The sequence below is a fragment of the Photobacterium satsumensis genome (assembly GCF_050336935.1).
Taxonomy (GTDB): Bacteria; Pseudomonadota; Gammaproteobacteria; order Enterobacterales; family Vibrionaceae; genus Photobacterium; species Photobacterium satsumensis.
The window spans coordinates 403,700-461,370 of record NZ_JAKJSK010000008.1 but is presented as its reverse complement, the minus strand read 5'-3'; the positions used below and the strand labels follow the sequence as shown (position 1 = coordinate 461,370).

Genomic DNA, 57,671 nt, shown 5'->3' with positions numbered 1-57,671 from the left:
ATATCTGTAGTCAGTTCCCAACTGGCGGTGGCCGTGCAGCAGCAGCTGGTGTGAATGCACTACCTGCTGACATGCGTGAAGCACTTATCACAGCGGTTAATGAGTATTACAGCTGAGATTTCAGCTATCAGTAATTAGCTGTCAGCTTGAAGCTATCAGACAGATCAAAGCATTGCTTCTTAAGTGTTAATAGTTGTACCTCTAGCTACTAACTCTTGTAATTCTGATATTAATTCTTTCAAGCTGTTGCAGCTTGCAGCTTGCAGCTTGCAGCTTGCAGCTTACAGCTTGCAGCTTGCAGCTTACAGCTTACAGCTTGCAGCTTGCAGCTTGCAGCTTGCAGCTTACAGCTTACAGCTTACAGCTTACAGGATCTAAGCATCCCCAAATGCCCTAATCAAGGAACAACAATGAGTACAGTAAAAAAAGCTGTCATCCCAGTAGCAGGGTTAGGCACGCGTATGCTTCCGGCAACAAAAGCCATTCCTAAAGAAATGTTGCCAATCGTCGATAAACCGCTTATTCAATATATCGTTAATGAGTGTGTATCAGCTGGTATTAAAGAGATTGTTCTTGTGACCCACTCTTCAAAAAATGCCATCGAAAACCATTTTGATACCTCTTACGAACTTGAAGCTACCTTGGAAAAGCGTGTAAAGCGTCAGTTGTTGGATGAAGTGCAATCTATCTGCCCACCAGATGTGACTATTATGCACGTGCGTCAAGGCCATGCGAAAGGGCTTGGACATGCTGTACTTTGCGCAAAACCGTTAGTTGGCGATGCGCCATTTGCTGTGGTTCTGCCTGATGTTATTTTGGATGAGTACACTGCGGATCAGTCAACAGAGAACTTGTCTGCAATGTTGAAGCGTTTTGATGCAACAAAAGCCAGCCAGATCATGGTAGAGCCGGTACCGATGTCTGAAGTATCTAAATACGGTGTGGTTGACTGTGGTGGTGCTGAACTGCATGCCGGTGACTCTCATGCCATGACGGCGATGGTTGAAAAGCCTATTGTTGAAGAAGCGCCTTCGAACCTGGCTGTGGTTGGCCGTTACGTGCTGTCTTCAAATATTTGGCAGAAGTTGGCGATTACTCCTCCAGGTGCTGGTGATGAAATTCAGCTTACCGATGCCATTGATATGCTAATGGCAGAAGAATCTGTTGAAGCTTTCCATATGACGGGTAAGTCTCATGATTGTGGCGATAAACAGGGTTACCTTCGTGCGTTTGTTGAATACGGTCTGCGTCATGAAAGTTTAGGTGAAGAGTTTAAAGATTACCTAAACTCACGAATTAATTCTGCTTCACCATTAAAAGCGGTGAGTTAATATGTATGGCGTCTTTGGGCGCCTATTTTGAGTTATTATGACCCCTTCATTTATAGTTGCACTGACGATTGTCCTGCTATTCTCTACTCTTGTCTTTACTCGGGTACGGCCTTCTATCCTTTTCAGTGCTGTAGTTTTATTTTTCTATTTTCTTGGTTACATTGAGCAAGCAAGAATGCTCAGTTTTGGTGTTAATCAAGCCGTAATCACATTGCTTCTATTATTAGTTGCTTCGCTTGCCCTTGAACGTACCCGTATTTTGGTGTGGGTGACAAAGCTTGTCTTTAGGCCAACATTTAAAATGACTTTGGCCCGATTAGGGTTGTTATCCTCAATCAGTTCTGCTTTTCTGAACAATACGGCGGTTGTTGCTTCCTTGATGGCTGGTTTAACCCGAAGCCAGGACTATGCACCATCACGTTTACTTTTGCCGCTTTCCTACTTCGCTATTATCGGTGGCACACTCACTTTGATTGGTACGTCGACTAACCTGGTTGTTAACGGCTTACTGATAGAACAGGGATATAACTCGCTACATTTCTTCGATTTTCTGCCTGTTGGCCTAATGATTCTACTGGTAGCGGGTCTCGCTGTGTATTTTTGTGCTTACCGTTTACCTGAAAAGGTTGTGAGTGAGGGTCATCGCGGCGATTACTTTATCGATGCAGAGGTGCAAACTGGCAGTTTATTGATTGGCAAAACCATTCAGCAAAATGGCCTGCGAGCTCTGGATGGTTTGTTTCTTGTTGATATTGTTCGCGATGGTCAATTGATTTCTCCTGTTAACCCACAAATGGTGATTAAAGACAACGATAAGTTGGTTTTTTGTGGGGATGTAAAACATATATCGCAACTAGAGCAGTTTGATGGCTTGAGCCTGTTCGCTAATAGCAACGGTTTGTTAGTTAGCAATTTGATTGAAGTAATTGTCAGTACCGAATCCAGCATTCTCGGCAGAACGCTGAAAGATACCCAGTTCCGCTCACGCTTTGATGCGGCGGTCGTGGCGATTAACCGCAATGGCCAGAAGGTCAGTGGCAAGCTCGGTGAGCAAGTGATTTATGCTGGCGATAAATTGGTTTTGGCTGTTGGGCCAGACTTTGAAAAACATCGAAATGTTGACCGCAACTTTTTTATTATCTCAGGCTTGAAAGTTAAATCACGCCTACAGCCTTGGCAAGAAGTGGTTGCAATTGGTGGCTTTGTGTCAATGATTGCTATGGCTACCACAGGTATCATGAGCCTCTTTTCAGGGTTGCTGATTTATGTCGCAGCCATGGTGTTATCTAAGGTGCTGACTGGAGCTAATATTCGCCGGCGTTTTCCGTTTGAAATCTGGCTAATGATTGCTAGCGCGCTTTGTATTGCTGATGTATTCACCACTAGCGGTTTAGCACAGCAAATTGCGAATATGGTGACTAACGTGGCGGGTAATAGCGGCCCTTGGGTTGCTCTAACCGTAATATTTTTTATGACGATGATCACCACTGAGATTGTCACTAATAATGCGGCTGCAGCTTTGGCATTGCCTATTGCTCTGGGCGTGGCCCAATCGTATGGTGTGAACTATATGCCATTCGTGATGGCAGTTGCTTATGGTGCAAGTGCAAGTTTTATCAGTCCATTTGGTTATCAAACAAACCTGATGGTAATGAATGCCGGTGATTACAGAGTATTGGATTTCATCAAAACAGGGTGGAAGGTATCATTGACTTATTCCCTAGTGGTGATTTTATCGACACCACTAGTTTTCCCGTTTTAGATACGATAAAAATTAATTAGGAAACACATGAAAATTGCAGCTGCAGGTACAGGCTATGTAGGCCTTTCCAATGCTGTGCTATTGGCACAGAATCATGAAGTTATTGCTGCTGATATCGTTGAAGATAAAATCAACGATCCCTGTTGGTTATACAAAACAAATTAAAGAACAATTTGGTTGTGAAAATATTATTTTTTCACCAGAGTTTTTGCGTGAAGGGCGTGCATTGTACGAAAATTTGCATCCCTCACGTACTATTGTTGGTGAACGTGCCGAAATCTTCGCTAACTTATTGGAGGAAGGGACAATTAAAAAAGATATTGACGTTCTGTTCACTGATTCCACAGAAGCAGAAGCTGTCAAACTGCTTTCAAATACCTACTTAGCAATGCGAGTAGCGTACCTTAATGAGTTAGATTCTTACGCTGAGTCTCATGGTTGGAATGCGCGCCAGATCATTTAAGGTGTAGGCTTAGACCCGTACATTGGAAATCACTATAATAATCAATTATTTGGTTATGGTGGTTGCAGCTTACCTAAAAATACTAAACAGCTACGTGAAAATTATCAGGATGTTCCCAATTGTTTGATTGGCGCCATTTTTGATGCCAACACGATGCGTAAAGATTTTATTGTGGACTCAATTATCAAGCGTAACCCGAAAGCAGTTGGTATTTACCGACTTATCATGAAGTCTGGCTCTGATAAGTTCCGTGCTTCTAGCATTAAAGGGATTATGAAGCGTATTAAGGCAAAAGGATTTGAAGTAATTGTTTATGAGCCTGTACTTGATGAAGAAGAGTTTTTCTGCTCTACAGTGATTAAAGATCTTGAGCAATTCAAAGTGATGTTTGATGTGATCGTGTCAAACCGAATGGCAGAAGAGCTTGCTGATGTCGCTGATAATGTTTATACAAGGGATCTTTTCTGATCCGATATAATTAATTTATCAGTAGTTGGATAGCCCTCTTTGTAAGGATAGTTGTCGCCGAATCTAAATCCGTAAATTAGACTGGGGGGGAGCAGAAAAGATGCCCTACTATCCAGAAGAACGAAAGAACGCCATTCTTAAGAAGTTGATGCCGCCGATGAGTATGTCAGTGCCAAAGCTGGCTAAACAAGAAGGCATTAGCGAAGCAACCCTGTACAATTGGCGTAATAAAATCAGAGAGACTGGAAGTCCAGTGCCTAACAGTGGTCAATCTCAGAAGCAATGGTCGCCGGAAGCAAAATTTGCCGTAGTTGTTGAAACCGCCAGCCAATCCGAAATCGAACTCGGAGAGTATTGCCATTCTAAAGGTCTATATCCGGAAAACGTTGCTCAATGGCGGGAAGCCTGTATCAACGGCACGGCCACTGCTAAAACCAGCGATAAGGAAGCGCAAGCCAAGTTAAAATCTGCGTGGCTCAAGACCAAGCTGCTTGAAAAAATTCCGGCGGAAAGAGAAAGCGTTAGCAGAAACCGCAGCATTACTGGTGCTGTGAAAAAAGTTCAAGGCCCTATGGGAGGACAACGAGGACGATTAACTCCGCTTGTTGAACGGAAGAAAATATACCCTGGATCGACGAGGCTGTCACGTCAGGAGCTCGTAAAATAAAGGCCTGTAAGACCATTGAACTGTCAATACGTACTTTACAACGCTGGCTAAACAATGGGGTTATCGAAGGTGACAGGCGACCAACTACGAAACGTCCAGTGCCGGCAAATAAACTATCTGACGGTGATGTGGTTCAGCACCTTAAAATCTGTAATCGTGAAGAATATGCCAGTCTTCCGCTATCTCAGATCGTTCCTAGATTGACGGATGACAACGTGTACCTGGCGTCAGAATCAATCTTTTATCGAATTCTGAAAGCACATAATCAACTCCACCCTCGTGGTTGTTCACAAACGCCGCGGAAGTTGAAAGCACCAATGAGTTATACAGCGGAGAAACCCAATCAGGTTTGGTCTTGGGACATAACCTATCTAGGTAGTATCGTTCGAGGAGAGTACTTTTATCTCTATATAGTCGAAGATATTTACAGCCGTAAAATTGTTGGATTGGAAGTCTATGATAGAGAATTAGGAGAGCAAGCTGCGATCTTGATGCAGCGAACCTTAATGGCAGAGCAATGCTTCCGCACGCCACTTGTCCTGCATTCGGATAATGGCAGTCCCATGCGTTCAGCGACTTTACAGGCGAAGTTGTGTGAGTTGGGTGTGACACCCTCCCACAGTCGAACACGAGTTAGTAATGATAACTCGTTCTCGGAGTCCTTGTTCAGGACATTAAAATACAGGCCACAATTTCTGGCATCCGGCTTCACTAATCTGGATGCCAGAAATTGGGTTAAGAACTTTGTCGAGTGGTACAACGAAGAACACCGTCACAGTCGTATAGGCTTCGTGACTCCAGGGCAACGTCATCGTCGTGAGGATGCAGACATACTGACAAAGAGAAAGGCAATGTACGAGAAAGCAAAGGCACAAAACCCAGAGCGTTGGTCAGGAGAAATAAGGAAATGCGAACCCGCTGGGCCGGTCATGTTTAACCCAGAAAAATCAGATATAAATGAGACTCTGGGACAAGCGGCTTAAATATGGTTAGGCGGCAAATACCTTGAAAAACGCCGGTACCCAGAACCTCGATTTTTTAAACTCCACATTTATAAAAAAGACAAAACCATGACTAGAAAATATTTCGGCACCGATGGTGTACGTGGCAAGGTGGGTGAGTACCCAATTACCCCGGATTTTGCATTGAAGCTTGGCTGGGCGGCGGGACGCGTATTGTCACGTCTTGGTACTAAGAAAGTAATTATCGGTAAAGATACCCGTATCTCAGGCTATATGTTGGAATCAGCGCTAGAAGCAGGCCTTTCTGCGGCGGGTATCAACGCGATTTTGACCGGCCCAATTCCAACACCAGCGGTAGCTTACCTGACCAAAACCTTCCGTGCGGAAGCGGGGATTGTGATCAGTGCGTCACACAATCCGTATTATGATAACGGTATTAAGTTCTTCTCTGAAAGTGGTGAGAAACTACCAGATGAAGTAGAGCTAGCTATAGAAGCTGAGCTGGACAAAGACATCCGGTGCGTATCATCGGATCTATTGGGTAAAGCCAAACGTATGGATGATGCAGCAGGTCGCTACATTGAGTTCTGTAAAGGTACATTCCCGTCATCTTTGTCTCTGGCTGGCATGAAGCTGGTGGTTGATTGTGCCAATGGCGCGGCTTATCACATTGCCCCTGCGGTATTCAGCGAGCTTGGCGCTGAAGTGATTGCAATTGGTGATAAACCCAATGGCCTTAATATCAACGATAAGTGCGGTGCGACCTCGATGGGTATGCTGCAAGAGGCGGTTGTTGAGTACAAGGCTGATATGGGTATTGCCCTAGACGGCGATAGCGACCGCATTATGATGGTCGATAGCCAAGGTAATGTGATAGACGGTGATCAGATTTTGTTCGTGCTCGCCAAGCAAGCTCTGATTGATGGCCAGCTTAAAGGCGGTGTGGTCGGTACTTTGATGTCTAACATGGGCCTAGAGGTTGCCTTGAGTAAACTAGGTATTCCGTTTGTTCGTGCCAATGTCGGTGACCGCTACGTGATGGAGCAACTGCTTGAGCGCGATTGGTGGCTTGGCGGTGAAAACTCGGGCCATGTGATTTGTCGTAACCTAGTAACCACTGGTGACGCCATTGTTGCCGCTCTTCAGGTACTGGCAGTGATTGCTCGCAGCGGTAAGAATTTGGATCAGCTTGTAGCCGACATGCCAATGATGCCTCAGATCTTGATTAACGTTCGGTTCGGTGGAGAGAATCAACCGCTGGAGTCAGATCTCGTTAAAGCTGCAGTGGTTGATGCAGAAAAAGCGATGGAAGTGGGTACTGATACAGCGAAAGGACGTATTTTGCTGCGTGAATCTGGCACAGAGCCATTGATCCGCGTAATGGTAGAAGCAGAGACGGCAGAGATGGCTCTGCAATGGGCAGAGCATATTGCTGAAGCAGTCAAGGCTGCTTAAATAGCAGTGAAAAGCTCAGTTACATGGTAAGTCATACTCTGGGCGCTTAACTTTGCAAATTAAATTGTATGAGAGCTTGCTGATATAGCTTGCTCTTGTATATTTCCGCTTTCCCGCTTTCCCGCTTTCCCGCTTTCCCGCTTTCCCGCTTTCCCGCTTTCCCGCTTTACTATTTCCTCATCCCCCGTCAAAATTCCCAGAACCCAGAACCCAGAACCCAGAACCCAGAACCCAGAACCTATGCTAAAAAGACTCCCTCTATTGCTTTACGTTGCTCTGATCCTGTTTATCTCACTTAAATCTACCGGCCCGGAGTTAGTCTCGATACCCCATATCGACAAAGTACAGCACTTCATGGCTTACGCGGTGTTTGCCATTGTTGCGGCATATGCTGTTTCTACCAAGCGTGCTTTTTACAAGCATTGTACTGCTATTGTGCTGTTCAGTGGTGTCATTGAACTTATCCAGCCTTGGTTCGGGCGTGAGTGCTCGGTTTTTGATTTGTTGGCAAATTCACTGGGTGTCGTTTTAGGCATGCTCATTGCGGCTGTGATGAGCAATAAACAAGTTTGGCTGTGTGATATCATAAACTTAAAATTGGATTAGTGTGATATTCCTAGAATGTGGACAAACAAAGGGCGGAATTTACGAACTCGTTTTTTGCTTTGGTTATAGTGATCATCTGGTTCGTGCTTGGCACCGTACCTATGGATTTCCTATTGTCATATCCAATTGTTCTAATAACTATGGACAATTTCAGCATCCAGAAAAGTTAATTCCGCTGATGATTTCTAATGCGCTTAAAGGTAATCCATTACCCATTTATGGTAATGGCAGCAAATACGTGACTGGTTGCACGGTGAAGAACATGTAAGGGCCCTCTATGCCATGTTGATGATAGGAAAGGTTGGAGAGACTTATAACGTTGGTGCGAATAATGAAGTAAGAAATATAGACCTTGTAAAAGCAGTCTGTAACATTCTGGAAGAACTGGCACCCAATAAGCCGGTAGGTGTTGAAAAGTACAGAGATTTAATCACTTATGTTTCTGATAGACCGGGGCATGATACACGGTATGCCATTGATGCAAGCAAAATTAGAAAAGAGCTAGGCTGGAAGCCTGTTGTTGGCTTTTCTGAAGGACTTAGAAGAACTGTCAATTGGTATTTGAGTTGTTGTTAACCTACGTTTAAGTGTTTGATTTGTGATGGTTATCTCCTTTGGTGATTTTGTCTTTTACGTCATTAAATCGCTAATGTTTTTGTGAATTGTGCATAATTTCGTAAATCAGCTAGATGCGCAGTTCATCATGCATTTATTGGTGTAAGGACAGATTTCTTAGGGCTGCAAAGCTATTCCATATCCTGTAAACTGCCCACAGTTAATTTTTGGTTATAGTACGGAATGGTGTCTAGAGGCAGTAGCCTTAGATAGGTTTTCCTTAAATGAGTGAAGGACAATATGTTTAACAAGATCTTGGTTGTTTGTGTGGGGAATATCTGCCGCTCTCCATCTGGTGAATACTTGCTCAAGCACCATCTTCCAAACAAACATATCGCATCTGCAGGTGTAGGTGCTTTGGTAGGAAAACCTGCAGACAAAACCGCCGTTGAAGTGGCGCTTGAGCATGGTGTCAACCTTGAAGGGCATGTTGCTCAGCAGCTAACGAGCGACTTGTGCAGAGAATATGAGTTGATCCTTGTAATGGAAAAAGGCCACATTGAAGCCGTAACAAACATTGCCCCAGAAGCACGTGGTAAAACAATGCTGTTTGGTCAGTGGATAGGTCAGAAAGATATTCCTGACCCTTACCGTCAGAGCCGAGAGGCATTCGACTTTGCTTATGAGCTGATTAATGAGTCTGCAACAGCTTGGGCGAAGAAGCTGTAGGTATTTTGATTCACAGAGATACAATTGGAAATAGTTCGTGGCATGCCTTTATGTTTAGCAACATCATTATTTGTAGTTATAAATATTAATTTGAATAATGTATATTTTAAAAAGGAATGCTTTATTATGAATCTGTATTATTTACTCCTTCGTTGTTTCAATTTCATATTGGCTGATTTTTATACATTGAATTATAAAGCGATAATTCAATCGCCAATATTAAGGCTGTAGAGATATTCTGTGTATAAAGCAAAATCAATTAGTTGAAGTTTAAAGGCCATAGGTAGGAATACGCTACTAAGATGATTTCTATTAAGTTCCAATCAAGTATTGTATTATGGGCGTTAGATTTAGATGCGCACCTGCTTATCGGGAGCTTTACCCGAGGGCGGTAGCGTGCCTAATTTAAATATAATTTCCTTATAAATCAAATGGATGAGCTTCAGTGTTGAGTAAAAATGATAATGATGATGTTGACGTTCTAGAGGTTGTTAGAACATTATGGGCGGGTAAGCTAGTCATCGTTAGCACGGTTGTTATTGGTGTTATGCTATCTATTGCCTATATGTTCACTGCACAAGAGTGGTGGACTTCGAGTGCATTGATCACTAAAGCAGATAGTGGTGAAAATAGGCAATATCAGGAATCAGTAAAAGCGTATCAGCCTGTTTTTGACGTCTACCAGGATGATGGCAGTATCATTATAAGTCGTCAGTTAGATAAATACGTCAACTCGAAAAACTTTTTTGCAGACTATGTTGACACTTTTAATGCTGCAATCACTAAACGGGAGTTTTTGGAGTCAAACGAAAAATTTTCCAATGTACTCGATGACTTATCGATTGAAAGGGATGGTGCGTATATTTTAAGTTGGCTAGGAAATATCGAAAGCAGGCCAACAGGCATGAATACGAAATCTGAATATGTGATAAGTTTTCGATCTAACACCTCCCAAAGTGCCGCAGAAATATTGTCTGACTACGTTGATTTTGTTAATAAAAAAGTTAAAGTTCAGATTTTTAACGATATAAAGACGCTCCTGTCTGTAAAGACAAAAGAACTAAATAATCAACATCAAATTCTATTGCATCAAGCTCAAAAGAAAGTAGCGCTTATGCTTGAAAGAGCACGCTATTCAGAAGCTGTTGCAAAAGCGGCAGAACAAGAAAGACCATTAGCAAACTTGCAAGATACGGGTTTGTTTAATATAAACCTCGGTACAAAAGCAATAGCGGAAAAAATTAAAATACTTGAAAGTCTAAAAGACTTCTCGATTGTTGAGCCACGATTAATCAATGTCACTTCAAAATTATCTATTCTTGAATCGCAAAGCTTTAATGATAGCGTATCATTTAGTGCATATAAACTTGTAGAGCCTATTCTTCCACCGGCATTCCGTACCACACCTAAGAAACTGTCTTTATTGTTGATGGGTGCTATTTTAGGATTTATTTTTGGCGTTTTCCTAGTATTGATGAACCGTGTCTATAATTTGGCGAAAAAATAATTCCTTCATGAAGCTTTGAACTGTGCCCATATGAAAATATGGGCAAAATTTTTGGTTTATAGAAATGAATAAAAGAAACTCTATACTAACAGTAATAACACCAACATATAACCGTTCTGATTTACTCGCTAAGTTGAAAACAAGCCTTGATGCTCAGGCATGCTATTCATTTAAATGGTTAATCATTGATGATGGATCTAGCGATGAAACGGAGCAAACGTGTAAAAAATGGATCACTGAAGCTAGTCAATATGAGATAGAGTATGTTAAGCAAGTTAATGGTGGAAAGCATCGTGCAGTGAATCACGGAATTACTTTAGTTTCTACAGCTCTTGCTGTCATTGTTGATAGTGATGATATATGTTTACCCAATTTTATTGAAGAGATTTATAATGGGTGGGATAAATATAGTAGTAATCAAGATGTAGGCTGTGTTTCCTTTCTTTGCCAAAATGAGAACGGTGAAATATTACCTGAAAAGTTTCCATATAATGAAGTTGTTGAAAGGCACTTTATCTTAACTTACAAATATGGCATTCATGGCGATAAAGTCGATGTGTTTAGAGCAGAGGCCCTAAAAGAAAATTTATTTCCAGAAATTGATGGTGAAAAATTTATAACTGAAGAAGTTGTGTGGAATCGAATAGCAAAGAAATGGAAAAAAGTTGGCATAAACCAAAGTATACTTGAGCATGTATATTTTGATGATGGGCTGACAAAAAAATATTCTGAGCTGTTAATAAATAATCATCAAGGTACCGCTCTCTATTTCAAGGAAAGAGCGGGTTTAAATATTGGTTTATACTTAAAGATACGAAGTTTGCTCAGTTATGTTAAGTTCAAGCTGGTCAAATATCCAAAAGTTAAGTCTTACTTCTTAAATAGAATCTAATGAAACTATCTATTCTTTCTGGGCTATCACTTGTCATTACGACTTTGATTGTCGTGCTTGTGACATCTAAGTATGGCCTTACTCATAATAGTGATATAGTTTTTCTTTCATTAACGGTATGTAATTTTCTCTCTTATATTCCTCAGTGTTACTGGGAAGCAATTATGCCTAAGATAGTTGCCTCCAAGGAAAAAAATAAGATAATCACTAATAGTTTAATTCTAAATACTGTAGCATCAATAGCTGTAGCGTTGGCTATTTTTGTATTGCCGAGTATTGGCCTGGATATCCTATATGACAATCATATTTGGCTTGAAATAAGGCAATTTTCCCTGTTTTTTGTTTTTATTTCAGTACAGGTTTATTTAAAGAGAGTACTGCACTCTTTGGCTAAGCTACCTGAAATGTATTTTACAGATATAGTATATGGAGCATCTGGAACTTTGTTGCTGTTAGCATTTTATGATGTACCTGATGTTGAGTACATATTGCTAACCGTATCAATGTTTGTTTCTGTTTTATTTGCTTTATTCTTACTGAGAAAGCAATTTATAATGGAAGGTGTGTTTTATATTGATCGGCCCTTAGTCATTGAGTCCTCTAAACTTAAACTTGGCGCTATTTGTTATTCAGTTAAAGACCTTATTTTCCCTGCTTTATTAATGGCTCTATCGCCTGGATATCTAACAACATATAACTTTGCAAGTAAAATATTGAACGCAATCTTGCTAATCGCCGTTACTCCGCAAAATAATTTATTTGTTATTAACTGCATAGAACAGGTCAAATCTAAATCGGCTTGCTTGCTCAGTATTCGTCAATACTTATTCAGAACGATACTTAAGACGAGTTTAACTTATGCATTCTTGATCTTATCTTTTCTTTTTTTATATGAGCTGATTCAATATTTTGAACTAAAAGACTTTTCAAATATGAACAACTTTATGTATATAGCTATTTTGCTATCTATATATTATATGGTTGTAGTCATAGAGCAACCTATAAGCAGGCTTGTTTTTGCATTAGGGAAGATGACAGAAACTATGGCTATAAATATAGTTAACTTTGCTGTATTTCTCGTTCTATACTTTTTTAAGCCTGAAATAATAGATATGACCTATATTTTTGTCTTATTGGTTGTTCCTCAAGTTTTCAATATTATTTTATATACATATTTTTCAAAAGAGGTGGTTTTTGAAAAAAATCGTGTTTGTGATTGATAGTTTGGATATAGGTGGAGCAGAAACCTATTTGGTCGAAATGCTAAAATGTGCCCCTGAAAACTTGAAATTAAAAGTTGTAACTATTCATGGTGGAGGAAAACTTGAAGCTGACCTTCCTGAATGGGTTGAATTGCAGTCAGTTTTTCCTAACTCTTTCCAAAAAAAGGGTTTGTTTTTTAGGGGAACGAGGTTCTTTTTCAAAAAACTAATATTTAACTCTAAGTTTATCGCAAAGAAGTTAGATATATCAGTAGAAAGTGATTTAGTAATCTCTTTCTTAGAAAATCAATCTTGTCGACTAGTTTCGCTTCTTGATTCAAAGAAAGTATGCTGGATACATACAGATTTAACGAGACAAGATCCCAGATTTAAGCATTCAATAGGGACATATAATCAGTTCTCTAAACTTATTTTCGTTAGTAAGACGGCTCTTGAAAGCTATATAAAAAAGTATGGTGAGCATGGCGACTTTGAAGTTCTGTATAATTGTATAAACATAGACAGCATTCAAGAAAAGTCGAACCGAAAAGAACGTTATAGTTTGCCTAAAGGTGATTATACGGTATCTGTAGGAAGACTCTGTAATGCCAAAGGCTATGATTTTATGATAGAGGCTTTGGCTAAGCTTAAGAAAATCAAGCCAGATTTCCGACACTACATTATTGGTGATGGACCAGATAAAGAAAAAATTTCACAAGATATCGAAATGTTTGGTTTAACGGATAACGTTATTCTTACTGGCGCTCTGAAAAACCCATTCCCAATTGTTAAAGGTGCAAAGTTGCTTCTTATGACTTCTGCTTGGGAAGGATTTGGGTTGGTGGTTGTTGAAGCCTTGTCATTAAACGTACCAGTAGTGGCGACAGAAATTCCTGCACAAGTTGAGATTTTCTCAAGGTTTAATAATTATTACCCAGTAAAGAGAGACTTATCTGAAGTAATTAAACAATACCTCACTGTTTGTAACAGTGAAACTGACTTTGTTTACGAAGATTCTAATGTTTTCTCTGAATTTGTGCCTGCGAACTTTTGGAGTAATGTTTTAAGGTTAAAAAATGAAGTATAGTTTTATTTCTACATCTCAGGGTGGAAGGATCCCTGAATTTTCAAGTTTTTTATCATCGTTAGAGAATAATTCATTAGATAACGAATTATTCGAGATTATTTTTGTAGATCAAACTAATGATGAATATGACGAATTGCTGAGAAACTATTCGATAAATATTGTACATATAAAATCGGATAAACTGCCATTATCTAAAGCTAGAAATATAGCCTTGAGTAAGGCCTCAGGAGAGTTTGTTTTCTTTTCAGATGATGATGCTGATTATTCTAGATTTGATTTTGTGACATTGGAAAAGAAACTTAATTCCAATAATATTGTTTCTTTCCCTATTACTATTGCTCCAGAAGGTAACCGTCCATACGGTGGTAGGAAATTCCCTACTGTTGAGAAGTATGTTAGTGCCTTTGAGTTATTTTCTATTTGTTTAAGTCTATCTGTTGTCATCAGACGTGAGCTTGTAGAAACAGTCGGTTGTTTTGATGAAATGTTTGGTGCTGGTGCTAAGTATGGAGGTTCAGAGGAAACCGATTTACTCTTAAAGTTGTTCATTAATGGCGATAAGCCACTATACTCACCAGAACTTAATGTTATGCATCCCCTAGAGTATGCTGATATAGATTACGATAAGCAATGTCACAAATTTTATAATTATGCAATTGGCTATTCTAAAATTTGTAAAAGGCACTCATCAAAATTAAATTATATTCCATATATTGAATTATCACGAGTGATGTCTAGAACTTTATTGGCAATGATTGTCAAAAAGGAAAAGAGATTTTATTGGTATAAGTTAAAAGGCTTTATGAATGGGATCTTTAAGTAAGGCATATAATGAGGAACGCATAAGGTTAAGCTCAGGCGTTTTTAGTCTGTTTTTTGGTCTTTTCTTATTATCACTTTGGTTGTTAAATCTCGGATTTGATTTTCGAGTGTTGGTTATAACATACTCAATGTTAGTATTATTTGCGCTTATTAAAAAATTTGGCATTTTAAGTTTTTACGCATTGTTATATTCGACATTTATACTGTTTTATGTATCTAGATATTTAATAGACTTATTTTCTGACTTTAATGTTAGAGAGTTTACCTTCTTTTTTCCAATGCGGGTGGAAGATGAGGTTCTTTATCAGCAGAACGTTCTTTTACTATGTTTTTCTTTCGCTTGTATATTGACCGGGTTTCTGGTTTCAGAAAAAAGATATACGCGTATAAAAAAGATTGAAAATAATAGTAACTATGGTTTTTTGAAGATTTGTGCATTAACAGCTAGTTTATTTTATATTGCGAAGTATATTATAATTTTGAGAGTTACTGGATTTGATTATATATACTTTCAGTCAAATTATGTCGAAGTGCTCAATCAGGTTCCTTTTGTAGTTAGAGTTGTAGCTACTCTGTCAACTATTATTTATTTCTGTTTCTTATCATCGATTAATTCTCATAAAAACTTTATTATATATTCAGCCTTATTTTTATTTATTAGTGTATTTGCTCTCTTACAGGGGGGGCGAGCTGAATTTATAACTAATTTTATTGTTGTTATTTGGCTGTATGGTAAGAAGTTTGAGCAGCATAAGCTTAACGTTGTAAAGCTACTACCTCTATTTTTATTAGGTATAACTTTACTTTATATTGTTCAGTTTATGGCATCTTTTCGCTTAGGACAAGAAGCTGCTAGTGGAGTACTATTTTCTTTGTTGAGAGATCAGGGGACCAGTCTTATTATCGTCCCTTTGTCTACAATGTTTTCAAGTGTGCTTAGTTACTCTGACTTTCTTGAACATATCTTGAGGTTTTTTATATCACCATTTTATGGATTGTTTTATAAATTAAATATCACCGTCAACTATAACTCTGTAATTGAAGTGATTTCTCAATATATTAATCCTACAGCAGGGCTGCATGGGTTTGGTTTAGGTGGTAGTTTACTTGCTGAATTATACTTATATTTTGGTTTTTTAGGTGTTATTTTAGTTACTCCGATTGTTTTTTGGTGTTACTCTTTATTTTTTAATATAAGACCTGATGTGCCAAATTGGAGGAGTATATTTATATTTTCTCTATGCCTCATAGCCATGAAATCCATTTTCTTTGTTATGAGAGGCTACTCTTTTGAGTTTGTATCTGAGCTTATTAGGCATTCTTTCTATATTTTACCATTCATTTTGTTTTGTTGGTTTATGAGGTTGATATCCATCAACCCAGACCATTTAGGTGATAAAAGTAATGATAATTTATGATCCTATCATTCATAATCTACAGTCGCACGGTGGGATAACGGTTTATTTCAATAACTTGTTATCTGGATGTAAGGTAAACAATGTTGAACATCTTATTTTAACAGAGAGACTTAAGAAGTATCAGCGTTATTTTGATCTACCATTGAGTTCTCAACTGAATTCGCATAAAAATGTTTTTCACTCGAGCTATTACCGTCTTCCTTCACAACAAGATATCAATGTTGTTACGACGGTTCATGACTTTACTTACGAGAAATTCGTTACAGGAATCCCCTTAGCTGTTCACTCTTGGCAAAAAAATCGTGCAGTAAGAAATTCTGATATCAATATATGTGTTTCTCATAACACAGCGAAGGATCTTCAGGAGTTTGTCGGTATTTCTGAGGATCGCATTAGAGTTGTACACAATGGTGTGTCAGAAAATTACTTTTTGCTTGAATCTGAGTCCAGAATGGCAACGAGTAAAGTTGTCTTCATCGGAGCAAGGAAAGGCTATAAGAATTTTGAAATGGCCGTCAAAGCTCTTTCTTCTTTTTCAGATTTAGAGTTAGCAATTGTTGGGGGAGGTGAGCTTGATGAAGGTGAGCTTAAATTGCTTCATTCTTACCTCCCTAATCGCTTCGAGTGGTTAGGTAAACTAGATGACTCTGAATTGAATATTCTTTACAATAACGCGTTTTGTTTGTTCTATCCTTCCAGCTATGAAGGCTTCGGGATTCCCGTGATTGAAGCTATGAGAGCTGGGTGCCCCGTTGTTGCCGTGGATAGCTCCTCTATCCCTGAAGTTGGAGGTAACGCAGCTTTGTTAGCTCGCTCAGCGGATGTTGATGAATTTAGAACATTGATAGACCGTTTGTTTGTTGCCCAGGAACGAACTAGGCTTCAAGCCCTTGGCTTGGAGCAATCAGCTAAATTTTCTTGGGATAGGTGCTTCCAAGAAACCCTTGCTGTTTACGCTGAACTGATTTAATTGAGAATACATATGCATAATAAAATTGCTTTAATTACAGGTATTACCGGCCAAGATGGCTCTTATCTAGCTGAGTTTCTTCTGGAAAAAGGTTATGAAGTACATGGTTTGATACGTCGAGCATCTTCTTTCAATACAGAGCGTGTTGATGCTGTATGTAATAGCAATGATAATATTCATTTGCACTACGGGGATTTAACAGATTCGTCTAACCTGATCCGTTTGGTTAAGGAAATTCAGCCAGATGAAATCTATAACTTAGGTGCGATGTCTCATGTTGCTGTTTCATTCGAATCGCCGGAGTATGCGGCCGATGTTGATGCGATGGGAACTATCCGCTTACTTGAAGCAATCCGCATTAATGGCTTAGAAAAGAAAACGCGTTTCTATCAAGCTTCCACTTCTGAGCTTTATGGTGAAGTGAAGGAGATCCCTCAGCGGGAAACTACACCATTCCATCCTCGCTCTCCTTATGCTGTGGCAAAAATGTATGCATATTGGATTACTGTCAACTACCGTGAATCGTATGGTATGTATGCATGTAATGGTATTCTTTTTAACCATGAGTCACCACGTCGTGGTGAAACGTTTGTTACGCGTAAAATTACCAGGGCGATTGCCAATATTTCCCATGGGCTAGAGACTTGTCTAGAACTCGGCAACATGGATGCTTTGCGTGATTGGGGTCATGCTAAGGACTATGTTCGAATGCAATGGATGATGCTTCAACAGAATGTTGCTGACGATTTTGTTATTGCAACCGGTAAACAGATTTCAGTGCGCGAGTATGTGCGTATGTCGGCAAAGGTTGCAGGTATCGAGCTTGAGTTCAGCGGTAACGGTATCGACGAAATCGCGACCGTAACAGCCGTTGATAAGACCATTGCTCCTTATGTTTCGGTTGGCGATGTAATTGTTCGTGTTAACCCTCAGTTCTTCCGCCCTGCAGAGGTGGAAACCTTGCTGGGTGATCCGACCAAAGCCAAAGAGAAGCTTGGTTGGGTACCAGAAATCACTGTTGAAGAGATGTGCGCTGAAATGGTTGAGGCCGATCTTAGCAAAGCTAAGCAGCATGCGTTGCTTAAGTCACATGGCTTTGATGTATCAATTTCCCTAGAAAACAAATCAAGTTTTGCTGAAGCTAAACAACGTGTTCTTCTTCATGCTCACGGCCTAGGTGGTAACGAGGACGACAATGAGTAAGAAGCGTGTTTTTATTGCTGGCCATAAGGGAATGGTTGGCTCAGCGATTGTCCGCCAACTATCGACGCGTGATGACATTGAGCTGGTTGTCCGTGAACGCTCAGACCTTGATCTGACTAGTCAGCAGGCGGTGTCTGAGTTTTTCGCTTTAGAAAATATTGACCAGGTTTACCTAGCGGCAGCTAAAGTAGGGGGTATTCATGCCAACAATACTTATCCGGCTGAGTTCATTTATGAAAACTTGGTAATGGAGTGCAATATTATTCATGCTGCTCACCAGTCTGGTGTGCAGAACTTACTATTCCTTGGTTCATCTTGCATTTATCCTAAGCTAGCCGAGCAGCCAATGAGAGAGGCTGCCCTGTTGACTGGAACACTGGAAGCCACCAATGAACCATATGCGATTGCTAAAATTGCAGGTATCAAGTTATGTGAATCATATAATCGTCAGTACGGCCGTGATTACCGCAGTGTCATGCCGACAAACCTTTATGGTGAGAATGATAATTTCCACCCTGATAATTCGCACGTTATCCCTGCATTGATGCGTCGCTTCCATGAAGCCAAGCTTCGTGGCGACAAGGAAGTGGTTGTGTGGGGAACCGGCAAGCCGATGCGAGAATTCCTGTTTGTTGATGATATGGCAGCGGCTTCTATCCATGTGATGGAGTTGTCGACTGATTTGTATGAGTCTAATACAGAGCCGATGCTATCGCACATCAATGTAGGTACGGGGGTGGATTGCACAATCCGTGAGATGGCAGAAACCATGGCCCGTGTGGTTGGTTTCGAGGGTGACATTGTCTTCGATAGCACCAAGCCGGACGGTACACCGCGAAAACTGATGGATGTAAGCCGCTTGGCAGACCTCGGCTGGCGCTACAGTGTCGAACTCGAACAGGGTCTGGCACACACTTATCAGTGGTTCCTTGGTAACCAGAATAACTTCAGAGCCTAAGGGGGAAATATGGTACAACGTTTGGAGACGGCGTTATTCAAACAGGTTGTTGCCCATACCCCGCTGGTTTCTCTCGATTTGATTGTACGCAATCAACACGGCCAGGTGCTGCTGGGGCAGCGCCTGAACCGACCAGCTAAAGGGTATTGGTTTGTACCCGGCGGACGTATTTGCAAAGACGAGACCATGGCCGCGGCTTTTTTTCGTCTTGTAAAGGAAGAGTTAGGGATAGAAAGATGCCTTACGCAGGCAAAGAGCCTCGGTTCCTACGAGCACTTTTATTCCGATAATTTTTCGGGCACCGATTTTACTACTCATTATGTTGTTCTTGGCTATAGCTTAGAAGCCGAGATTGCATTATCCGAATTACCCAAAGAGCAGCACGGCCACTACCGGTGGTTTGACATCGACGAGTTACTTCACGCCGATGATGTCCATGTCAATACTAAGCTGTACTTTCAATAACCTGAATTTGTTGATGATATGCTATTACCAGTAATTATGGCAGGCGGCTCAGGTAGCCGTCTTTGGCCGTTATCTCGTACCCACTATCCCAAACAGTTTCTTGCTTTAGCTAGTCAGGAAACTATGCTGCAGGCAACCGTCAGTCGTCTTTCTGCACTTCCGCACCAATCCCCGTTGTTTATCTGTAATGAAGAACATCGGTTTATTGTGGCTGAGCAGCTTCGCCAAGCCAATATGGCTCACAGTGGAATTATTCTAGAACCAGTTGGTCGTAACACGGCACCGGCAATTGCGTTGGCTGCCTTGCAAGCCACACAAAATGGCGATGATCCTCTTTTACTCGTGTTGGCGGCAGACCATGTCATTCAGGACAATCAAGCATTTTCTGATGCTGTTACCCAAGCGGTTCCCCATGCAAAAGAAGGCAAGTTGGTGACCTTTGGGATCGTACCGACCGCACCGGAGACAGGTTACGGCTACATTCAGCAAGGGGCTCCTGTCTCCGAATCTGCTTTTGAAGTGGCTGCTTTTGTCGAGAAACCTAATTTACAGACAGCGCAAGCCTACTTGAGCACCGATGAATATTATTGGAACAGTGGTATGTTCCTATTTCGCGCTTCGCGTTATTTGGCTGAGTTAGATGCCCATCGTCCGGATATGTTGGCGGCATGCCGTCAGGCATTAGCTGGCTCTCAGCTAGATCTTGATTTTATTCGCTTGAACGCTGACGCTTTTGCTTCTTGTCCTGATGATTCTATTGATTATGCGGTGATGGAAAAGACCTTGGACGCAGTCGTTGTGCCGATGGATGCGCAGTGGAGTGATGTGGGGTCGTGGTCTGCACTGTGGGAGGTTAACGACAAGGATAAGCAGGGGAATGCGATCCGTGGCGATGTGCTGATGGAGTCAACGACTAACAGCTATGTTTATTCTCAAAACAAATTGGTCGCGACGGTGGGTGTCGATAACTTAGTGGTAGTGGAAACAAAAGATGCAGTTTTGGTCGCTCACAAAGACAAAGTCCAAGACGTTAAGGGTATTGTAGGTCAGCTTAAAGTTGCAAACAGGCCTGAGCACTTGCAACATCGTGAGGTTTATCGTCCATGGGGCTCGCATGATGCGATTGCCGATGGTGAGCGTTTTCATGTTAAGCGTTTGATGGTGAAGCCTGGTCAGAAAACAGCGACGCAGATGCATTACCATCGAGCTGAGCATTGGGTTGTTGTTGCTGGTACTGCTCGTGTTCGTCAGGGTGATAACACATTCTTAGTGGGAGAGAACGAGTCTACCTATATTCCTATTGGCGTGGCTCACTCAATAGAGAACCCCGGTAAGTTGCCACTAGAACTTATAGAAGTCCGCTCGGGGACTTATTTAGGGGAAGATGATATTGTGCGTATTGAAGATTATGGCGTAGGGTACTAAAAATGAAAGTTAGTATTATTACTGCTACTTATAATAGTGCAAAAACAATTCACGATACATTGGCTTCTCTAGAGGCGCAAACTTACCCGGATATCGAATATATTATTGTTGATGGGGGCTCGACTGATCACACCCTAGAAGTCATCCAAGCCCAGTCATCTAGAGTTTCAATCACAATTAGCGAACCTGATAAAGGTATTTATGATGCTCTAAATAAAGGGATCAATGCAGCTACAGGTGATATCGTTGGTTTTTTACATTCTGATGATTTTTTTGCATACCCGGAAGCTGTACAAGATATTGTCGATCAGTTTCTAGCTGGAGATGTTGATGCTGTCTATGGTGATTTGGAATATGTATCCCAAGAATCAACAAGCAAAGTGATTCGTTTTTGGAAAAGTGGCCCGTATAAAAAAAGTAAATTAAAGCTTGGCTGGATGCCTCCTCACCCAACGTTTTATATGAAGCGGGAACGATATAAACAGTGGGGGGGCTTTGATCTATCTTATAAAATAGCAGCAGATTACGATTCTTTGCTACGTTATCTGTGGTGCAATAATGCTTCCATGAAATACTTAGAAAAAGTAACCATCAAGATGCGTGTTGGTGGAGCGAGTAATCGAAGTATTAGTAATATAATCCAGAAAACGAAAGAAGATATTCGAGCATTGACAGTTAATCATTTGTTTTGGCCTTTAGCTGTATTTTGGAAAAACTTTTCAAAGATTCCTCAATTTTTTAAGAAGTAACGTGTTATGTCTAAATTAACTTGTTTTAAGGCTTATGATTTACGTGGACGATTAGGTGATGAACTTAATCCGGACATTGCTTATCGAGTTGGTAGAGCATTTGGTGAGCATTTAAAGCCTAAAAAAGTAGTAGTTGGTGGGGATATTCGGCTGAGCTCTGAAGAGTTGAAGCTTGCCTTGTCTGACGGTTTGTTAGATTCCGGCTGTGATGTTATCGATCTCGGAATGACTGGAACAGAGGAAATCTACTTTGCAACCAAATTCTTGGGTGTAGATGGAGGCATAGAAGTAACAGCAAGCCATAACCCAGTGAATTATAACGGTATGAAGTTTGTCCGTGAGGATGCTAAGCCGATCAGTGGGGATACCGGTCTTCGAGATATTCAGATGTTGGCAGAGAAGAATCAATTCCCACCTATAGAGAAGCGTGGTGAATACCGTCAACAATCAAACCTGTCAGCCTACGTTGATCACTTGATGGGGTATATCAAGCCGGATAATATTCGAAAGCTAAAATTAGTTGTAAATGCTGGCAATGGAGCGGCTGGTCATGTTATTGATGAAATCGAAAAACGTTTTGAATCTTTGAGAGTGCCAATTGAACTCGTGAAAATTAATCATGAGCCTGATGGTAATTTCCCAAATGGCATTCCTAACCCATTACTTCCTGAGTGCAGAGCTGATACGGCAAATGCTGTAATAGTACATAACGCTGATATGGGTATTGCTTGGGATGGGGATTTTGACCGTTGCTTCTTGTTTGATGAAAATGGCTCATTTATTGAAGGCTACTATATCGTAGGACTTCTAGCAGAGGCATTTTTACAAAAGCAATCAGGTGAAAAAATCATTCATGACCCTCGACTTAGCTGGAACACAATTGACGTAGTCAAGAGTGCCGGTGGTCAGCCTATCATGTCTAAAACTGGCCATGCCTTTATTAAAGAGCGTATGCGAACGGAAGACGCCGTCTATGGTGGAGAAATGAGTGCACACCATTACTTCCGTGATTTTGCGTATTGTGATAGTGGGATGATACCTTGGTTATTGGTCTCAGAACTGTTATCGGTTAAAGAAATGAAGTTATCTGATACGGTTAAAGAGCGTATTGAAGCTTACCCGTCATCTGGTGAAATAAATTCAAAAATAGAAAACCCAGCAGAAGCTATTCAACGTGTCCGAGAGCGATTTGAGCAAGATGCCATTGCGGTAGATGAAACGGATGGCATTTCACTCGAGTTCGAAAATTGGCGCTTTAATTTGAGAATGTCAAATACTGAGCCTGTCGTGAGATTAAATGTTGAATCGAAGGGTAATACAACACTGATGAAAGAGATGACTAAGGAAATTTTGTCTATATTGCAGTAATTTTTTATAGCAAAAAGCCACCATTGTATATGGTGGCTTTTTTTATTTTTGCTGCGGTATAAACCTTCTTAGGAAGGCTGTTATCTTCCAGACATTGTTAATAACCAGAAAATAAATTACAAATGCAAATAAAAAAAGCCAAAACATAACATATTCTGGAATTTCATGCATTTCACCATAAATACCAAAGATAGCAAATAAAGTAGACATACTACATATGGCTATTAAAGTTTGTACAGAGTTTAAACCTAGACGTTGAAATATATGGTGTAAGTGCTCTCTATCTGGTTTAAATGGTGAATCACCACGTTTAATACGACGGATCATAATAGCAGCCATATCCATTAGCGGTATGGCAATAAGCCAAAGAGCGGTTACAGGCCTTAGTGGGGACTTAGTTCCATTTTGACTCGCTAAAAGAAGCATCCAAATAACGGTAAAGCCAATTAACATACTCCCGGCATCACCCATGAAGACCTTTCTTCGTCGACCGAATGCTCCCAAGTTTAATAAAATGTATGGGATAATCGTAATAACTACAATGATTAGTAAATATGCTAAGTTGCTTTGGCCTTCGTAGTCCAGAATGAAAGCCAATGACCCGAAGGTTACTATTGACAAGCCCCCAAGTAACCCATCAATACCATCCACCATATTAAATGCGTTGATTGCACCAATGACCGCAAACACTGTGATCAAATAACCAAATATGCCTAAGTCAATATCGCCAAACCCGATTAAGTTACCTAGGGTATGCAGTTCAAGCCCTGCAAAGTAGATCATGCATATAGAGAGTGCCCCTTGTAACAACATTCTCAGTTTGAAATCAACATCAAACTTATCATCTATTGCGCCAACAATGGTTAGAGTAGTAATGCAGAAAACATATAGGCCTGAATCATTTAAGATACCAGGCTTGTAGTAAAGGTATTGAGCTAGACAGATGCAAATAGCAATACCACCAACAAGAGGCACCTCCCCTTGGTGATGTTTCCTTGCATTGGGGTTGTCGACGAGTCCAATGCGTTTGGCAAACTTTCGTAACAAAAATAATGCAGTTAAAGACGAGAAAAAAACGAAAAAAAAGTCAGCAAACATTGGATACTACTAGTGTTGTTTTGTGATGGTCTTACGAAATTTTATCAAGAATTCTGTGTTTACAGAAGTCTTAAGAGCAATTCAATCGTAATTGTATGTTATAGAACAAAATCTTATTGATAAGATAGTACTCGGCCATGTCTTGATTTGCTTGATTTATAATGCATTTTTGCATTTATTTTTGCGAGGTAACGCTAATCATAATACCCCACATAGTGCAGGTGACCTTTTTTTTGTCATTATCGCTATGAATTTTTGTAAAGGTCTGGCATATGAATATCGTACATCACGGCGCATATGAGGGGGTGACTGGCTCTTGTCATGAACTGCAGTGGGGGGAATATGGCATATTAGTTGACTGCGGCCTGTTTCAAGGCAGTGAAGCCCCTCGTTCATTGAATATCGATTTTCCGATGGAACATATTCAGGCTTTGGTACTGACCCATTGCCATATTGACCATATTGGGCGAATTCCTTGGCTATTGGCCGCAGGTTTTCGAGGGCCGATTTATGCCACAGAAGCGACGGCGGCGTTGCTGCCATTGATGCTTGATGATGGGTTGAAAATACAGCTTAACCTGAATAAAGCTCAGCGTAGTCAGTTTATTTCCCTTATAAAAAGCCAGTTACGGCCGGTCCCTTTCGATTGCCAAGCACCAGTGATCTTACCTAATGGTGATAGGCTCGCGATTTATTTTCGCCAAGCAGGGCATATATTGGGGTCCGCCTATGTTGAAGTGGTACTGCCTGATGACCAAGTGGTCGTTTTTTCAGGTGATCTCGGCCCTTCGAATACGCCTTTGCTAGTGGATCCGGAATCGCCCAAGCGAGCGGATATATTGGTGCTGGAGAGCACTTATGGGAATCGTCAGCACCAGCGGCATACTGAAAGAAGTGAAAGCCTTAAACGTATCATTGAACAGTCATTGCTTGATGGTGGGGCGATATTGATCCCGGCTTTTAGTGTTGGGCGTACCCAAGAGCTGCTGTTTGATATCGAAAGTTTAATTGCCGAGACATTTTCACCCAGTTTGCAAGTCAATTCAGAGCGTATGAGGTGGCAGGAGCTACCGATTATTCTTGATTCTCCCTTGGCGGATGAAGTCACCAAGCAGTACGAAATGTTTTATCGTCTTTGGGAGAAAGAAGCCATTGCTCGGCAAAATATTGGGCGTCATCCACTGTCATTCGAGCAATGCATTACTGTGGACTCTCACCATCAGCATCAATCCCTCGTCAACCGTTTGTTATCGACGAAAGAGCCTGCTGTTGTGGTGGCTGCCAGTGGCATGTGTAGCGGCGGGCGCATTTTGAATTACCTTGAAGCATTGCTACCAGAATCCAGTACGGATGTGGTTATGGTCGGGTATCAGGCTATGGGGACACTGGGTTATGCCCTTTCTCGTGGAGAGAAAAAGGTGGAAATAAATGGCAAGATTATCGATGTAAAGGCAAAAATACATAACCTCTCTGGGTATTCAGCCCATGCTGATCAATCCGACTTGATCCAATTTGTCGCTAATATTGAACGAGGGCCTAACAAGATTCACCTTGTTCATGGCGATCATCGTGCTCAAACTGGACTCGCCGCTTTGCTTCGTACCATGAATCCGGACTGTGAGGTGGTTATTACGGCTGAGCAAAAAACCTCCACGGTCTGATTCTGCACATCATTATGTAATGTAAGCAAAACCATCACTATGTTCTGTTATGTTACTGGGGTACTATCGTTTCCACTAGAATATACAGATCAGTAAGTAGGAAGCAATATCAGGACAAGGGTTGATATTGCGATTTTTGCTGAATTTATTGAGGTTGAGTGATGAAGATTACGGTTGCGGGCACAGGATATGTAGGCCTGTCAAACGCTGTGCTTTTGGCACAGCATAATGAGGTAGTTGCGCTAGACATCATCCAAGATAAAGTGGATTTGATTAACGATGGGCAGTCACCCATTGAAGATAAAGAAATCTCTCAGTATCTGGTAGAAAAAAAGCTGGCTCTTCAGGCGACGACCGATAAAGAGTGGGCTTATCAGGGGGCTGAATATGTGATTATTGCAACGCCGACTGACTATGATCCAATTACTAACTACTTCAATACTTCTTCTGTTGAGGCTGTGATCAAAGATGTGATGGTGATTAATCCAAAGGCCGTCATGATCATTAAGTCAACCGTACCTGTTGGATACACGCAGAGTATTAAAGATGAATTGGGCTGTGAAAATGTGATTTTCTCGCCGGAATTCCTGCGTGAAGGCCGTGCGCTGTTCGATAACTTGCACCCATCACGAATTATTGTCGGTGAGAAGTCCGAGCGGGCAGAAGTGTTTGCCAACTTGCTGGTTCAAGGTGCAGTGAAAGAAGATATTCAGGTACTGTATACCGACTCTACTGAAGCTGAAGCCGTTAAACTTTTCTCAAATACCTATCTCGCCATGCGTGTGGCTTACTTCAATGAGCTGGACTCATACGCAGAAGCCCATGGTTTAGATAGCCGTCAGATCATCGAAGGTGTCGGTCTCGACCCTCGTATTGGCAACCACTATAACAACCCTTCATTTGGTTACGGTGGTTACTGTCTGCCGAAAGATACCAAGCAGCTGTTGGCGAACTACCAATCGGTACCGAACAATATTATCGGCGCGATTGTTGATGCCAACCGCACTCGTAAAGACTTCATTGCTGATTCAATCATCGCCAAAAGACCACAGGTTGTTGGTGTTTACCGTCTGATCATGAAGGCAGGCTCCGATAACTTCCGTGCGTCTTCTATCCAGGGCATCATGAAACGCATTAAGGCCAAGGGGATCCAGGTTGTCGTCTATGAGCCAGTGCTGCAAGAGGATGAATTCTTCCAGTCTAAAGTGATGACGGATCTTGAAGCGTTCAAGCAACTTTCTGATGTCATTGTATCCAACCGCATGGCCGAAGAATTGGCTGATGTCGCTGACAAAGTCTACACCCGCGATTTGTTTGGGGCGGATTAATAGCGAAGCGGTTCCTAGATATTAGATCCTAGTTCCTAGAAAGAGCGGGAACTAGGGTCTTGGAAGGGCAGGCCCTGGGAAAAGCAGAAGCAAGAGCTTGCCAGCTCGTGATTGTATAGCGAACGCTGCCTGCAGGACCCAGGACCCAGGACCCAGGACCCAGGACCCAGGACCCAGGACCCAGGACCCAGGACCCAGGACCCAGGACCCAGGACCCAGGACCCAGGACCCAGGACCGTTCCTTCTCATTCTCAAGACTCAACTCAAGACGTCCTTCGCCTTTTCTATCTCCATCTATACTTACATACATATCAATAACTATATGTTGCGCTTTGGGGATAGTAATTATGAAATTTTCACTGGCGGCAATTTTCCTATCGGGCTTTATAAGCCTGTCTGCGCTCGCGGCAGACAATGCATCAACCAGCACTCAGTCCAATGCGAATCAACAGCAGGCAAAAGCCTCCGTTGAAGCGGCTAGCCAAGAAACCGGTAAAGCGGCTGGCATTGACACGGCTTTTGCAGCCTCCGCTGGTGGTATAACCGCAACGGTCTTGGCCGTTGGTGCAGCAGCAGTCGTAATTGGTGTAGCACTGTCCGATTCTGGCGGTGGTGATGATCCTGCACCTCCTGCAACTGTTCAAGCCGGTCAGTAAATTGCAAAAAGAAAAAAGCTTGACTCACATCATCAGTGAGCCAAGCTTTTCTAGGTTCTAGGTTCTAGGTTCTAGGTTCTAGGTTCTAGGTTCTAGGTTCTAGGTTCTACACCTTCTTCCCCTTCACCAATTTCCTCACCCACATCCGTCCCGGATGCAGCGCTTCCAGTACAGAGTTTGGTAGTGGTAGCGGATCGCCGCCAATCTGCGAAGCCAGCAGTTCGCCGAGCAAAGGGGCAGAGCTGAGGCCGCGTGAACCCAAGCCAATCATGGCATACAGGTTGTGGTAAACCGGTACGTCTTCGGCGCTTTCCTGCTGGTTTTTCAAATCAGCGTATTGCGCTAGCAAGTTATCATATTGGCAAACATCGCCCACGAACGGCAGGTGATCGCGGCTAGCGCAGCGAACACCAACTCGAGCTTGCTCACCAGACATATCAATATCTTGCGGCCAGTTAGCCTCTGGCAGGCAGTCAACCAAGCGCTGTTTGTTCTCTGTATGCTCTTCAGGGCTGAAGGTTAAATCGGTGCTACCGCGGCGGTAGCTGGCACCGATGCAGTGGCTTTCACCGGTGGCATTGACCGGAGTGAGGTAACCATCATAGCAAAGCACGGTTTTCAGCGGGTTCAACGTCGGGTTGGTTGGAATATGGCTAACCTGTCCACGGACGGAGTACGCTGGAATATCTTCGGTTTGCGGGAATTGGGCAAAGCGATGGCCGTTTGCCACAATCACAGTGCTATGCTGGTAACTCTGGCCATGCTGGTCGGTCAGTAGCCAGCTTTGCTCACCTTGCTGGTTATTTTGTTGATCGTCTTGCTGAGTAAGCTGCTGGATGTCTATCTGAGTTTTGAGCTCAAGCATGCCCATTTCCTGTGCTTGCTCAATCAAAGCACGGGTAAGCTCCTGCGGGCATAGCCAGCCGCCAAGCGGGTAGTTGACGCTGCCATGGCCTGAAGTAACACCGGTGACTTGTTCGGTTTGTTCGACATCCAACTGGCGGATAAGCGCTTCAGGGAAGCCGCCGGTCATCATTTTGCCTAGTTTGCTGGTGGCATTGTCATCCCAAGCCAGTTGGGTCACACCGCACCAGTCATGGGCGAATGCTTTTTGTTGGGCAGCTTGATCCACAAACTGGCGGGCATAGAGGAATGCAGGGGCAAAAAAGCGCGACAATGCATCATTAGAGCCATTGAGCAATGGGTATACCGCACCCTGGCGGTTACCGGATGCGCCTTCGGCTGGTAGCGCATCGGCACAATACAGGGTGGTTTTGATGCCACGTCGTGCCAGTGCAATGGCCGTCGTCGCCGAGCCAACGCCCCCCCCGATAATGGCGACTTCCGTTTCCTGTCCGCTCTTATTGCTGGCTGGTTTGCGACAGTACCATGGTTTAACGTTACTGCCGTATTTGCGTTCGGTTACGCTGCCGGCCAGCATATCTCGCTTGGTGCCAAAGCCTTTGACTTTTTTCATGTCAAAGCCAGCTTCAATGAGGCCGCGGCGGACAAAGCCTGCCGCAGTGAACGTTGCGGTGCTGCAGCCGACACGGGCCAGTTTAGCCATCCCGTTGAACAGATCTTGGTTCCACATCTCTGGGTTTTTGCTAGGGGCAAAGCCGTCGAGGAACCACGCATCGACGATACCGTCATTATTCGTCCATACTTGTGGCATACAGTCTTTGATATCACCAAACCACAGATCGAGGGTGATCATACCGTCTTCCAACACAATACGGTGGCAATCGGCCACGGCAGGTGGGTAATGGGCATGGAGTTGGCTCGCTAAGTCAGCCAGCTCAGGCCACGACTGGTGGGCCTTGATCAGGTCGTCCTTGGTCACCGGGAATTTTTCAAAGCTGATGAAATGCAGCTCTTTGGTGATCGCATCCGGGTTTGCTTGGCGGAATGCTTTGAACCACTGCCAGACGGCAAGGAAGTTGAGGCCGGTACCGAATCCCGTTTCAGCGACCACGAAGCGGCGGCGGTCGAAGGACTCCCAACGCGAAGGCAAGCCGTTTTGGTGCAGGAACACATAGCGTGTTTCTTCTAACCCATTGGCGTTGGAGAAGTAAACATCGTCAAAGTCATTAGAAACAGGCGTGCCTGATTCATTCCAGTCCAGTACGGCATTTTCGATTTTTGCCGAGGTTGTTTTGTTCATGGACGGTTTGGCTGTACTAGGCGACATTTGTGCTTTATCAGACAAGGGAGGAAGCCTCATGGTTGGTGTGACGGGGGATATTGCAGTGGATTGTACCCGATCAACAGGAAAGCTGACCACTTTTGACAGATAAACCCGTTATTATCTTCAGCGTTATACCCAAGTTACCTCAGGTTGTTGATTGTTTCGACAGAGGTTATTTGGGTATAAATGACAGTAGGAATTCATCATGAAACGAGCCGTAATTACAGGCATGGGTATTGTGTCCAGCATTGGCAACAACGTTGCAGAGGTGCTGGAGTCATTGAAAGCGGGTAAATCCGGTATTAACTTCTCTGAACAATTTGCAGAAATGAAGCTGCGCAGTAATGTTTGGGGCGATTTGAAAATGACCCCTTCTGAGCATATCGATCGTAAGAAGATGCGTTTCATGGGCGATGCTGCCGCTTTTGCTTACCTTTCAATGGAGCAAGCAATCGAAGATGCTGGCCTGACAGAAGATCAGGTATCAAATGACCGTACTGGCCTTGTTGCGGGTTCTGGCGGTGCGTCTTCTTACAACCAGGTGGCGGCTGTCGATATTCTGCGTGAGAAGGGCGTGAAGCGTGTGGGCCCTTACATGGTACCGCGTACGATGTCTTCAACGGTTTCTGCTTGTTTGGCAACGCCGTTCAAGATCCGTGGTGTGAACTACACCATGAGCTCTGCGTGTGCGACATCTGCTCACTGTATTGGTCATGCACTTGAGCTTATCCAGCTCGGCAAGCAAGACGTGGTATTTGCTGGTGGCGGTGAAGAGTTAGATTGGTCTTTGACCATGATGTTCGATGCCATGGGCGCACTATCGACCAAGTACAACGACGATCCATCGAAAGCATCACGTACTTATGACGCCGACCGTGACGGTTTCGTTATCTCTGGTGGTGGCGGTATGCTGGTTGTCGAAGAGCTAGAGCATGCATTGGCTCGTGGCGCGAAAATCTACGGCGAGATCGTCGGCTACGGCGCGACCTCTGATGGCTACGACATGGTTGCACCATCAGGTGAAGGCGCGGTGCGTTGTATGAAAATGGCGATGCAAAATGTAGACAGCATCGATTACATCAACACCCACGGTACATCTACACCGGTAGGTGATGTGAAAGAGCTAGGTGCTATCCAAGAGCTATTTGGTGATAACAGCCCTGCGATTTCTGCGACCAAGGCGATGACCGGTCACGCACTGGGTGCGGCGGGTGTACACGAAGCAATTTACTCAACCCTGATGCTAGATAACAGCTTTGTCGCACCAAGCATCAATATCGATAACTTGGATGAAGCGGCTGCAGGTCTTGATATCGTGACCGAAGCGCGCGAGCAAGAACTGAAGACTGTAATGTCCAACAGCTTTGGTTTCGGCGGCACTAACGCCACACTGGTTATCAAGAAATACGAAGCATAATTTATGCGAGGGTGGGGGCATTAAAGTTGGGTAGAAGAAGTGAGCCGATAGCCACTTGCCAATAGCCTCTAGCCCAGATTACCGACTTTTGTCATTTTCCAGGGGTGGCACTGACTAAGATACTCAGCTAGAAAGCCTTTTGCGGGGACTGCTCTAGCTGTTATGACCTTGAGTCAGTGCCTAAAAAACAGACGCGACATTGGCTGTGTGAATAGTATTTTCTTTTGCGGGAGCTGTCTATGATCCCAGTCGGTGTTTTATTTCCTGGACGTTCGCCCAGCAGAATTTCTGCTGGGCTTTTTTATGCACGGGGCTAGAGGCAAAGAGCTTGGCTATTGGCCAGAGGTCAGGTGAAAGAGCATAGTTGAAGTGAAACTTGATGTGTAAGATGGCTGGGGCTAATTATTGAATCGCCTATCGCCTATCGCCTATCGCCTATCGCCTATCGCCTATCGCCTATCGCCTATCGCCCATTGCCCATCACCTCCCAATCTAATAGCATTCCTCTAAACAGAACCGCTTTATAAGGAAACCGACCCATGAAAATCCTCATTGACGAGAACATGCCTTATGCCGAGGCGTTATTTAGCCAGTTGGGCGAGGTGATCAGCAAGCCGGGCAGAACGATGACTGCTGAGGATTTGGTGGATATTGATGCGCTGATGATCCGCTCGGTGACCAAGGTCAACGACGCCTTGCTGACCAAGGCGAATAAGCTGAAGTTTGTCGGTACGGCAACGGCCGGTCAGGATCATATCGATGAAGCTCTACTGGCAGCCAAGGGCATTACCTATACTTCTGCGCCGGGCTGTAACAAGGTGGGTGTAGCTGAGTACGTGTTGAGTAGCTTGATGGTACTCGGCCAGCAGCAGGGTTTTTCGATTTTCGATAAGAAGGTGGGGATCATCGGTGCTGGTAATGTCGGTAGCTACCTTGCCCAATGCTTGGATGCTCTAGGTATCCCGTATTTGCTCAATGATCCGCTTAAACAGCAACAAGGTGATAGCCGGACTTTCCATTCGCTGGAAGATATTCGCTCGCAATGTGATGTGATCAGCTTGCATACACCAATTACTCGCGATGGCGAGCATCCGACCCATCACTTGGTGGGTGACGCTTTCCTTGCCGATTTACAGGCCGGTGCAATACTGATCAATGCTGCCCGTGGCCCTGTGGTGGATAACCAAGCCCTCAAGCGAGTCTTGCAGCAGAGCCAATCCGGCGAGGGTAAGAGACTGACAGCGGTATTGGATGTATTCGAACACGAGCCGCAGGTTGATCTCGAACTATTGCCATTGTTGGCTTTTGCGACCCCACATGTGGCTGGCTACGGGTTAGAAGGCAAAGCGCGTGGTACTACCATGGTCTACAACAGCTTTTGTCAATTCCTTGCTGTAGATCAGCAGGTCACGGCAGCCAGCTTGTTACCGATCGCGCCGGTACCACAGGTAAGTTTGAGCCGAGCGTGGGATGAGCCGACGCTATTTAGCCTGACTCAGATTGTCTACGATGTGCGCCGTGATGATGGTTTGTTCCGCCGTGAAATGGGTCAAACGGCAGAGGGGAGCCCGGAAATGGCGACTGCTTTCGATCGGATGCGTAAAAATTACTGGGATCGCCGTGAATATAGCGCGATTACAGTAGCGGGAGAGGCCCATTTTGGGGTAGAGTCGCTGGCTAAATTAGGTTTTACAGTAGAGGAAAGGCCATGAGCCAGGAATTTGATATTGCAGTACTCGGTGCGACCGGCGCTGTCGGCGAAGCCATTGTAGAAGTTCTTGAGGAACGCAATTTTCCTGTTCGCAATCTCTATTTACTTGCTTCTGAGCGTAGTGCGGGTAAAACCTTGCGCTTCAAAGGTAAGTCTGTGCGTGTCACCAATGTTGAAGATTTTGACTGGAGCCAAGTTCAGCTAGCTATCTTCTCTGCCGGTGCAGATGCGTCTGAGCGCTGGGCGCCAGCGGCTGCTGATTACGGTGTGGTTGTTATCGATAATACATCCCGCTTCCGCTACGACTACGATGTACCTTTGGTGATCCCTGAGGTAAACCCGCACGCGATCGCGGAGTACCGTAACCGTAATATTATTGCCAACCCGAATTGTTCGACAATCCAGATGCTGGTGGCGCTGAAGCCAATCCATGAAGCATACGGTATCGAGCGTATTAATGTGGCGACATACCAGTCGGTATCGGGCACAGGTAAAAAAGGTGTTGATGAGCTTGCTGGCCAAACCGCCAAATTGCTAAACGGCATGCCAGCGGAAACCAACGTTTACGACAAGCAGATTGCCTTTAACTGCTTGCCACATATCGATCAGTTCATGGATAACGGCTACACCAAAGAAGAAATGAAAATGGTGTGGGAAACCCAGAAGATTTTGGGTGATGACAATATCCGTGTTAACCCGACCTGTGTTCGTGTCCCTGTGTTCTACGGTCATGCCGAAGCCGTTCATGTTGAAACTTGCCAGCCGGTACATGTCGAAGAAGCTATTAGCTTGTTGGAAAATGCCGAAGGTATTGAAGTCTTCCATGGTAATGACTACCCGACCCAGGTGAGTGACGCGACCGGTAAAGACCACGTTATGGTTGCCCGTATCCGTGAAGATATCAGCCACCCTTGTGGTCTGAACATGTGGGTGGTTGCCGATAATGTTCGTAAAGGTGCGGCGACGAACAGTGTACAGATCGCAGAAAAGCTGATTGAAGAGTACCTGTAATACAATCGATGAGGCCAGTGCTATCGACTAGCTATCTTGGCGTCATAAAATATTCAGCGCCCTGTTTTATAAACAGGGCGCTGTTGTATTTTCAACTTACTGAATCTACTATCAATATCAATCGAGAGAGCTAACGGAGTATAGGAATGCGACCTTGCTCCCGAAGTATCAATTGGTTGAGTCGGTCACGCTCAAGATTATTGTGAATAGGCCGAAATTAAATAATCTTGTATCATACGGCTGTGCGCATGCATTTTATATTCATGCAGTGTGCTATGCATTCTTAGCTATTTTCCTGCCAAAGAGGATGACAGGCAGTGTCTGATCTTTCGACGATGATAAAACGTTTTTTCCTGCCGGTAATATTTTCCACCGCTGTGATTTATTCTCCGGTCCACGCAAATACCGTTCGTATTACTGGGCCAACCCAAGGCGTACAGCCTACAGCTTCTTCATTGCCAGCTAACACAGGAGCGTCCACACAATCGTCTGCCAATGCTTTGCGCTATGGGCCTACTACCAACGCTGAGACGTTGTGGTCGATTGCGACTCGCTATCGGCCGAATAATCAAGTCTCTATTTATCAGGTTATCGGCGCTATCTTCCGCCAGAATCCACAGGCATTTGAAAATAGTAATATTCACGGCTTGGTTCCGGGCAGCATGTTGGCAATCCCGACAGAAGCGCAAATGCGTCGTGAAAGTATCGATGTGGTTAAGCAGCGTTTGGAAGCCGATCAGCGAACCCCTTCTCGGAGCCAGACTCGAACGGCTGCCACGCCATCCCCGGTAGCGACGCCGCAACCAACGGCAGCAAAACCTGAGCCCGTTGCTCAAGCGCCTAAGCCTGTAGTGCAAACACCTGTACCTCAAGTGAAAGAGGTTGCTTCGGCACCGAAACCAGCACCGAACGCTGCACCGAAAAACGTGCCGACAGTCGTCGCGCAGGTGCAGGAAAAACCGGAACCCGTTGTCGAAACCGCGGTTAAAACTCAAGATCAAGTGTCTAAAACGGCACTGATCCCGCCTAAACCGACCGCTCTGCAGGTCCAGTTGGATGCCTCTGACGAGCAGATGACCAAACTGCTCGAGAGCAATCATTTGTTGCGTGTCCGCCTTGCCGAGATGCAGCATGAAGTGTCGGCGTTGAAACAACAACTGACCGACGATGAAGTGCTGCGTGAGCAGATCAAGGGTTTTATCGACCAACAGCGGGCGTTACAAACACAAGTGGTTGAGCCTCAGCCTAGCTTGTTCGATCGTATGATTTCCAACCCATTGCTGTTGGCCGCAATGGCGTTGATCCCTGGTGTATTGATAGCCGGTTTACTGGCTTACTTCCTGCTTGGCCGCAAGCGTGAAGCGGAAGATGATGTGAAGTCATTGGACGCCCCGCAAAGCCAAGATGAAGCCGCAATGATGCCTCCGCCACCACCGGTGCCGGCCGATGACGAAGATGTGCCGAGCCTGACACTGGGTGACGACGAAGAGCTTGAAGATCTGTTCGGTGATGATGATTCCCTGTTCGATGATCCTGAAAGCAGCTTGTTTGGCCAAGAGTCCTCGCTGGCTTCTAAGGAAGACAGCAGTGGTAATGGCTTTGACATTGCTGATGATCTCGGTGGCAATCTCGGTGCGAGTAGCATTTCGGTCAATAGCGATGATGAAGCTATTGGTCTGGAAGATATGGAGCGGGCACTGGATGAAATGGACAAGAAGCCAGAGCCGAATTCAGATGAAGAACTGGCTGCGATGTGGGAGCAGTCACTGCAGGCCGATGAAGACGACGAAGACAGCTTTGACCTGTCTTATGACGGTGATGAGCTGGATCTGGACGCATCGTCGAAGCCGTCGGCCGAAGAGCAGATTGTCGATCAGGCCATGCTGGACGAGTTGTTCTCCTCTGCGACCGACGATGAGGAACAAGAGCCAGAAGTACAGCCCGATCAGATGGTCGATCAAGATGAGTTGGATGCTTTATTCGATAGCGTAGGTGTGGGTAGTATTGGTGCCAATAGTGCCGATGTTAGCAGTACCGGAGCCGATACTGGCGCGGTAAATACCGCACCGACTGAACAGGCAACTCTCGAGCAGGCGGCGGTTGATCAGGCTTTAGCCGATATCGAGATGATGGCCTCGCCAGCAATGGATGTTGATTTTTCATCCATGCTTGATGACGCTGTCGACAGTGTGGCGGATGTACCTGCTAGCGATCCGACAGCGCTTCTCGATGAACTGCTCGATGATGAAGATAGCCTCACTTCCGACATTGAGGTGGAAGAAGACAGTACTGCATTGCTTGATGAGCTGCTCGATGAGCCGGAAACGGACAGTTTGTTGGCCAGCCACGATATTGAAATCGATGAAAATAGCACCGAGCTGTTGGATGAGTTGTTGGCTAATACCGATACTACCGATGAACTTGGTGATACAGGGCTTGAAACCGGTCTTGGTCAATCAGGGCTCAGTGAAACGGTAGAAGAGCCATCGGTGCTGGATGACATCAGCATCGAAGAGAACAGCACTGAGCTGCTTGATGACATTCTGGAGCAACATACCGCGATTGATGAACCGGTTGATACCAACAAGGTAGAGAGCAGTCTCGCTGTTGAGGAGCCATTAGCCCAAGAGCCTGAAATCGATGAGATTGAGCAGCTTCTTGCTTCGGCTGATGCCGATATGCTGGGTGCTGAAGCGCCGGACGACAGCGCTGAAATTGAAGCCATCGGCCAAACGGTTGAACAGCTGCTTGAGAGTCTGGAGCATGACGAACAGGCTGATGTTGAGGAGCGGACAGATGTTGAGGAGCTGGTCGATAGTGAAACATCAGAACAAAGCAATCAGGAGTCAGTGCATCAGGCACTGAGCCCTCAGCAAGCAGAGCAAGCTGAAGACAACAGCACAGAGTTCCCCATCTTCGATGAGGAAACTCTGCTGGCAGAGCTTGATGAGGCGCCTCGGATTGAGAGTGATGCCCAGCAAGCCGTTGATGAGCCTGCGAAGCAAGAATTTGATGATGCACCGCTGACACTCGATGATCTGCCAGAATTCGATGAAGAGGCCGCCTTTAACGATCCGGATGTAGAGCCGCAGCAAGAACAAGAGCAAGTGCTGAGCGAAGACGATGAGCAGGCCATGCTTGATAATATCGTTCGTCAGTTACAGCAGGCCGCTGAAGCGGCAGAGAAACCTCAAGTAAATGAAGAGCTCCTGGATGCTGTCACGGAAGAGCAACATGTTCAGCCCGAGCAAGCGCCAGCGAGTCCTTATTCGCTTCATGGTCATCCGGATATTGAGTTTGAAACCTTGGATCCGGCAAGTTTGCCGGAATTCAATGAGGACGAAGCCCTACAGGCTTCATTCGATGAGCAGCATGAACTAGAGCAATATGAAGTAGAGCAAGGGTTCAAACCGCAAGCTTCGGTTTCACAAGGTCCTGATCTACAAGGCTCTGAAGGACAAGATTCTGTATCACAAGCCGCTGCAACCCAAGGCATGGGGCAAAACACTATTTCTACACCGGCTCCCGCAGCGCAACTGAGCGATGAATTTGTCGACTCGGCAGGGCTGGATATGGATGCATTGCTAAACGATCCTGAACTGCAGGCAGACTGGGAGCGTGAGCAGCTGGTGGGCCGCTCGGAAGATGTGGTCGGAGATAGCGCTGCGGACGAAGACCTGTCAGCGGAAGAGAATGAAATTTGGTCGGCGAGTAGCCCTGAACCCGAACTTGAAGGTGAGGATTGGGGGGAACAACCAGAGATGAATATCGAAGACGTGCCAGTCTTCGACGAAGATGATCTCATGGTTGATGACGGTGCCGACTCAGAAATAGTGGTCGAGGATGAGGCAAACGCGTTTCAGCCTGCGATGGAAGAAGCGGCCAGTGAGTTGGTGATTGAGCCTCAAGTTGCAGAGCCAGTCCATCGCCAAGCACCTGAAGCTTCTTATATCAGTATTGATGAGCTGATGAAGGATCTTGACGGTGAGGAGCCTAATAGTGAGTTGGATGAAGCGCCGCTGAACCTTGATGTCGGTTTGGATGAGTTCCCTGATGTGCTGGCCGATATTGGTAGTTTGGATATCGACAGCCAAGGTGAGTTTGCCAGCAAGCTTGATTTGGCCAAAGCGTACCTTGAGATGAATGATAGCGAAGGTGCCCGCGGGTTGCTCGAAGAAGTGGCCCAAGGCGACAACGGTGAGCTACAGCAAGAGGCGAAAACGCTGTTGGCGAAGATTACCTAGTTCCTAGGAAAAGCGGTTCCTAGTTCCTGGGAAGAGCGGAAGAACAAGAGCGAAAAACTTGACATGAAGTAACTACGAAAAACGCTCCTGCAGGACCCAGATGTCATCTAGGAACTAGCCCCCAGGATCTAGGATCTGGAGTAAAAAAGCGGAAGCACATGCTTCCGCTTTTTTTGTTATAATCCCCCACTTAATTTGAAAACCGGCCTTTGGCCGCCAGCAAGACGAAGAATATTATGCGAATAGCTTTAGGTATTGAGTACGACGGTGCGAAATACTACGGTTGGCAACGCCAGCGTGACGTAGACAGTGTTCAAGAGCGCTTGGAAAAGGCGCTGAGCAAGATTGCCAATAAGCCGATTGAGGTACAGTGTGCGGGACGGACCGATGCTGGGGTTCATGGTACCGGCCAGGTGGTTCACTTTGATGTTGACGTTGACCGTAAAATGGCGGCGTGGAGCATGGGGGTGAACGCCCACTTACCTAAAGATATTGCGGTTCGCTGGGCCAAGGTTGTGGATGACGAATTCCACGCCCGTTTTACGGCGACGGCGCGCCGTTACCGCTATATTATTTATAACCATGCTTTCCGTCCTGCTATTTTAGCCAAAGGGGTGAGCCATTATCACGGCGAACTCGATGAAAAAGCGATGCACGAAGCGGGTCAGTACTTGTTGGGTGAGAATGACTTCACATCCTTCCGTGCTGTGTATTGTCAATCTCGTAGTCCATGGCGTAACCTAATGCATTTGAACGTGTCGCGTCAGGGTAACTTTGTGATCATTGATATCAAGGCTAATGCCTTTGTCCATCATATGGTTCGCAACATTACAGGAAGCCTGATTAAAGTCGGCCGAGGCGAAGAAAAGCCGGAATGGATCCAGTGGTTGCTGGCCCAGAAAAATCGTACTTTGGCAGGAGCAACAGCGAAAGCGGAAGGTTTGTACTTGGTGGACGTTGACTATCCTCAAGAACATGACCTGCCGAATGTCCCTGTCGGTCCGCTGTTTTTACCTGATTAATCGGTCAGGTAACGGTTAGATTTATCTCGGGCTAACTTGTAGTACCAGTTTTTTATCTACAGTTAGACGAGTTTGTGCTTTAATTCCACCTCGGTAAATTAACGAATTTGTAATTCTCTGCTGCAAAGACTTGTGCTAAGACCCTAAGGGCAGGGAAATAAAAGATAAAAGGTCATTCATGAGCTGGCTGGAAAAGATCCTTACTAAAAGCAATATTGTTTCTTCTCGCAAAGCGTCTATCCCAGAAGGGGTGTGGACCAAATGTACTTCTTGCGAACAAGTGCTTTATCACGCCGATCTAGAACGTAACTTGGAAGTTTGCCCTAAATGTGACCATCACATGCGCATGAAAGCGCGTCGTCGCTTGGAAACCTTCCTCGACGAAGAAGGGCAGGTTGAAATTGCCGCTGATCTTGAGCCAAAAGATAAGCTTAAGTTCCGTGATTCCAAGAAATATAAAGACCGTCTATCTTCTGCTCAGAAAGCGAGCGGTGAGAAAGATGCGCTGGTCGTGAAGAAAGGAACCTTGCTAGGCCAGCCATTGGTTGCCTGTGCATTTGAATTCTCTTTCATGGGCGGCTCGATGGGCTCTGTCGTGGGTGCCAAGTTTGTACATGCTGTGGACGAGGCGATTGCCAACAACTGTGCCTTGGTATGTTTCTCTGCCAGTGGTGGTGCCCGCATGCAAGAAGCGCTGATGTCGCTAATGCAGATGGCGAAAACCAGTGCTGCACTTGAGCGCCTATCTGATAAAGGCTTGCCATTCTTCTCGGTACTGACTGACCCAACAATGGGTGGGGTATCGGCAAGTTTGGCGATGCTGGGTGATATTAACATCGGTGAACCAAAAGCCCTTATTGGCTTTGCGGGTCAGCGTGTTATCGAGCAAACGGTGCGTGAGAAGCTACCTGAAGGTTTCCAGCGCAGTGAGTTCCTGCTTGAGCACGGTGCGATTGATATGATTGTGGACCGTCGCGAAATGCGTCAGCGTATTGGTGGCATGGTTGCTAAGCTGACTCAGGTTGAGTCACCACTTGTTGTACCTGTCGAGAAACCGGTAAAAGCGGTTGAAGAGAAGGCTGCAGAGCAAAACGAGCAGAAAGAGCAAACTGAAGAGTAAGTTTGTATCGCTGACGATATTGACAGAAAACGGGGCTTAGGCCCCGTTTTGTTTTTTGTATAAGCCCCTCACTATCAAGAATCAATACATTGCGGTTTGGTCTGGCCGCGTTCAGTGGTAAATTAGGGCTCATATTGTTATAGCGAAATGAAATATGATGTCCGGATTGACAGTACCTCAAGCAAACTCCTCTTTGGCCTCATGGCTGACTTACCTTGAACAACTCCATACTAGCACCATTGACCTTGGTCTTGACCGAGCACAGGCGGTGGCTGAGAAAGCCGATCTAATCAAGCCAGCTCCTTGCGTGATCACTGTCGCAGGCACCAATGGTAAAGGATCGACCTGTGCCATGATGGAAGCGATCCTGCTCAAGGCCGGTTATCGTGTTGGGGTATATAGCTCTCCTCACCTTGTGCGTTATAACGAGCGGGTTCGCATCAACGGTATTGAACTGCCAGACAGCGCTCATAGTGAAGCTTTTGCTGCGATTGAACAACTGCGTGGGGAAACCAGCTTGAGCCTGTTTGAGTTTGGCACCTTGGCTGCGCTTCAGTTATTCAAGTCTCGTCAGGTTGATGTCGTTTTACTGGAGGTAGGGCTTGGCGGTCGCTTGGATGCCACGAACATTGTTGACCATGATGTGTCGGTGATCACCAGCCTGGCGGTTGACCATGTTGACTGGTTGGGTGATGACATCAACGTTATCGGTTATGAAAAGGCCGGTATTTTCCGTAGTGGCAGGCCAGCGGTATGCGGTCAGCCAAATCCTCCGGCAACCGTACCTGCTCACGCCGATGATATCGGTGCCAAGCTTTTTCAGGTCGGTTACCAGTTTGAGTACAGTGTCGAAGCTGATCATTGGAACTGGCAAAGCGGTGCTTTCACATTAGATAAACTGCCGCTTCCATCGCTACCTCTACCCAATGCGGCAACCGCATTGATGGCGCTGGCAGTTGCAGAGCTCAATATCACTGATGAAAACGTGACGGAAGGGTTGGCAGAGGCGACGTTGCCGGGGCGGATGCAGATAGTGTCAGAGCAGCCTTTGGTGATCATGGATGTGGCTCATAACCCACATTCGGCACAGTATTTTGCCACTCAGTTAGAGGGTATTAAGAACAAGTTCGGCAAGAAGCAGCTCCATGCTGTAGTGGCGATGCTCCACGACAAAGATATTGCTGCTACCATTGCTGAGATGACGGAAGTGGTTGATTGCTGGTATCCAGCCTCGCTGACAGGCCCGAGAGCGGCGACAGCTGAAGAGATCCTGTCCCATTTACCGTCGGGAACCGATACATACCAGACGCCTGAAGCGGCTTATGACAAAGCGCTGACACAGGCTCAGGCTGACGATATGGTAATTGTATTTGGCTCCTTTTACACTGTAGGTCAGATAACCAGTCACATTGAAGTAAAGAACCAGGAGTAACTGTGGCAAGTAAATTTCAGAGCCGGTTGGTCGGGACAATCATTTTGGTGGCAATCGGGGTGATATTCCTTCCTGATCTGTTCGACGGCAAAAAACAGCATTACCAAGAGCAATTTGCCAGTATTCCGCTGCAGCCTGAAACCACCGCTGAAGTAGAGTATGAAACGATCCCTGCTCCGGAGTTTGCAGAGGTGGATTTACCCCCTGAACCGGTCACGGTCGTGATTGATGAGCCGAAGCAGGAAGAAGTGACTGCAGAGGCTATCGAGGCGGCTAACCAGCCATTGAAGGTTGAGCCTCAACCTATCACCGAGCCTAAAGTGGGTAACCAAGACACTGCTTGGGTGGTTCAATTGGGGGTTTTCCGCAATTTTGATAACGCTAACCAGTTGGTTGAGCGTCTTCGCAAGGCGGGTTATCAAGCGCATGTTTTTCCAAAGCAGCCGCAACAGGGCGATCTTGCCAGGGTTGTCGTTGGCCCTGATGTGTCGAAGCAAAAGCTATCGGCGGACATCAAAAAATTGGAAGAATTGACCGGATTAAAAGGCCGATTGGTCAGATTTAATCCACTTAACCCTTAGGTAAACGTTTGCGTTCTCATTTTTTCTGTTAGAATACGCATCAACAAAATGAATACAACAAATGATGATCTGGATTGATTACGTAATTTTAGGCGTAATAGGCTTCTCGGCTCTGGTCAGTGTGATCCGAGGTTTTGTCAAGGAAGCACTCTCGCTAGTGATATGGTTTGCAGCCTTTTTTGTCGCAAGCAATTTTTATACTCAGCTGGCGGCTTACTTCACGAATATTGACGACGAGATGCTTCGTAACGGCAGTGCGATCGCTGCCTTGTTCATTGCCACGCTGATAGTCGGCGCAGTCGTGAACTATGTGATTGGACAACTGGTACAGAAAACGGGCCTGTCAGGTACAGACCGGGTACTGGGCATAGTGTTCGGGGGGATACGCGGCGTATTGATTGTTGCCGCGGTACTGTTCTTCATCGACGCCTTCACGGGGTTTGCCGATTCAGACTGGTGGTTGCAGTCCCAGTTGATCCCTCAGTTTGGCGTGGTGATTGAATGGTTCTTCACGTACTTAAAGGACACATCAAGCTTTTTACCGGGCGCATTTTAGTGAACGGTGTGGAACGTAACGGGTTCAGTCTCTTAATGGACTGATACCAAAAGGAAAGCTTTCAGCGGGTATTTGGCACAGTCCAATACCCGCTGAAATTCAATTGAAGCGTGACGAGGATTTAGGACATGTGTGGTATTGTCGGAGTCGTGGGTTCAACCCCGGTTAACCAGTCTATTTATGATGCATTGACCGTGTTACAGCATCGCGGCCAAGATGCGGCTGGTATTGTTACCTTAGAAAGCAATCGTTTTCGTCTGCGTAAAGCGAACGGTTTGGTCCGTGATGTGTTTGAAGCTAAACACATGCAACGTTTGCAGGGTAACGTAGGGATCGGCCATGTGCGCTACCCGACTGCAGGCAGTTCGAGTGCCTCAGAAGCCCAGCCATTCTATGTGAACTCACCTTACGGTATTTCACTGGCTCACAATGGTAACCTGACCAACGCGGCCGAAATCAAAGATCAGTTGTTCGAAAAAGCACGTCGTCACGTCAATACAACGTCTGATTCAGAAATTTTGCTGAACGTACTGGCAAATCAACTGGAAAGCGCCAAGACCTACCCAATCACTCCTGAAGAAATCTTTGATGCCGTGCGCGAAGTGCACCGCATGGTTAAAGGGGCTTATGCTGTGGTCTCTATGGTTATCGGCCACGGTATGATTGCTTTTCGCGACCCGCACGGGATCCGTCCATTGTGTCTGGGTAAACGTGAAATCGAAGGCCAGATTGAATACATGGTTGCCTCAGAATCTGTTGCATTGGATGCGGTTGGTTTTGACTTCATGCGCGACGTTGCGCCGGGTGAAGCGGTTTACGTTACCTTTGATGGCCAGCTGTTTACCCAGCAGTGCGCTGATAATCCAACCTTAAACCCTTGTGTGTTTGAGTTCGTCTACTTTGCTCGCCCTGATTCGTTTATCGACAAGGTGTCGGTTTACAGCGCGCGAGTATGCATGGGTCAGAAGCTCGGCGAGAAGATCAAGCGCGACTGGGCTGATCTGGATATTGACGTGGTTATCCCAATTCCTGAAACATCATGTGACAGCGCATTGGAAATAGCCCGAACTCTCGACAAGCCATACCGTCAGGGCTTTGTGAAAAACCGCTACGTTGGCCGTACCTTCATTATGCCAGGCCAGCAAATGCGTCGTAAGTCAGTTCGACGCAAGCTGAATGCTATCCGGTCTGAGTTCAAGGATAAGAGTGTATTGCTGGTGGACGATTCTATTGTTCGCGGTACGACGTCAGAGCAGATCATCGAAATGGCACGTGACGCTGGTGCGCGTAAGGTTTACCTAGCCTCAGCGGCACCAGAGGTGCGTTTCCCGAACGTTTACGGTATTGATATGCCAACGGCGAATGAGTTGATTGCCCACGGCCGTGAAGTGGATGAGATCAGCAAGATGATCGGTGCTGACGGGTTGATCTTCCAAGATCTACAAGATCTGGTTGATGCCGTTGCCGAAGGCAATCCTGATATCCAAAAATTTGAAACTTCTGTATTCAGTGGTTCTTATGTTACGGGTGATATTGATCAGTCGTACTTGGATTACTTGGAGTCACTGCGCAGTGAAGATTCGAAAATTCAGCGTGAAATCCAACAGGATTTGGCGAACCTCGAGTTGCACAACGAAGGGGTGTAAAGGGGTGTAAAGGGCTGGAAAAGCTGGTTCTTGGTCCTAGGTACGGGGAAGAACTATAGAAGTAGCGCTCTGTGTTAGTAATGATGGAAAAGCGAGAGATTGAAAATCTCTCGCTTTTTTGTGTTTGAAGGCAAACGGGGGCGAATTATTTTTCCCAGGACCCAGGACCCAGGACCCAGGACCCAGGACCCAGGACCCAGGACCGCTTTCCTAGTGACTAAACTGCGGTCCAATGCCTAAGTTCCACAGGATCACCGAGCCGGCGATGATGGATACCAGCAGCACCAGTCCACAGGTTACGATAGAGCTGGCATAGATAAACCCGCGCTCTTCAGGAATATGCATCAGGATAGGGACACCGGTATACAGCAGATAGACCGAGTAGGCGATGCCAATAAGACCGGCAATCATCAGGAACCAGACTTGTGGGTAGATAGCCGCGATACTGACCATGAAAAGTGGCGTTGCGGTATAAGCAGCCAGTTCAAGTGCTTGTGTGTAAGTCGGTGTCGAACCAAAGGTATGGCTCATCCAGTAGGTGAGATAGGCGAGGGCAAAGACCCCTGCTATCAGGGCAAAATACATGGCTACCGACATTGCCAGCGCGCTGCCTTGGGTGAGGTAGATAGGTGAACCAACACCAATACGCCAACCAATAAAGACACTGGAGATGAAGGCAAACGCTGGTGGCAGTAAAGCAATCAGTAAAATATGGCTTAGACTGCTTTGGACCCCTTCATGCTCCTTGTCAATCGCCCGCCACTCTTGCTTGGGGTGGGTGTACAAACCGAATAAATGTCCCAGAATCATAACGCTTCCTCATCGAGTCGTGCTTATTTTCGTCCGTTATCGAAGAACACAGCGTCAGTTCATCTCGTGCTATGGGTGCTCTTCTTGCTAGCGATGGCTTTGCCTACCAGTAAACACAAATTCAGGGAGGCTTTTCTTGCCAGTACTATTAACGTTTAGTCGGGGTTGAAACACTTAGCAAGGAAGTACTGCTATCTAATACCAAACAGATCAATATTCGGTTTGTTACTGCCACGATTATGGGTGACCAGAAGTAAGAGGGGGAAAGCTGGAGGGGGATCCCTTCCCGCGTATTAGATGACGCGAGAAGGGTATTTTGTATCTTGAGTAGCCTAGAGTTTGAAGTATTCGCTGGCAAACTCAATGAAAATCCGCAATTTCTCTGGCTGGTAATCACGGTGGTTATACATCAGGTATACATCACGCTGGTTCGAAGACCAGTTTTCGAGGATTTGCACTAAATCACCGGAGGAAATGTATTTCTCCAGCATCACATCGGGCATCAGGGTGATCCCGAGTCCTGCCATACAGGCCTTGCGCACAACATTGAGTTCGTTGGCTTCGTAACGGCCACGATCCGATACCGTCACAGTTTCGCCATCGCAGTTGGTTAGGCGCCAACGCAGTAGCGGCTTACCCTTTAGCAATGGGTGCTGGTGTAGATCTTGAGCGTGCTTTGGCTCGGAGTTGTGGTTAAGGTAATCTGGGCTGGCGACCAAAATATCTTTCACCGCATTGATCTTTCGTGCAATCAAGGTGGAGTCGCGCTGTGGGCCGACCCGGAAAATGACGTCCCAATCTGTTGGGTCGAGAATTTCTGGATCATTGCTCATCATCAGCTGGATATGGATTGCTGGGTGCTCTTGCATAAAGGCATTGAGCAAAGGCTGTAACATAACCTTGGTCAAGTTTGACGGCGCGGCGATCTTTAGCTTACCGGCTGCCCCTTTGCACTCTTCGCTGACATGCTCGGCCGTATCGACCAAGCTCTGTAGCAACGGGCTGCACTCATCGTAAAATTTCTGTCCGGCTTCTGTCAGTGATAGCTTCCTTGCATGACGGTTTAGTAGGCGGATATTCAAACACTCTTCAAGTGCCTGGATACGCCGGGTCAGGGTGGCAACGGGCACCTGGGTCTTACGAGACGTCGCTGTGTAACTGCCATTCTCCACAACCATGCGGAATAAATTTAAATCGTCAAGCTTCATAACTGTACAACACTGAAAACTTATAATGGGGAATTGTATAACAAAATATATAAAAAGATGACGCTTTCAAGACAACTTTTGCTGTAAATCAAGATAACGCGTATTTTTCTTTGAAGCTATACCCAAGTTACTTGAGGTCACTTGGGGGTATTTCTTAGTATTTGAAAAATTTAAATTTTGATGCTGTTAACAATTTTCAATATTTTCGTCACGGAAAGCATTAATCCCCTGACGATCTGCGGATTTCGACCTATGCTTTTGTTAGGTTAGTCAAGCCTGTGGTTAGCGTTGTCATGAGTACACATTCCCAGCAAGGCGGCACCCGAGGTGCCAAGCACCATTACCATTCTTCAGTCAGGGAGCAGGCTTTGCTTGAAGATAAAGACGTTCTGATCGTCGAAGATGATCCAGTATTTAGAACCATGCTTTCTGGCTTTCTTGTTAGCCAGGGTTGCCGAGTGCGTGAGGCGGAAAATGGTTTGGAGGGGCTTCAGGCATTGCGAGATGATATGCCTGACATTTTGCTATGTGATTTAGCCATGCCGATATTGACAGGGATGGAGTTTGTCGAGGAAGTTTCACTGCAATATCCAATGGTACCGATCATTGTTATCTCTGGTACCGGTAATATGTCAGACGTGGCGGCAGCCTTGCGCCATGGGGTGAAGGATTTTCTTATCAAGCCGCTTGATAACATTATGGTGCTTAAATCGGCGATTATGTCGGTACTCAAATCGGAAGATTCCGTCACGGAAAACCTTGGCTTTTCTAGCCAGTGGGTAAATATCGAAGAAGAAACAGTCGTTGATGAAGAGCTTGAGTGGCACATTGAGGAGCTTAAAGCGAACCCAAGGGCTGCTCGTGAGTTGCTGATAGGGTTGATGCCTGAAACACAGTCTTCACTCGGAGATTGGCAGTTAAATTATTGTATATTGCAGGCAACGGATGTTCAGCCTGTATTACTCGATTACACCTGGTTGATGGATGGCAGGTTGGCGTTTTACTTGGTCGACTCGGCGACGGGCGGCGATAACGGTACGGCGACAACTTTGTTGATCCGGGCTTTCTTCAACGATTATCTACGTACCCGTATGGGCGATCAAAATACTATCTCAGGACTCATTAAGCTAATTGAAAAGGGGATGTGCCATTCCGGTTATGCTTCTCCGATAAAGGCAATTTTTGGTATTTTTGATGTGACTGATAAAAGCTTGAACATTGCGTCTGCAGGTCTCTCAGCCCGGCTGCAAACCAGTGATGGGGAGCAAGTTGTAAAAGCCCAGCCATGGCTGGGAAATCAAGCGAGTAAGAATGATAGTGTGAGCCTCAAGCTTTCAGATTCAGGTGGGCGGTTGTCACTGAGTGAAACAGGTTCGGCCAGCTTTAGCTTAACCTTCAAGAGAAAAGCCAAAAACTAGGGGCTGTAAATAACGGTCATAAAAAAACGGAGAGCATTGGCTCTCCGTTTTTGTATGTTCACTTATTGTGATGTCGTTGCTGTTGCTAGAAAACAGCTTGTTGCGAAGAAATTACGCCTGTACTGGCTGAGGCTCTGCTTCTTCTTCAACCGCCTTACCTTCGGCACCGTGCATCCAGCGGATAAGCTGGTTAGAGCATAGCAGCAGAAGGACACCAGCAACGGTTGCAGCAATGGCAATACCGCTGAAGATAGCCATCGGGCCTGCTTCGCCAACGTGGGCACCGATAATACCGGCCACATAGTTAGCGATCGCATTGAAGCCGAACCACGCACCCATCATCAGAGAGGCAAGGCGTAGCGGAGCCAGTTTAGTTACCATTGATAGGCCGATTGGCGATAGGCATAACTCACCCAGAGTATGGAAGAAGTATGCAGCGACTAGCCAGAACATGGATGTCTTCACGGTGATATCGCCACCTTGTTGCATCACAGCACCCATCATGCAAACGAAGCCTGCAGCGAGGAAGAACAGACCCATGGCAAATTTAGCCGGGGAACTTGGTTCTTTAGGGCCCATTTTTACCCAGATTGACGCAATCAGTGGTGCAAGGGTGATCACGAAGAACGGGTTGAGTGACTGGAACCATGCCGCAGGTACTTCAAAGCTACCGATCATTCGGTCAGTGTACTGCTGCGAGAAGATATTCATCAGGCCACCGGCTTGCTCGAAGCCTGCCCAGAAAATGACGACGAACATACCCATGATCATAATGACCTTCAGGCGATCTTTTTCTTGCTTAGTCAGTGGTTCTTGTTTGCCTGACTTGTTCATCGCTGCCGCACGTTTTGCCGCTGGCTCTTTACCAATGTTGCCCAGTAGGCGCTCGGCAAAAATTAGCTGAGTGACTAGGCTGATCAACATACCGATACCCGCCGTTAGGAAGCCGGCTTTCCACCCGTAAGCGGCAGAGGCGGTACCTGCAATAATACCGGCTAGCAATGAGCCAAGGTTGATCCCCATGTAGAAGATAGTGAATGCACCGTCACGGCGGTTATCACCGTCTTGGTATAGATCGCCTACCATGGTTGAAATATTCGGCTTGAACAAACCGTTACCAATGATTAGTAAGCCTAGGCCGAGGTAAAAGGCTGTCACAGAATGTGGGTCGACCATGCTGTTTGGAAGGGCGAGGGTAAACTGGCCCAGGGCCATTAAGATGCCACCAATGATAATTGAACGGCGCTGGCCAAGGAAGTTATCGGCAATATAACCACCGATAAGCGGGGTGATATAAACCAAGCCAGTATAAATGCCATAAAGATTAAGGGCGTCTTGTGTCGACCAACCAAGACCACCATTGATGGTTTTGTCGGTGAGGTAAAGCACCAGAATGGCACGCATCGCATAGTAAGAAAAACGTTCCCACAGTTCAGTTCCAAACAGTAAGAACAAACCTTTAGGATGGCCTAACAACGTGCCACTATTCAGATTGCTCATAATTATTCTCTAAATTTAATTGATTTTGTGTTTGCTAATGTCGCCTCTTTTATAAATGACAAATTATTAAACTGCAAATCGTTACAAATTAAAAACAAAACAAAAACAATGTAACGTGTTGATTAGCAAGCATTTGTTTGCTATTTACTCAAAATTGAAATTTCAGATTTACCAGAAGTGGTGTGGAGAATGTGCTGATTTGTTAACTGTTATTGGTTGTTTATACTTATTTTGTGTGTTTTTTTGGTGTTTGATCTCACTATGGTTTTATATTAATGATTGTTACATATTTGGCTAGTTATGCACTTTAGCCCCAAAGCGCGGATAGATTGGCTTTGGTGGCAGGCAAAACATTGTCGGTGAGGGTGGCTTAGGTATAATTAACGAAGGCTAGAGGATTAACTGACTGAGATTGCTATGAAAGATTGGTACCTACTATATTGCAAGCGCAGTGAACAGGAACGTGCGGTGATCAATCTTGATCGTCAAGGGGTTGAGTGTTACTACCCTCAGGTAACGGTGGAGAAAATAGCCCGAGGAAAACGGGTTACCACTTTTGAACCTTTGTTCCCGAGCTATATGTTTGTCTATTTCGATCCAGAAGATATCAGCTATACCACTGTACGCTCTACTCGCGGAGTTGCTGACTTTATCCGCCAAGGGGCGAGGCCACAGACAGTGAACCCTGATCTCATCTATAGCTTGATGATAAATGAAGACTCTGAAGAACAACAAACAAAACTGTCAGATCTTCCTAAGCCGGGCGAGACACTCAAGCTGACACAGGGCCAGTTCAAAGGTATTGAGGCCATTTATCAAGAACCTGACGGTGAAAAGCGTTCATTCATGATGATTCAGCTGCTTGGTAAACCGGTGAAGGTCAGTGTCCAGAATGAAGACTTGGTGAAAAAGTGAACCACTCTTACTGCAAGGTTGGATTCGTTTGCAGTGAGTTTGTTATAGTGGCTTGAATAATTTAAATGGAAAATAATATGTCTACATCTTCCCCTGTACGTAAAGCGGTCATCCCTGTTGCTGGTTTGGGGACCCGAATGCTTCCGGCCACCAAGGCTATTCCAAAGGAAATGCTGCCGATTGTTGATAAGCCGTTGATTCAGTATGTGGTTAACGAATGTGTGGCGGCCGGCATCAAAGAGATTGTGTTGGTGACCCACTCATCGAAGAACTCTATTGAGAACCACTTTGATACCTCTTTCGAACTGGAAGCGACGCTTGAGAAACGTGTTAAGCGCCAGTTGCTGGAGGAAGTACAAAAGATTTGTCCGAAAGATGTCACGATTATGCATGTGCGTCAGGGTCAGGCGAAAGGTCTAGGCCATGCTGTGCTTTGTGCCCATCCTTTGGTTGGCGATGAGCCTTTTGCTGTCGTACTGCCAGATGTGATTTTGGATGAAGCTGCCAGTGACCTACGCCGCGAAAATATGGCAGCGATGGTCAATGCCTTTAATGATACCCAGATCAGCCAGGTGATGGTTGAGCCTGTACCTATGTCTGAGGTTTCCAGCTACGGCGTGGCTGACATCAGTGGTGCAGAGCTGAAACCGGGTGAAACGGCGGCGATGACCAAAGTTGTAGAGAAGCCTGCTCGCGAAGACGCACCATCTAACTTGGCTATTGTTGGCCGCTATGTGCTACCGGCTGAAATTTGGTCTCTATTGTCGCGTACGCCAGTGGGCGCAGGTGATGAAATCCAGTTGACTGACGCCATTGATATGTTGATGGAAGATCAGCAGGTGAATGCTTTCCATATGTCGGGCAAGAGCCACGACTGCGGCAGCAAGCTTGGTTATATGCAGGCATTTGTCGAATATGGCATGCGCCATGAATCTCTAGGTGAAGACTTTACGGCGTTTTTGAAAGAAAGGCTTGAGACCAAGGGCTAGAGGCCATAGGTAAAGTCATTTTCTTTAGCTAAAAGGGCCGGGTGTTGCAATCAACACCCGGCCCTTTTTCATTTCTAGAATCGCCAGATCTTTACTTATCGTGATACTGCTCGCAGGCGAGCAGGGTATTTTCAATCAAGGTCGCCACTGTCATTGGGCCAACGCCACCCGGTACAGGGGTGATATGGCGGGCGCGCTCACGGGCAATATCATATTCAACATCACCGGCTAGCTTGCCGCTGTCCAGGCGGTTGATACCAACATCAACCACTGTTGCCCCTTCTTTGATCCAATCGCCCGGAATAAAGTTAGGTTTACCCACCGCGACGACCAGAATATCAGCTTGGCGTACATGGCTTTCAAGATCTTGGGTAAAGCGATGACAAGTGGTGGTAGTAGCACCAGCAAGTAATAGTTCAAGCGTCATAGGGCGGCCGACAATATTGGACGCGCCAACAATCACCGCATGCTTACCACGAAGGGCGATATTATAGCGCTCAAGCAAGGTAATGATCCCTTTTGGAGTACACGAGCGCAGCTTGGGGATACGCTGGCATAGACGACCGACGTTATAGGGATGGAATCCATCGACGTCTTTTTCAGGATCGATTCTCTCAAGAATCTTGGTGGTATCAATGCCTGCAGGGAGAGGCAGCTGGACCAAGATACCATCGACTTCGTTGTCATTGTTTAACTCGTCGATGAGGGCGAGCAATTCGGTTTCAGTTGTCGTAGCAGGAAAGTCAAAGGACTTGGATACAAAACCCACCTCATCGCAGGCTTTACGTTTACTACCGACGTAAATTTGCGAGGCGGGATCCTGGCCGACCAAAACAACGGCTAATCCTGGTGCGCGAAGGCCGGCATCGAGGCGTGCTTTGACTCGGGCAGCAACTTCTTGACGAACTGTTTGCGAAATAAGTTTTCCATCAATGATTTGAGCGGCCATGTTTATCCTTTGGACTGAAATTGACTGAGCGTGAAGCGGGCAGCTTGGGTGATTGAATACACCCCCGAGAGAGCGTTATGAGTGCTGCCTAGTTGTTGTATTGTCGCAGAGAATGTTACGAAGATCTATAGCGCAAACGTTTGCGTGTGAGTTTTGTTTACGCTTTGGTAATGTTACTGCTTGAGTGTGGGTATTCTTAACCTGTACAGGTTTACCGGGAGTAATATTTAACAATGTATACCCCATAGCCTCTTATTATCCAATTTGTTCTATGTTTAGTCACTTAAACGCAAATACGGAGAAAATAGGGGAAAAGGCATTGACGTTCATGGTTGGAAACGTATAATTCCGTCCCGTAACCTAGCGTTACAATGATGCGCCCTTAGCTCAGCTGGATAGAGCACGTCCCTTCTAAGGATGTGGTCGTAGGTTCGAATCCTACAGGGCGTGCCATCTCCCCTTTATGTTATTGCTATCTCTAGCGAATCAATCGACCCGTATTAAATCCTGTCTTTCCCGTGCCTCCTTGGTGTTGCTTACTGCATCCTGCTATTTCGTTAAGCAGAAATTGTTTCAGTGCTTCTTTTTCTCGGTCGTTACTGGGTTGCCATGAGGCGATCACTGTTGCTTTATTCCTTTTCATTGTCTTTATCCTTATAGCTTACGCAATACTTCGCGTCATTCTCCTGGGGAATATTCAACAAGTATCTTAAAGTTTGAGCTGCTTATTTTTTGTGCAGCCTGTCGGCAATTTAGATTCTTTTAGCTTGTTTTTGACTTTGGCTATTGGCTATTTTCCTTCGGTCAACGTTATTCCTGCGGGCTAAATACACAAAACAATACGCATCAGCATGCATCGCGGTTAACTATTCACTGTAGTGAATTAGGTGGATGATATTTGTACGGTAAAAATTCGGCGTTTAGGCGGGAAAAGAGGCAGTTAAAACCGTGTACGGTCAAAAAAACGTAAAAGGAAACGTTTTTTTTGGGGTTTTCCCTTGTAAATGGAATTTTTGCCCCTATCTTGTGTGAAAGGTTTGATTGCGGTGCGGCCACTCTGTCTCGACGGCAGGGCTGAGGACCGTTATAATACCGCGCTTCACAGAATTAAGGCGTTATGGTTTGGCCGTGGTTGCTGGCCATAACACGAAAGGATGCCACCGTCAGTATGACTGATCGGCAACATCACTCAGAGAATACTGAGTAAGTTTTGAGGTTAAATAAAATGCAAGTTACCGTTGAAACCACTGAAGGTCTAGAACGCCATCTAACTATCACAGTTCCAGCTGCAAACATCGAAGACGCTGTTGCTGCTGAGCTGAAGAAAATTGCTAAGAATCGTCGTTTCGATGGTTTCCGCCCTGGTAAAGCACCGATGAAAATGGTTGCTCGTATGTTCGGCGCATCTGTTCGCCAGGACATCCTAGGTGAAGTGATGCAGCGTCACTACATCGAAGCGATCGTTAAAGAAAAGATTAACCCAGCAGGCGCACCAACTTTCACGCCTGTTGAGATCGCTGAAGGTAAAGACCTTGTATTCAAAGCGTCTTTCGAAATCTTCCCAGAAATCGAGCTAGCTGGCCTAGAAAACATCACTGTTGAAAAACCAGCAGTAGAAGTGAAAGACGAAGACGTTGACACTATGCTAGACACGCTTCGCAAGCAGCAGGCAACTTGGAGCGATGTTGAAGACGCTGCAGCTGCTGACAGCCGCGTAACTATCGATTTCACTGGTTCTATCGACGGTGAAGAATTCGAAGGCGGTAAAGCTGAAGGTTTCGCTCTTGCAATGGGCCAGGGTCGCATGATCCCAGGTTTCGAAGACGGTATCGTTGGTAAGAAAGCGGGCGAAGAGTTCTCTCTAGAAGTGACTTTCCCTGAAGATTACCACGCTGAAAACCTAAAAGGTAAAGCAGCGACTTTCGCTATCAAACTACACAAAGTTGAAGCTCAGGAACTACCAGAGCTGACTGAAGAGTTTGTTGCTAAGTTCGGCGTTGAAGACGGTTCTGTTGAAGGCCTGAAAGCTGAAGTTCGCAAGAACATGCAGCGCGAGCTGAAGCAAGCTGTTAAGAACCGTATCAAAGATCAGGTTCTAAATGGCCTAGTTGAGCAGAACGACATCACTGTTCCTGCTGCTCTTATCGATCAAGAAATCAACGTTCTACGCCAGCAGGCAACTCAGCGCTTCGGCGGTGATGCTGCTAATGCACCAGAGCTACCACGTGAGCTGTTCGAAGAGCAAGCGAAGCGTCGCGTAGTTGTTGGTCTACTTCTTGGTGAAGTGATCAAGTCTGAAGAGCTAAAAGCTGATGAAGAGCGTGTTAAAGCTATCATTGCTGAGATGGCATCTGCTTACGAAGATCCAACAGAAGTTGTTTCTTACTACGAGAAAAACGAGCAGATGATGAACAACATGCGCAACGTTGCTCTAGAAGAGCAAGCTATCGATGCGCTATTGGCTAAAGCTCAGGTTTCAGATAAAGAAGTTAGCTTCAACGATCTGATGAACCAGCAGCCAGCTGCATAATTTACTGAAATTACTGTAGGGATTTGACTTTACTTCAAATCTTCTGCTAACAATGGTCCGTGTGAGAGTAATTTCATTCGGGCCATTTATTTTAGGGAAATAACGTTATGAGCTACCAAGAAAAAAATGCCATGTCGCCAATTTTGGATGCGCTGGTTCCTATGGTGGTCGAGCAGACTTCTCGTGGTGAACGTTCCTACGACATCTATTCCCGACTATTGAAAGAGCGTGTGATCTTCCTGACCGGCCAGGTAGAAGATCATATGGCCAATCTAGTCGTTGCGCAGCTTCTGTTCCTTGAGTCTGAAAACCCTGACAAGGACATTTTCCTGTATATCAATTCACCGGGCGGCTCGGTTACTGCAGGGATGTCTATCTACGATACCATGCAGTTCATCAAGCCGAACGTCAGCACTGTTTGTATGGGTCAGGCATGCTCTATGGGCGCATTCCTGCTCGCTGGCGGCGCCAAAGGTAAGCGTTACTGCCTACCGAACTCCCGCGTGATGATCCACCAGCCACTCGGTGGCTTCCAGGGCCAGGCTTCTGATATCCAGATCCATGCCCAGGAAATCCTGACGATCAAACAGCGCTTGAACGGTTTGCTTGCAGAGCATACCGGCCAACCACTTGAAGTGGTTGAGCGTGATACCGATCGTGATAACTTTATGTCATCAGAGCAAGCTGTAGAGTACGGTTTGGTCGATGCAGTTTTGAGTCACCGAGATTAAGTTTTTTAGTCTCCGTGCAGCGACTTAGCCGTTTGCGCGGAGCAAAAAGACTTGAGTTGTTATACACTCAAAACAAAGGCAATGATGGGGTAAGACCCGAATAGAGGTTAGCGAATGACAGATAAGCGAAAAGAGAGTGGTAGTGGAAAACTGCTGTACTGCTCTTTCTGCGGCAAAAGTCAGCATGAAGTTCGCAAGCTGATTGCAGGCCCTTCTGTGTATATTTGCGATGAATGTGTTGACCTGTGCAACGACATCATTCGTGAAGAAATCAAAGAAGTAATGCCAAAGCGTGATGGCAATGAACTTCCGACACCACAGGAAATTCGTACAAACCTGGATGAATACGTTATTGGTCAGTCTCATGCGAAGAAAGTTCTCGCGGTAGCGGTATACAACCACTACAAGCGTCTTCGTAATGGCGATACCAATAGTGACGGTGTTGAGTTGGGCAAGAGTAACATCTTGTTGATCGGCCCAACCGGTAGCGGTAAGACGCTACTAGCAGAAACATTGGCACGCATGCTGGATGTACCGTTTACTATGGCGGATGCGACCACCCTGACCGAAGCCGGTTACGTGGGTGAGGATGTTGAAAACATCATCCAGAAGTTGCTGCAGAAATGTGATTACGATGTAGCCAAGGCCGAGCGCGGTATTGTTTACATCGATGAGATTGATAAAATCTCCCGTAAGTCCGACAACCCATCAATTACCCGTGATGTCTCGGGTGAAGGTGTTCAGCAAGCCTTGCTGAAGCTGATTGAAGGTACGGTTGCATCGGTTCCGCCGCAAGGTGGCCGCAAGCACCCACAGCAGGAATTCCTGCAAGTGGATACGTCAAAAATCCTGTTCATCTGTGGCGGTGCATTCGCCGGACTGGACAAGGTGGTTGATCAGCGTGTTGCAACCGGCACCGGTATCGGTTTCGGTGCGGATGTCCGCTCGAAAGATCAGTCTCGTACCTTGAGCGATCTCTTTGAGAAGGTGGAGCCTGAAGATTTGGTCAAATACGGCCTTATCCCAGAGTTCATCGGTCGTCTTCCGGTAACTGCTATCCTGAGCGAGTTGGATGAAGACGCGCTGGTACAAATCCTGCGTGAGCCGAAAAACGCCCTTACCAAGCAGTATGCAGCACTTCTTGAGCTTGAAAATGTTGAGCTTGAGTTCCGTGACGATGCCCTTGTTGCTATTGCCCGCAAGGCAATGGAGCGCAAGACGGGTGCGCGTGGTCTGCGCTCGATTGTTGAAGCGGTTCTGCTTGATACTATGTACGAGCTACCTTCAGCAGAGGGTGTGAGCAAGGTTGTTATCGATGAATCAGTAATTAAAGGTGAGTCTGAGCCTCTGCTGATTTACGAAAACACCGAAAGCCAAGCAGCTGGCGCTGAGTAATATCTGCCCGGAGCGATTAAAAAAAGGAGGCAATCGCCTCCTTTTTTATTTTCTGCTACATATCCCGTTGAATCTTGCGCCCATGCCCCCATATACTCATTAATAAGAGTGAACGGAAGAGAGAATAATATGAACCTGGAGCGTTCGGAACGCCTTGAGATCCCCGTTCTGCCACTGCGAGATGTGGTGGTCTACCCGCATATGGTCATTCCATTGTTTGTAGGCCGGGATAAATCTATTCGCTGCCTTGAAGCGGCGATGGATGATAACAAGCAGATTTTGTTGGTTGCCCAGAAAGAAGCGGCGACCGACGAACCTTCAATTACCGACCTATACGATGTCGGCACGGTTGCGACTATCCTACAGCTGCTCAAACTGCCTGACGGTACGGTGAAGGTGCTGGTTGAAGGTCAGCAGCGTGCTAAAGTCGAAAACCTGCGTGATGACGAGTTCTTCAGTGCCCAAGCCGAGTTCCTGGTTACCGAGGAAAT

At 45.5% G+C, this 57,671-nt stretch carries 46 protein-coding genes, 1 tRNA gene and 3 pseudogenes (2 of these 50 running past the window's edge); 43 read left to right on the top strand and 7 right to left on the bottom strand.

All coding sequences use genetic code 11. The annotated features are described in order from the left end of the window. From L4D79_RS18235 to cpsG, 22 genes and pseudogenes are all read left to right on the top strand, one after another. A protein-coding gene (locus tag L4D79_RS18235) for a DHHA1 domain-containing protein (RefSeq protein WP_428653076.1) crosses the window boundary here: on the top strand, positions 1 to 116 show its 3' end. Its footprint begins 841 nt before the window's first position; the window shows 116 of its 957 coding nt (coding positions 842-957); its start codon lies beyond the left edge, outside the window; the stop codon is at positions 114 to 116. A gap of 294 nt (positions 117 to 410) precedes the next feature. After that, positions 411 to 1,331 carry a UTP--glucose-1-phosphate uridylyltransferase GalU gene (gene galU, locus L4D79_RS18230; protein WP_428652984.1) on the top strand — a complete coding sequence of 307 codons (921 nt, stop codon included), beginning with the start codon at positions 411 to 413 and terminating at the stop codon, positions 1,329 to 1,331. A gap of 37 nt (positions 1,332 to 1,368) precedes the next feature. Then, complete coding sequence (locus L4D79_RS18225; RefSeq protein ID WP_428652983.1) at positions 1,369 to 3,093, top strand: SLC13 family permease; 1,725 nt, start codon at positions 1,369 to 1,371, stop codon at positions 3,091 to 3,093. Positions 3,094 to 3,120: 27 nt separating this feature from the next. Continuing rightward, positions 3,121 to 4,024, top strand: a pseudogene (locus tag L4D79_RS18220) (nucleotide sugar dehydrogenase). A gap of 100 nt (positions 4,025 to 4,124) precedes the next feature. Continuing rightward, positions 4,125 to 5,674, top strand: a pseudogene (locus L4D79_RS18215) (IS3 family transposase). Between the two features lie 87 nt (positions 5,675 to 5,761). Continuing rightward, complete coding sequence (gene glmM, locus L4D79_RS18210; protein WP_428652981.1) at positions 5,762 to 7,108, top strand: phosphoglucosamine mutase; 1,347 nt, start codon at positions 5,762 to 5,764, stop codon at positions 7,106 to 7,108. A gap of 240 nt (positions 7,109 to 7,348) precedes the next feature. After that, on the top strand, positions 7,349 to 7,714 hold the full coding sequence (locus tag L4D79_RS18205; protein ID WP_428652980.1) for a VanZ family protein: 366 nt from the start codon (positions 7,349 to 7,351) through the stop codon (positions 7,712 to 7,714). Positions 7,715 to 7,781: 67 nt separating this feature from the next. Further along, positions 7,782 to 8,290 (top strand): annotated as a pseudogene (locus L4D79_RS18200) (dTDP-glucose 4,6-dehydratase); the annotation flags it as partial. Between the two features lie 279 nt (positions 8,291 to 8,569). Continuing rightward, entirely contained in the window at positions 8,570 to 8,998 is a 429-nt protein-coding gene (locus L4D79_RS18195) for an arsenate reductase/protein-tyrosine-phosphatase family protein (protein WP_428652979.1), read from the top strand. 445 nt (positions 8,999 to 9,443) lie between these two features. Beyond that, positions 9,444 to 10,505 carry a Wzz/FepE/Etk N-terminal domain-containing protein gene (locus L4D79_RS18190; protein WP_428652978.1) on the top strand — a complete coding sequence of 354 codons (1,062 nt, stop codon included), beginning with the start codon at positions 9,444 to 9,446 and terminating at the stop codon, positions 10,503 to 10,505. A 64-nt stretch (positions 10,506 to 10,569) separates the two neighbouring features. Then, complete coding sequence (locus tag L4D79_RS18185; RefSeq protein ID WP_428652977.1) at positions 10,570 to 11,397, top strand: glycosyltransferase family 2 protein; 828 nt, start codon at positions 10,570 to 10,572, stop codon at positions 11,395 to 11,397. 164 nt (positions 11,398 to 11,561) lie between these two features. After that, positions 11,562 to 12,617 (top strand): hypothetical protein, encoded by a 1,056-nt coding sequence (locus tag L4D79_RS18180; protein ID WP_428652976.1) that lies wholly within the window; start codon positions 11,562 to 11,564, stop codon positions 12,615 to 12,617. Further along, positions 12,592 to 13,686: a glycosyltransferase gene (locus L4D79_RS18175; protein ID WP_428652974.1), complete on the top strand. Its 1,095-nt coding sequence runs from the start codon at positions 12,592 to 12,594 to the stop codon at positions 13,684 to 13,686. Before L4D79_RS18180 ends, L4D79_RS18175 begins: the two co-directional genes overlap by 26 nt. Next, on the top strand, positions 13,676 to 14,509 hold the full coding sequence (locus L4D79_RS18170) for a glycosyltransferase family 2 protein (RefSeq protein WP_428652973.1): 834 nt from the start codon (positions 13,676 to 13,678) through the stop codon (positions 14,507 to 14,509). Before L4D79_RS18175 ends, L4D79_RS18170 begins: the two co-directional genes overlap by 11 nt. Beyond that, positions 14,493 to 15,926, top strand: coding sequence for an O-antigen polysaccharide polymerase Wzy (gene wzy / locus L4D79_RS18165; RefSeq protein ID WP_428652972.1), 1,434 nt, complete (start codon positions 14,493 to 14,495; stop codon positions 15,924 to 15,926). Before L4D79_RS18170 ends, wzy begins: the two co-directional genes overlap by 17 nt. Further along, positions 15,913 to 16,896, top strand: coding sequence for a glycosyltransferase family 4 protein (locus L4D79_RS18160; RefSeq protein WP_428652970.1), 984 nt, complete (start codon positions 15,913 to 15,915; stop codon positions 16,894 to 16,896). Before wzy ends, L4D79_RS18160 begins: the two co-directional genes overlap by 14 nt. 12 nt (positions 16,897 to 16,908) lie before the next feature. Next, positions 16,909 to 18,099, top strand: coding sequence for a GDP-mannose 4,6-dehydratase (gene gmd, locus L4D79_RS18155; protein ID WP_428652969.1), 1,191 nt, complete (start codon positions 16,909 to 16,911; stop codon positions 18,097 to 18,099). Further along, positions 18,092 to 19,057 (top strand): GDP-L-fucose synthase, encoded by a 966-nt coding sequence (gene fcl, locus L4D79_RS18150; protein ID WP_428652968.1) that lies wholly within the window; start codon positions 18,092 to 18,094, stop codon positions 19,055 to 19,057. The genes gmd and fcl overlap by 8 nt, the downstream gene beginning before the upstream one ends. Before the next feature lie 9 nt (positions 19,058 to 19,066). Continuing rightward, positions 19,067 to 19,522 carry a GDP-mannose mannosyl hydrolase gene (locus tag L4D79_RS18145; RefSeq protein WP_428652967.1) on the top strand — a complete coding sequence of 152 codons (456 nt, stop codon included), beginning with the start codon at positions 19,067 to 19,069 and terminating at the stop codon, positions 19,520 to 19,522. An 18-nt stretch (positions 19,523 to 19,540) separates the two neighbouring features. Continuing rightward, positions 19,541 to 20,947: a mannose-1-phosphate guanylyltransferase/mannose-6-phosphate isomerase gene (locus L4D79_RS18140; RefSeq protein WP_428652966.1), complete on the top strand. Its 1,407-nt coding sequence runs from the start codon at positions 19,541 to 19,543 to the stop codon at positions 20,945 to 20,947. A gap of 2 nt (positions 20,948 to 20,949) precedes the next feature. Next, positions 20,950 to 21,696 carry a glycosyltransferase family 2 protein gene (locus tag L4D79_RS18135; RefSeq protein ID WP_428652965.1) on the top strand — a complete coding sequence of 249 codons (747 nt, stop codon included), beginning with the start codon at positions 20,950 to 20,952 and terminating at the stop codon, positions 21,694 to 21,696. Positions 21,697 to 21,702: 6 nt separating this feature from the next. Then, a complete protein-coding gene (gene cpsG / locus L4D79_RS18130; protein WP_428652964.1) occupies positions 21,703 to 23,064 on the top strand; it encodes a phosphomannomutase CpsG in 1,362 nt (453 codons plus the stop codon). Positions 23,065 to 23,106: 42 nt separating this feature from the next. On the opposite strand, the gene wecA is transcribed toward cpsG, so the two are convergent. After that, complete coding sequence (gene wecA / locus L4D79_RS18125) at positions 23,107 to 24,162, bottom strand: UDP-N-acetylglucosamine--undecaprenyl-phosphate N-acetylglucosaminephosphotransferase (RefSeq protein ID WP_428652963.1); 1,056 nt, start codon at positions 24,160 to 24,162, stop codon at positions 23,107 to 23,109. A gap of 272 nt (positions 24,163 to 24,434) precedes the next feature. On the opposite strand from wecA, the gene L4D79_RS18120 reads away from it, so the two are divergent. The 3 genes from L4D79_RS18120 to L4D79_RS18110 all read left to right on the top strand — a co-directional run bounded on the left by L4D79_RS18120 (position 24,435) and on the right by L4D79_RS18110 (position 27,807). Continuing rightward, complete coding sequence (locus L4D79_RS18120; protein ID WP_428652962.1) at positions 24,435 to 25,823, top strand: MBL fold metallo-hydrolase RNA specificity domain-containing protein; 1,389 nt, start codon at positions 24,435 to 24,437, stop codon at positions 25,821 to 25,823. A 161-nt stretch (positions 25,824 to 25,984) separates the two neighbouring features. Further along, on the top strand, positions 25,985 to 27,151 hold the full coding sequence (locus L4D79_RS18115; protein WP_428652961.1) for a nucleotide sugar dehydrogenase: 1,167 nt from the start codon (positions 25,985 to 25,987) through the stop codon (positions 27,149 to 27,151). 347 nt (positions 27,152 to 27,498) lie between these two features. Then, positions 27,499 to 27,807, top strand: a complete 309-nt coding sequence (locus L4D79_RS18110; protein ID WP_428652960.1) for a hypothetical protein — start codon at positions 27,499 to 27,501, stop codon at positions 27,805 to 27,807. A 106-nt stretch (positions 27,808 to 27,913) separates the two neighbouring features. Here the strand turns inward: L4D79_RS18110 and mnmC are convergent, their stop codons facing one another. After that, positions 27,914 to 29,971, bottom strand: coding sequence for a bifunctional tRNA (5-methylaminomethyl-2-thiouridine)(34)-methyltransferase MnmC2/FAD-dependent 5-carboxymethylaminomethyl-2-thiouridine(34) oxidoreductase MnmC1 (gene mnmC / locus L4D79_RS18105; protein WP_428652959.1), 2,058 nt, complete (start codon positions 29,969 to 29,971; stop codon positions 27,914 to 27,916). Positions 29,972 to 30,200: 229 nt separating this feature from the next. On the opposite strand from mnmC, the gene fabB reads away from it, so the two are divergent. The 10 genes from fabB to purF all read left to right on the top strand — a co-directional run bounded on the left by fabB (position 30,201) and on the right by purF (position 44,735). Continuing rightward, positions 30,201 to 31,412: a beta-ketoacyl-ACP synthase I gene (gene fabB / locus L4D79_RS18100; RefSeq protein ID WP_428652958.1), complete on the top strand. Its 1,212-nt coding sequence runs from the start codon at positions 30,201 to 30,203 to the stop codon at positions 31,410 to 31,412. Positions 31,413 to 31,951: 539 nt separating this feature from the next. After that, positions 31,952 to 33,124 carry a 4-phosphoerythronate dehydrogenase gene (locus L4D79_RS18095; RefSeq protein ID WP_428652957.1) on the top strand — a complete coding sequence of 391 codons (1,173 nt, stop codon included), beginning with the start codon at positions 31,952 to 31,954 and terminating at the stop codon, positions 33,122 to 33,124. Then, positions 33,121 to 34,134 carry an aspartate-semialdehyde dehydrogenase gene (locus tag L4D79_RS18090; RefSeq protein ID WP_428652956.1) on the top strand — a complete coding sequence of 338 codons (1,014 nt, stop codon included), beginning with the start codon at positions 33,121 to 33,123 and terminating at the stop codon, positions 34,132 to 34,134. Before L4D79_RS18095 ends, L4D79_RS18090 begins: the two co-directional genes overlap by 4 nt. A gap of 317 nt (positions 34,135 to 34,451) precedes the next feature. Then, positions 34,452 to 38,378 (top strand): FimV/HubP family polar landmark protein, encoded by a 3,927-nt coding sequence (locus tag L4D79_RS18085; protein WP_428652955.1) that lies wholly within the window; start codon positions 34,452 to 34,454, stop codon positions 38,376 to 38,378. A gap of 236 nt (positions 38,379 to 38,614) precedes the next feature. Beyond that, entirely contained in the window at positions 38,615 to 39,400 is a 786-nt protein-coding gene (gene truA, locus L4D79_RS18080) for a tRNA pseudouridine(38-40) synthase TruA (RefSeq protein ID WP_428652954.1), read from the top strand. A 178-nt stretch (positions 39,401 to 39,578) separates the two neighbouring features. Continuing rightward, positions 39,579 to 40,520 carry an acetyl-CoA carboxylase, carboxyltransferase subunit beta gene (accD, locus tag L4D79_RS18075; RefSeq protein WP_428652953.1) on the top strand — a complete coding sequence of 314 codons (942 nt, stop codon included), beginning with the start codon at positions 39,579 to 39,581 and terminating at the stop codon, positions 40,518 to 40,520. A 157-nt stretch (positions 40,521 to 40,677) separates the two neighbouring features. After that, entirely contained in the window at positions 40,678 to 41,952 is a 1,275-nt protein-coding gene (gene folC, locus L4D79_RS18070) for a bifunctional tetrahydrofolate synthase/dihydrofolate synthase (protein WP_428652952.1), read from the top strand. A gap of 2 nt (positions 41,953 to 41,954) precedes the next feature. Beyond that, a complete protein-coding gene (locus L4D79_RS18065; protein ID WP_428652951.1) occupies positions 41,955 to 42,533 on the top strand; it encodes an SPOR domain-containing protein in 579 nt (192 codons plus the stop codon). A gap of 64 nt (positions 42,534 to 42,597) precedes the next feature. Beyond that, on the top strand, positions 42,598 to 43,089 hold the full coding sequence (gene cvpA, locus L4D79_RS18060; RefSeq protein WP_428653075.1) for a colicin V production protein: 492 nt from the start codon (positions 42,598 to 42,600) through the stop codon (positions 43,087 to 43,089). Between the two features lie 128 nt (positions 43,090 to 43,217). Continuing rightward, positions 43,218 to 44,735 carry an amidophosphoribosyltransferase gene (purF, locus tag L4D79_RS18055; protein WP_428652950.1) on the top strand — a complete coding sequence of 506 codons (1,518 nt, stop codon included), beginning with the start codon at positions 43,218 to 43,220 and terminating at the stop codon, positions 44,733 to 44,735. Positions 44,736 to 44,945: 210 nt separating this feature from the next. Here purF and L4D79_RS18050 read toward each other — a convergent pair whose 3' ends face one another. Both L4D79_RS18050 and L4D79_RS18045 read right to left on the bottom strand, forming a co-directional pair. Further along, positions 44,946 to 45,545, bottom strand: coding sequence for a Yip1 family protein (locus L4D79_RS18050; protein ID WP_428652949.1), 600 nt, complete (start codon positions 45,543 to 45,545; stop codon positions 44,946 to 44,948). Between the two features lie 332 nt (positions 45,546 to 45,877). Beyond that, a complete protein-coding gene (locus L4D79_RS18045) occupies positions 45,878 to 46,753 on the bottom strand; it encodes a LysR family transcriptional regulator (RefSeq protein WP_428652948.1) in 876 nt (291 codons plus the stop codon). A gap of 368 nt (positions 46,754 to 47,121) precedes the next feature. Here L4D79_RS18045 and L4D79_RS18040 point away from each other — a divergent pair, with 368 nt between their 5' ends. Further along, the gene (locus tag L4D79_RS18040) at positions 47,122 to 48,171 is read left to right on the top strand and encodes a response regulator (protein ID WP_428653074.1); all 1,050 of its coding nucleotides are present in this window, start codon (positions 47,122 to 47,124) and stop codon (positions 48,169 to 48,171) included. A 111-nt stretch (positions 48,172 to 48,282) separates the two neighbouring features. Here the strand turns inward: L4D79_RS18040 and L4D79_RS18035 are convergent, their stop codons facing one another. After that, positions 48,283 to 49,671 carry a peptide MFS transporter gene (locus L4D79_RS18035; protein ID WP_428652947.1) on the bottom strand — a complete coding sequence of 463 codons (1,389 nt, stop codon included), beginning with the start codon at positions 49,669 to 49,671 and terminating at the stop codon, positions 48,283 to 48,285. 417 nt (positions 49,672 to 50,088) lie between these two features. Here L4D79_RS18035 and rfaH point away from each other — a divergent pair, with 417 nt between their 5' ends. Beyond that, complete coding sequence (rfaH, locus tag L4D79_RS18030) at positions 50,089 to 50,586, top strand: transcription/translation regulatory transformer protein RfaH (RefSeq protein ID WP_428652946.1); 498 nt, start codon at positions 50,089 to 50,091, stop codon at positions 50,584 to 50,586. 77 nt (positions 50,587 to 50,663) lie between these two features. Then, positions 50,664 to 51,575 carry a UTP--glucose-1-phosphate uridylyltransferase GalU gene (gene galU / locus L4D79_RS18025; protein WP_428652945.1) on the top strand — a complete coding sequence of 304 codons (912 nt, stop codon included), beginning with the start codon at positions 50,664 to 50,666 and terminating at the stop codon, positions 51,573 to 51,575. 91 nt (positions 51,576 to 51,666) lie between these two features. On the opposite strand, the gene folD is transcribed toward galU (L4D79_RS18025), so the two are convergent. After that, a complete protein-coding gene (folD, locus tag L4D79_RS18020; protein ID WP_428652944.1) occupies positions 51,667 to 52,524 on the bottom strand; it encodes a bifunctional methylenetetrahydrofolate dehydrogenase/methenyltetrahydrofolate cyclohydrolase FolD in 858 nt (285 codons plus the stop codon). Between the two features lie 376 nt (positions 52,525 to 52,900). On the opposite strand from folD, the gene L4D79_RS18015 reads away from it, so the two are divergent. Further along, positions 52,901 to 52,977: transfer RNA gene (locus tag L4D79_RS18015), tRNA-Arg, on the top strand. Between the two features lie 25 nt (positions 52,978 to 53,002). On the opposite strand, the gene L4D79_RS18010 is transcribed toward L4D79_RS18015, so the two are convergent. Continuing rightward, entirely contained in the window at positions 53,003 to 53,167 is a 165-nt protein-coding gene (locus L4D79_RS18010) for a hypothetical protein (RefSeq protein ID WP_428652943.1), read from the bottom strand. Between the two features lie 582 nt (positions 53,168 to 53,749). Here L4D79_RS18010 and tig point away from each other — a divergent pair. The 4 genes from tig to lon all read left to right on the top strand — a co-directional run. Further along, positions 53,750 to 55,054, top strand: a complete 1,305-nt coding sequence (gene tig, locus L4D79_RS18005; protein ID WP_428652942.1) for a trigger factor — start codon at positions 53,750 to 53,752, stop codon at positions 55,052 to 55,054. Between the two features lie 107 nt (positions 55,055 to 55,161). Beyond that, positions 55,162 to 55,785, top strand: coding sequence for an ATP-dependent Clp endopeptidase proteolytic subunit ClpP (clpP, locus tag L4D79_RS18000; RefSeq protein WP_255043454.1), 624 nt, complete (start codon positions 55,162 to 55,164; stop codon positions 55,783 to 55,785). Between the two features lie 114 nt (positions 55,786 to 55,899). Then, positions 55,900 to 57,180: an ATP-dependent protease ATP-binding subunit ClpX gene (gene clpX / locus L4D79_RS17995; protein ID WP_255043453.1), complete on the top strand. Its 1,281-nt coding sequence runs from the start codon at positions 55,900 to 55,902 to the stop codon at positions 57,178 to 57,180. A 129-nt stretch (positions 57,181 to 57,309) separates the two neighbouring features. Continuing rightward, a protein-coding gene (gene lon, locus L4D79_RS17990) for an endopeptidase La (RefSeq protein ID WP_428652941.1) crosses the window boundary here: on the top strand, positions 57,310 to 57,671 show its 5' end (the start). 2,011 nt of this gene lie beyond the right edge of the window; only the first 362 of its 2,373 coding nucleotides appear in the window; the start codon lies at positions 57,310 to 57,312; its stop codon lies beyond the right edge, outside the window.

Coding starts and splice junctions, on each gene's coding strand:
- galU (WP_428652984.1), top strand. CDS start 411: ATGAGTACAGTAAAAAAAGCTGTCATCCCAGTAGCAGGGTTAGGCACG.
- L4D79_RS18225 (WP_428652983.1), top strand. CDS start 1,369: ATGACCCCTTCATTTATAGTTGCACTGACGATTGTCCTGCTATTCTCT.
- glmM (WP_428652981.1), top strand. CDS start 5,762: ATGACTAGAAAATATTTCGGCACCGATGGTGTACGTGGCAAGGTGGGT.
- L4D79_RS18205 (WP_428652980.1), top strand. CDS start 7,349: ATGCTAAAAAGACTCCCTCTATTGCTTTACGTTGCTCTGATCCTGTTT.
- L4D79_RS18195 (WP_428652979.1), top strand. CDS start 8,570: ATGTTTAACAAGATCTTGGTTGTTTGTGTGGGGAATATCTGCCGCTCT.
- L4D79_RS18185 (WP_428652977.1), top strand. CDS start 10,570: ATGAATAAAAGAAACTCTATACTAACAGTAATAACACCAACATATAAC.
- L4D79_RS18180 (WP_428652976.1), top strand. CDS start 11,562: ATGCCTAAGATAGTTGCCTCCAAGGAAAAAAATAAGATAATCACTAAT.
- L4D79_RS18170 (WP_428652973.1), top strand. CDS start 13,676: ATGAAGTATAGTTTTATTTCTACATCTCAGGGTGGAAGGATCCCTGAA.
- wzy (WP_428652972.1), top strand. CDS start 14,493: ATGGGATCTTTAAGTAAGGCATATAATGAGGAACGCATAAGGTTAAGC.
- L4D79_RS18160 (WP_428652970.1), top strand. CDS start 15,913: ATGATAATTTATGATCCTATCATTCATAATCTACAGTCGCACGGTGGG.
- gmd (WP_428652969.1), top strand. CDS start 16,909: ATGCATAATAAAATTGCTTTAATTACAGGTATTACCGGCCAAGATGGC.
- fcl (WP_428652968.1), top strand. CDS start 18,092: ATGAGTAAGAAGCGTGTTTTTATTGCTGGCCATAAGGGAATGGTTGGC.
- L4D79_RS18145 (WP_428652967.1), top strand. CDS start 19,067: ATGGTACAACGTTTGGAGACGGCGTTATTCAAACAGGTTGTTGCCCAT.
- L4D79_RS18140 (WP_428652966.1), top strand. CDS start 19,541: ATGCTATTACCAGTAATTATGGCAGGCGGCTCAGGTAGCCGTCTTTGG.
- L4D79_RS18135 (WP_428652965.1), top strand. CDS start 20,950: ATGAAAGTTAGTATTATTACTGCTACTTATAATAGTGCAAAAACAATT.
- cpsG (WP_428652964.1), top strand. CDS start 21,703: ATGTCTAAATTAACTTGTTTTAAGGCTTATGATTTACGTGGACGATTA.
- wecA (WP_428652963.1), bottom strand. CDS start 24,162: ATGTTTGCTGACTTTTTTTTCGTTTTTTTCTCGTCTTTAACTGCATTA.
- L4D79_RS18120 (WP_428652962.1), top strand. CDS start 24,435: ATGAATATCGTACATCACGGCGCATATGAGGGGGTGACTGGCTCTTGT.
- L4D79_RS18115 (WP_428652961.1), top strand. CDS start 25,985: ATGAAGATTACGGTTGCGGGCACAGGATATGTAGGCCTGTCAAACGCT.
- L4D79_RS18110 (WP_428652960.1), top strand. CDS start 27,499: ATGAAATTTTCACTGGCGGCAATTTTCCTATCGGGCTTTATAAGCCTG.
- mnmC (WP_428652959.1), bottom strand. CDS start 29,971: ATGAACAAAACAACCTCGGCAAAAATCGAAAATGCCGTACTGGACTGG.
- fabB (WP_428652958.1), top strand. CDS start 30,201: ATGAAACGAGCCGTAATTACAGGCATGGGTATTGTGTCCAGCATTGGC.
- L4D79_RS18095 (WP_428652957.1), top strand. CDS start 31,952: ATGAAAATCCTCATTGACGAGAACATGCCTTATGCCGAGGCGTTATTT.
- L4D79_RS18090 (WP_428652956.1), top strand. CDS start 33,121: ATGAGCCAGGAATTTGATATTGCAGTACTCGGTGCGACCGGCGCTGTC.
- truA (WP_428652954.1), top strand. CDS start 38,615: ATGCGAATAGCTTTAGGTATTGAGTACGACGGTGCGAAATACTACGGT.
- accD (WP_428652953.1), top strand. CDS start 39,579: ATGAGCTGGCTGGAAAAGATCCTTACTAAAAGCAATATTGTTTCTTCT.
- folC (WP_428652952.1), top strand. CDS start 40,678: ATGTCCGGATTGACAGTACCTCAAGCAAACTCCTCTTTGGCCTCATGG.
- cvpA (WP_428653075.1), top strand. CDS start 42,598: ATGATCTGGATTGATTACGTAATTTTAGGCGTAATAGGCTTCTCGGCT.
- purF (WP_428652950.1), top strand. CDS start 43,218: ATGTGTGGTATTGTCGGAGTCGTGGGTTCAACCCCGGTTAACCAGTCT.
- L4D79_RS18050 (WP_428652949.1), bottom strand. CDS start 45,545: ATGATTCTGGGACATTTATTCGGTTTGTACACCCACCCCAAGCAAGAG.
- L4D79_RS18045 (WP_428652948.1), bottom strand. CDS start 46,753: ATGAAGCTTGACGATTTAAATTTATTCCGCATGGTTGTGGAGAATGGC.
- L4D79_RS18035 (WP_428652947.1), bottom strand. CDS start 49,671: ATGAGCAATCTGAATAGTGGCACGTTGTTAGGCCATCCTAAAGGTTTG.
- rfaH (WP_428652946.1), top strand. CDS start 50,089: ATGAAAGATTGGTACCTACTATATTGCAAGCGCAGTGAACAGGAACGT.
- galU (WP_428652945.1), top strand. CDS start 50,664: ATGTCTACATCTTCCCCTGTACGTAAAGCGGTCATCCCTGTTGCTGGT.
- folD (WP_428652944.1), bottom strand. CDS start 52,524: ATGGCCGCTCAAATCATTGATGGAAAACTTATTTCGCAAACAGTTCGT.
- L4D79_RS18010 (WP_428652943.1), bottom strand. CDS start 53,167: ATGAAAAGGAATAAAGCAACAGTGATCGCCTCATGGCAACCCAGTAAC.
- tig (WP_428652942.1), top strand. CDS start 53,750: ATGCAAGTTACCGTTGAAACCACTGAAGGTCTAGAACGCCATCTAACT.
- clpP (WP_255043454.1), top strand. CDS start 55,162: ATGAGCTACCAAGAAAAAAATGCCATGTCGCCAATTTTGGATGCGCTG.
- clpX (WP_255043453.1), top strand. CDS start 55,900: ATGACAGATAAGCGAAAAGAGAGTGGTAGTGGAAAACTGCTGTACTGC.